Source organism: Streptomyces barringtoniae, assembly GCF_020819595.1.
In the GTDB taxonomy this organism is placed as follows: Bacteria; Actinomycetota; Actinomycetes; order Streptomycetales; family Streptomycetaceae; genus Streptomyces; species Streptomyces barringtoniae.
In genome coordinates this window covers 113,096-155,878 of record NZ_JAJHNP010000024.1, presented here as the reverse complement: position 1 = coordinate 155,878, position 42,783 = coordinate 113,096, and the positions used below count along the sequence as shown (strand labels likewise).

The window sequence follows — 42,783 nt, the reverse complement described above, 5'->3', positions numbered from 1 at the left end:
ATGCAGCAATCTTGAGCAGCGCCGCGACCCGCCCCGCCGGCCCGGACGACCTGTGGTCGGTGGACGAACACCTGGAGGACATCCTCTCGACCGTCCGCCCCCTCGAACCCATCGAGCTGCAGCTGCTCGACGCCCAGGGCTGCGTCCTGGTCGAGGACGTGACGGTGCCGGTGTCCCTGCCGCCGTTCGACAACAGTTCCATGGACGGGTACGCGGTGCGGGTCACGGACGTGGCGGGCGCCAGTGAGGACTTCCCGGCCGTCCTGGAGGTCGTGGGCGACGTCGCGGCGGGCGCCGCCGCCCCGCTCCGGGTTGGCCCCGGCCAGGCCGCCCGCATCATGACCGGCGCCCCGCTGCCGCCCGGCGCCGAGGCCGTCGTCCCCGTGGAGTGGACCGACGGAGGGCTCGGGGAAGGCCCGGTGAGCGGGATGCGGGCGCGCAGCCTGGCCCCCGAGGGCGCCGAGGGGCAGGTGCGCGTGCACCGGCCCGCCGAGGCACGCGCACACGTGCGCGCCAAGGGCAGCGACGTGAAGGCCGGCGACCGCGCCCTGGAGGCCGGCACGATCCTCGGCCCGCCGCAGATCGCGCTGCTGGCCGCGATCGGCCGCGGCACGGTACGCGTGCGCCCGCGCCCGCGCGTGGTCGTTCTGTCCACCGGCAGCGAACTCGTCCAGCCCGGCGAGGAACTGGCCGGCGGCCAGATCTACGACTCCAACAGCTTCGCCCTCACCGCCGCCGCACGCGACGCCGGCGCCATCGCCTACCGGGTGGGTGCCGTCGCCGACGACGCCGAGACCCTGCGCTCCACCATCGAGGACCAGCTCGTCCGCGCCGACCTGATGGTGACCACGGGCGGGGTCAGCGTCGGGGCGTACGACGTCGTCAAGGAGGCGCTGTCGTACGTCGGCGACGAGGACGAGGCGGGCAGCGGCGTGGAGTTCCGCAAGCTCGCCATGCAGCCCGGCAAGCCCCAGGGCTTCGGCTCCATCGGCCCCGACCACACGCCGCTGCTGGCCCTGCCGGGCAACCCGGTGTCGTCGTACGTGTCCTTCGAGCTGTTCGTCCGTCCGGCCATCCGCGCCCTGATGGGCCTCACGGACGTGCACCGGCCCCGTGCCCGGGCCACCCTGAGGACCGACGAGGCGCTGCGCTCGCCCAAGGGGCGCCGGCAGTTCCTGCGCGGTGCGTACGGCGACGGCGAGGTGACCCCCGTGGGCGGCGCCGGCTCGCACCTGATCGCGGCGCTCGCGCGCGCCGACGCGCTGATCGTCGTCCCCGAGGACGTGGACTGCGTCGAGCCCGGGGCCGAGGTCGAGGTGGTACTGCTCGGCTGAGCCCTGCTGGTTGGGGGTACCGTGTCGCGCACAACAGGCCCGCGCACCGCACTGTGACGGGCCCGGACCGGGAGCGGCACACACCATGAGTACGCAGGACGGACTGACGCACATCGACGACTCGGGCGCGGCCCGCATGGTCGACGTATCGGGGAAGGACGTGACCGCGCGCACCGCCCGCGCCAGCGGCCGCGTCCTCGTCTCGCCCCGCGTGGTCGAGCTGCTGCGCGGCGAGGGGGTGCCCAAGGGCGACGCCCTCGCCACCGCGCGGATCGCCGGGATCATGGGCGCCAAGCGCACCCCGGATCTCATCCCGCTGTGTCACCCGTTGTCGGTGTCGGGTGTGAAACTGGATCTGTCGGTCGCGGACGACGCCGTGGAGATCCGGGCGACCGTGAAGACGACGGATCGTACGGGCGTCGAGATGGAGGCCCTCACCGCCGTGACGGTCGCCGCGCTCACCGTGATCGACATGGTCAAGGCGGTCGACAAGGGAGCGGTCATCACGGACGTGCGGGTGGAGGAGAAGACGGGCGGCAAGTCGGGCGACTGGAGCAGGGCATGACCTACCGTGCTCTGGTGGTCACCGCCTCCAACAGGGCTGCCGCGGGCGTCTACGAGGACAAGGGCGGCCCCTTGGTCGCCGACGGCCTGAAGAGCCTCGGGTTCGACGTCGACGGCCCCCGGGTGGTCCCGGACGGGGACCCCGTCGAGGCGGCCCTGCGCACGGGAGTCGACGCCGGCTACGACGCCATCGTCACCACCGGCGGCACCGGGATCTCGCCCACCGACCGCACGCCCGAGGCGACCCGCGCGGTGATCGACCGCGAGGTGCCCGGCATCGCGGAGGCCATCCGGGCCCACGGGCGGGAGAAGGTTCCGACCGCCGCGCTCTCCCGGGGCCTGGCCGGGGTGGCGGGGCGGACCCTGATCGTCAACCTGCCGGGCTCCACGGGCGGGGTGCGGGACGGCCTCGCCGTGCTGGAGCCCCTGCTGGTTCACGCCGTCGACCAGATCCGCGGCGGCGACCACCCCAGACCCAGCAGCGGGGGTGCGAGCTGAACAGCCCTTCCTGGCCCGTCGTGCTGGCGGACGGCGATGTCGTCCTCCGGCCGATAAGGCTGCGCGACCAGCGGGCCTGGCGCGAGGTGAACCGGCGCAACCGGGACTGGCTGCGCCCCTGGGAGGCGACCATTCCGCCGCCCACGCCGAGCGGGCCGATAGTGCACCGGCCGACCTACCGCCAGATGGTCCGGCACCTGCGTTCCGAGGCCAACGCGGGCCGGATGCTGCCGTTCGTCATCGAGTACCAGGGGCGGCTCGTCGGGCAGCTGACGGTCGCCGGGATCACCTGGGGATCGATGTGTTCGGGGCACGTCGGTTACTGGGTGGACGAGGCGGTGGCCGGGCACGGGGTGATGCCGACGGCCGTCGCGCTCGTGGTGGACCACTGTTTCCGCACCGTCGGACTGCACCGCATCGAGGTCTGCATTCGCCCCGAGAACCGGCCCAGCCGCCGGGTCGTGGAGAAACTCGGATTCCGCGAGGAGGGGCTCCGGCCGCGCTATCTGCACATCGACGGGGCCTGGCGCGACCATCTGGTGTTCGCGCTCACCGCGGAAGAGGTGCCCGACGGTTTGCTCGCACGGTGGCAGCGGGCACGCTCCCAGCAGGTGCGGCAGAAACCCCAGAGCACTGGAAATTGAATATGTGTTCGAAATTGATCGGTTGTTGACCGTCTCAGGGGCATTGAATTCGCGCCCGAGGTGGTCGCTGATCGCATCGGTCGCAAAAAAAGCTGGAAATATCAGCCGGATCGTGCGACACACCGGCTCAATTGGCGGATGGCCTCACGCAAACCCCTCTACGGTGTGAGATGTGAGCAGCAGCGGCCTCATCTACGCAGTCATTGTCGGGGCCTGGGCCGCCTACTTGGTGCCGATGTGGCTCCGTAGGCAGGACGAGCTGAACGAGGCCCGTCCGACGGAACGCTTCAGCACCGCCATCCGGCTGCTATCCGGACGGGCGGGAATGGAGCGCCGGTACGCCAAGGACCTGCGGGCGCGCTCCGACCAGGAGGGGGAGCCGGACGCCGGTGATCCGGACGCCGTCACCGACTCGGTGGACGTCCGGGCCTTCGCCATGCCTCCGACCCGCCGTCAGGTGCACGCCGACGCCGAACCCGAGGCGTCCGGGAGGGCGGAACCGGCACGCGAAAAGGACGTCGCACCGGCGTCCAAGTCCGGCTCCGCACCGGCGCAGAAGCCAGTGCCTTCCGATCGGCGTGCGTCCTCGGCGCAGGCGGCCGCAGCGCGCGCTCGGCGCACGAAGGTCCTTGCGCGCCGCAGGCGCACCACCGTGGTCCTCTTCCTCGCCTTCACGCTGGGCGCGATCGTCGCTGCCGTCGGCGGGCTCGCCTTCCTGTGGGCGCCCGCCGCACCGGCCGTGCTGCTCAGCGCGTACATCGCCTACCTGCGCTCCCAGGAACGCCGCCGCTTCGCGTACCAGATGGACCGCCGGCGTGCCGAGGTGGCCGCCCAGCGGCTGCGGGAGCGGGAGCGCCAGCCGCGCCGCCGCGCGCCCCTCGAGGCGGGACCCGGCGCGGACGAAACGGAGGACGCCCCTCAGGCCCAGACGGACACCGGGCTCGCCGCACTCGCCGCGGACCGGCGCGCCCTGGTCGAGCAGACGGACCATGCCGAGTGGGTCGACCAGCAGCGCGAACGGCAGCGGCGGCCCGGCGGGGACAGCTGGGACCCCGTGCCGGTGCCCCTGCCGACGTACGTGACCGCGCCGGTCGCGCCGCGTGCCACCTCCGACGTGGACCTGGGGGCGCCCGACACGTGGAGTTCGGCGCGTTCCAGCTCGGTCGCGCCGGAGCACGAGGCGGGCCCCGCGCCGCGGGCCGACGCGGACGAGCGGACGAGCGAGCCCGAGGGCAAGCCGGCGGACAGCCGCAACGACTCGACGCCCCACGCCCGCTCGCGCACCCGCGGCGGGAACCCCGGCGCGGCCTCCGCTCGCCGGGCGCGCGAGCGCGGACGCACCCCCCTCTTCGATCAGTACGAGGACGGCGACCGCCCGCGCGCGGCCAACGAGTGACGCCCGCCACACTCCTGGACGGCGCGCTGACCAGTCAGGGAACGGATTTCCAAGCACCCCGATCGGGATGCTAAAGTTTCACTCGTTGCAAGGGCCTGTGGCGCAGTCCGGTAGCGCACCTCGTTCGCATCGAGGGGGCCAGGGGTTCAAATCCCCTCAGGTCCACGCAGCTCAAAGCCCCGGTAGGGATATCCCGACCGGGGCTTTGACGTGTCGTACAGCAGCGAAGTACAGCTTTCCGCCCGGTTGCCTACACCAGTAGGTCGGATCAAACCGAGGGCCGCGCCAAGCGCGGCGGCGCCGGTCGGTCGCCACACGCAGCGGCCACATTCCAACACGGGCACGGGGACGAACGGTGATCCCCGACGGTGCAGGTCAAAGACGCTTTGTGTTGCCGAAAGAGGCCGGATCGTGGTGGCGGTGGCATGCGGGCCGACGCTGCCAGATACGCGGGCGCTCGTACGGCCCGCTGATCCCGCACCAGGCCGCCAGCCGGACGGCGGACGCGGCTATGGGAGGGGGAGAACCCCACTGTGGCTGGGGCGGTCGGCTCCGCGACTTTGGCCAGCCACTTTGGCGCGAGCCTCGAAGATCACGGCCCCAACGTCGTGCCTTACCGGGCAGGTCCACAGACTGCCTGACGCGCCGGAAGCTCACGGGGCCGTGATCACTCGCGCCAAAGCAGCTCCCGGCCGAAGTCGCTGCGCCGACCTCGCTGATGGCTGCGCCTCGCATCGATTGCTTTCAGGAGACGGTGGACTCGGTAGGCGTTGCGAAAAGAGCAGATCAGGCGATTTCGTCCCCTATAGCCCTGAAGTGTCAGCAGCGCGCTGAAGAGACTGGAATGCGATTATTGGAGCGATGAGGTGATCGCTCGACGATCGCAAGGGGGCGACCCGTGGACGCCTCGAACGAACTCCTTCGAAGGGCAGAACCGTCGGCTCTGCTGTACCCGGACGGCGCCGTCCGCTCCCTGAACGAAGCGATGGCCAGCGCGCTGAGCAGGCCGGCCGAACAGTGTGTGGGCCGCTGCATATGGGAGCTGCTGCCCACGAGTCAGCGCTCCGTGGCCAAGCGCATCGTGGCCAATGCGAACAAGCAGCAGCTGACGATGCGGGTGCTGGAGCTTCCCAGGCCCGGCAGGGTGTGCCTGGTCACCCTCGTAGAAGCGCGGCCGACGACTGCGGCCGGGGGCAAGCAGCTGGTGTGGGTGCACGCGCTGAACGTGCACAACGACCTCGGCAGCCTGCTGATCCCGTTCCGAGAATCGGCAAAGGCCGCCGGCCTCGGGCTGTGCGTGTACCTGCCACAGGTAGAGCAGCTCGAATGGCTGGGAGGGGCACCCGCCGTGGGCGCGCTGTTCCCGGAGGCCTCGATGCCCCTGCCCTGGATGGTCCGGCACGTCCACCCCGACGACCGGGGCATCCTGCGGCAGCTCCTGGACTCGGGGACCACCGGGCGTCCCTGGACCGGCCTGCGGTTCCAGACCGAGCGCGGTGACTGGCACCAACTGGCCTGCCAGACCCGGAGGATCCAGCTGGGGTACGACGGCCCGGAACAGGTCTTCGGGACGATCCGCGACGACACCCGGCAAGAGGCGCGCCGAAAGAGGATGCTGGCCGCGCTGGGTGTCGAGCGGCGTCGTGCCGACGAGTTCGCCGAGTTCTCCTTCGCTCTCATCCGCACTGCCACCGAGCAGGAGCTGCGGCAGGTCGTTCTGACCCGGCTCGCCGCGACCTTCGGCGGCAGCGGCGCGGCGCTCATGCTCGTCGAGGACGGGCGCCTGTTCGCCTCCTCGGATGGCGGGCTGACGTGGCGGGCCGAGGTCCCGCCTCGCATATCGCTGGACGTGCAGTCCCCGATGGCCCAGGCGACGCGCACCGGCAAGCCACTATTCATCGCCAATCAGGAGGAATTCCTCCGCCGCTGGCCGCACGCAGACGCATCGCCCCTGCAATGGCCCGGCCCCGACGCCGCCGTGTCGATCACCCCCCTCGGCCCCCCCGGCGACCGACCGCTCGGGGCTTGGATGGTGGCTTACGACAGCGGGCACCGTCCGTCCCCGGACGAGAGTGCGTTCATGCTCACACTGGCCGAGCTCGCAGGCCAGGCGTTGGCGCGCATCAGATCACAGCAGGCCCGCGTCGAGCTGGCCACGGCGGTCCAACGACACATGCTCCCGACACTGCCCGAACATCTACCGGGCCTGGAGGTCGCAGCCCGCTACCGGCCCCGCGGGGCCGGGCTCGACATCGGCGGAGACTGGTACGACGCCTTCCCCGTGCCGAACGGTGCGGTGGCTCTGGAGATCGGCGACGCCCAGGGGCACGATGTGGATGCCGCTGCCTTCATGGGACAGGTGCGCGGCGCCATGCGCGCGATCGCCGCCCACGAACCGAACCCCGGCGCCGTGCTGACGCACGTCAATCAGCTGCTCGTCGCGATGGACGCACCACGGTTCGCCAGCTGCACCATGCTGCACATCGATCCACGCGACGGACAGGTCACCGGCGTCAGCGCCGGCCACGTGCCCCTGCTGTGTGCCCACGAGGACGGCAGCCATGACATCCGCCGGCTTCCGGGTGGTCCGGTCCTGGGAGTCCTGCCGGACGTCGACTACCCGCAGGAGACCTTCACGCTGGACAGGGACACCGCGCTGGTCATGGTCACCGACGGCGTGGTCGAAGCGCCAGACCTCTCGCTGGACGCCGGACTGGAGCACACCGGAGCAGTGGCCGCCCAGGCCCTCCACGACGGACTCAGCCCCGAGGAGACCGCCGACCGAATCCTCGACGACGCGATTGCGATGAACCACCCGGACGACCTCGCCGTGCTGGTCGTCCGACGCACCTGATGAACTCACGTGATCAAGCTCCGTAGTCACCGCGAGTGCTGTACAGCAGGGAAGTACAGCAACCACCGCAACCACCCCCGACCATCACCGACCCCAGGCAACCGTCTGACGTGCTCGGCAAACCTCAGCGACCATCGGGCCCATAGTTCGCAACGAGGGGGCCAGGGGTTCAAATCCCCTCAGGTCCACGCAGCATGAAGCCCCAGTCGGCGAGCCGACTGGGGCTTCATCGTCTTCACAGCCGCTTCGCGAAGCAGCGGCTCTCCTCGTGGTGGCGGTAGTAGCCGAACTTGGCGCACGGCTCGTAGCCGCTGGCGGTGTACAGGGCGATGGCCTCCGGCTGCTTGCTCCCGGTCTCCAGGACCATGCGGATGCGGCCGGCTGCGCGGGCGTCCTCCTCCAGGGCCGTGAGGATCCGGCGGGCCAGGCCGCGGCCGCGCATCTCCGCTATGACGAACATGCGCTTCAGCTCGGCGTCGCCGTCCTCGTTGCCCTCCTCGTTGCGATCCCGGCTGCGCCAGCCGCCGGTGGCCACGGGGCGGTCGAACTCGTCGTACGCGATCAGGTAGACGCCGTGGGGCGGGTCGAAGTCCCTCGTGTCGAGGACGGTGGCGTCGCCGTCGTCGCCGTAGCGCTCGGCGTACTCGGCCTGGACCTCGTCGTTGAGTTTCACGGCGTCAGGGTGATCGAAACGAACGCGACGTATAATCATGCTGGTTATCGTACTTCTATGCAGGCGGTGGGGCCTCGGGCTTTGAGGGCTCCGACCAGTGTGCCGGTATCGTGCCGGGGTGCTGACTGTGACCTCGGTGAACGTGAACGGACTGCGAGCCGCCGCCAAGAAGGGCTTCGTGGAGTGGCTCGCGCAGACGGAAGCGGACGTCGTCTGCCTGCAGGAGGTGCGCGCCGAGCCGCATCAGCTGCCCGAGGAGGTGCGGCAGCCCGACGGCTGGCACGTCGTGCACGCCCCGGCCGCCGCCAAGGGCCGTGCGGGCGTCTCCCTCTACACCCGGCGCGAGCCCGACCGCGTCCGGGTCGGCTTCGGCTCGCCCGAGTTCGACGACAGCGGCCGCTATGTCGAGGCCGACCTGCCCGGCGTCACCGTCGCCTCCCTCTATCTGCCCTCCGGCGAGGTGGGCACCGAGCGGCAGGACGAGAAGGTCCGCTTCATGGGCGAGTTCCTCGCCCACCTCAAGGCGCTGCGCGAGCGGGCCGCCGCCGACGGCCGCGAGGTCCTCGTCTGCGGCGACTGGAACATCGCCCACCGGCAGGCCGACCTCAAGAACTGGCGCGGCAACACCAAGAACTCCGGCTTCCTGCCCGAGGAACGGGAGTGGCTCGGGCGGGTCCTCGCGGCGGAGGACGGCGGCTACGTCGACGTCGTACGGGCCCTGCACCCGGACCTCGAGGGTCCGTACACCTGGTGGTCGTACCGCGGGCGGGCCTTCGACAACGACTCCGGATGGCGCATCGACTACCAGGTCGCCACGTCCGGTCTCGCCGGCAAGGCGGTCAAGGGCGTCGTCGAGCGCGCGGCCACGCACGCCGAGCGCTGGTCCGACCACGCGCCCGTGACCGTCGTCTACGACCTCTAGTCCCGCTTGCTGATCCGCCGGTCCAGCGCCAGCGACAGTTCCGCCTCCACCACGCTGCGGGCCAGCGGGCGCAGACGGTGGAGGTCCTCCTCGGGAGCGTGGCGCAGGATCAGGTCGGTGAAGAGTTCGGCCAGGGCGTCGGCGTGTTCGCGGACGCGGGCGGCGGCCGTGAGGACCTCGGCGAGCGGGATGCCCTCGCGGACCATGGCGGAGGAGACGTCCAGCAGGCGGCGGCTGATGTGGACGATCTCGTCGCCGTCGGTGCCGAGGTAGCCGAGTTCCATCGCGGCGGCGAGGTTCTCGGGGGTGACCTCGCCCTCGAAGCGGGCGGCGAGTTCCTCCGGGGTGAGGCGGACCGGCTCCTCCTCCGTGGGGGTGCCGACGCCGAGCAGGTCCGCGACGTCGCGGCCCTGGTCGAGGGCTTCTGCGAGTTCCGCGATGCCGCTGAGGGTGTGGCCGCGCTCCAGCAGGGCGGCGATGGTGCGCAGACGGGCCAGGTGGTGGTCGTCGTACCAGGCGATACGGCCCTCGCGGCGGGGCGGCGGGATCAGCTTGCGCTCGCGGTAGAAGCGCAGCGTGCGCACGGTGATGCCGGCCAGTCGCGCCAGCTCCTCCATGCGGTATTCGCGCCGTGCCTGCGGATGGGCCTCCGAGTGTTCTGCGTCCTCTGCCACGCCCGAAGCCTATGGTGTACCGCCGGTAACTTCCTTCCCCCGCCCCCTACCGCTCGGTACGGGGCTGCTCTACAGTCCCATTGCGCCAGTGTTCACTGGCAGAGTCCAAGGCGATGCGTGGAGGCTTCGGGATGGCCGAGCACGAGCATGTACGGGTGGCGGTGATCGGGTCCGGGTTCGGCGGGCTGGGGGCCGCCGTGCGGCTGCGCCGCGAAGGGATCACCGACTTCGTCGTCCTGGAGCGGGCGGACGGCGTCGGCGGCACCTGGCGGGACAACAGTTACCCCGGGTGCGCCTGTGACGTGCCCTCCCACCTCTACTCCTTCTCCTTCGCGCCCAACCCCGACTGGCCGCGCACCTTCTCCGGCCAGCAGCACATCCGCGCCTACCTCGAGCACGTCACCGACCTCTTCGGACTGCGCCCCCACATCCGCTTCGACTCCGAGGTCGAGCTGATGACCTGGGACGCCGGGAACCTGCGGTGGGAGATCGAGACCGCGCGCGGCACGCTCACCGCCGACGTGGTCGTCTCCGCCACCGGTCCGCTGTCCGACCCGAAGATCCCCGAGATCCCGGGCCTCGCGTCCTTCCCGGGCAAGGTGTTCCACTCCGCCCGCTGGGAACACGACTACGACCTGCGCGGCAAGCGCGTCGCCATGGTCGGCACCGGCGCCTCCGCCATCCAGATCGTGCCCGCGATCCAGCCGCGGGTCGGCCGGCTCACCCTCTTCCAGCGCACCCCGCCGTGGGTGATGCCGCGCCTCGACCGCGCCATCAGCGGCGCCGAGCGCCGGCTGCACCGGTCCGTGCCCTTCACCACCCAGCTCAGGCGCGGCCTGCTGTGGGGCATCCGGGAGCTGCAGGTCCAGGCGTTCACCAAGCACCCCGACGAACTCGGCCTGGTCGAGCAGCTCGCCAAGCGCAACATGGCCCGCGCCGTCAAGGACCCGGCCCTGCGCGCCAAGCTCACCCCCGACTACCGCATCGGCTGCAAGCGGATCCTGCTGTCCAGCGAGTACTACCCGGCGCTGGCCAGGCCGAATGTGGACGTCGTCGCCAGCGGGCTGAGCGAGATCCGCGGGTCGACCGTCGTCGCCGCGGACGGTACGGAGGCCGAGGTCGACGCGATCATCTTCGGTACGGGCTTCCACGTCACGGACATGCCGATCGCCGAACGGGTGGTCGGGGCGGAGGGCATCACCCTCGCCGAGTCCTGGAAGAACGGCATGCAGGCGCTGCGCGGCGCCGCGGCCGCCGGCTTCCCGAACTGGATGACGATCATCGGGCCCAACACCGGCCTCGGGAACTCCTCCATGATCCTCATGATCGAGTCCCAGCTGAACTACATGGCCGACTATCTGCGGCAACTCGACGTCCTGGGCGGCTGTACGGCCCTCGACGCCCGGCCCGCGGCCGTCGAGGACTGGAACCGCAAGGTCCAGGAGCGCATGAAGCGCACCGTGTGGAACACCGGCGGCTGCACCAGCTGGTACCTGGACGCCAGCGGCCGCAACACCACCATCTGGCCCGGTACGACGTCCGAGTTCCGGCGCGCGACCCGGCGGGTGGACCTGGCGGAGTACGAGGTCATCCGCAAGACCGCCACGACCGCCACGACCGACGGCAAGCCGGCCGGTATGGCCGTACAGAAGGCCGAGACGGCCGTACAGAAGGCCGGAACGGCCGCAGAGAAGACGGTGGCCGCCGTGCCGCAGAGCGAGGGTGCCGCATGAGCAGGACCGCCTCCGTGACCTCGGGGCCGTACGCCCCGCCCACCCCCTCCCGTGAACTCACCGTCGTCTCCGCCGACGGCGCGCGGCTGCACGTCGAGGTGCACGGCCCCGAGGACGCGCCCCCCGTCGTCCTCTCCCACGGCTGGACCTGCTCGACCGCCTTCTGGGCGGCGCAGATACGGGACCTGGCTACGGACCACCGCGTGATCGCGTACGACCAGAGGGGGCACGGGCGCAGTCCCGCGAGCCCCGTGTGCACCACCCACGCGCTGGCGGACGACCTCGAAGCGGTCCTCGCGCAGACGCTCGGGCCCGGGGAGAAGGCGCTGATCGTCGGACACTCCATGGGCGGGATGACCGTCATGGCCGCGGCCGCGCGCCCCCGCTTCCGTGCCCACGCCGCCGCCGTCCTGCTGTGCAGCACCGGCAGCTCGCGGCTGGTGGCGGAGGCGCGCGTGGTGCCGCTCGGCGCCGGGCGCGTGCGCACCTGGATCACCGGGCGCATTCTCGGCTCGCGCGCTCCGCTCGGCCCGGTCACGCCGGTCGCGAAGGGCATCCTCAAGTACGCCACCATGGGCGCCGGTTCCGCCCCGCACATGGTGGAGGCGTGCGCACGGATCGTGCACGCCTGCCCGCGCGCCGCGCGGCACGCCTGGGCGCGCGCACTCGAGGCGCTCGATCTCGACCACGGCGTAGGGGAGTTGCACGCGCCCACCGCGATCGTGCACGGCGGGTCCGACCGGCTCACGCCCCCCGTGCACGCCCGTGCGCTGGTCGCCGCGCTGCCGCACTGCGTCGGCCTCACCGAGCTGACCGGCGTCGGCCACATGACCCCCGTCGAGGCCCCCGACCTGGTGACCGGCAGGATCCGGGAACTCGTCACCACCTATGTCATCCCCGAGAAGGCCACAGGCGTGGAGATCAAGGAGGGCGCATGAGCAGGGTCAGCCTCGAAGGGCAGGTCGCGGTCGTCACCGGAGCGGCGCGCGGCGTCGGAGAGCTGCTGGCGCGCAAGCTCTCCGCGCGCGGCGCGAAGGTGGCGCTGGTCGGGCTGGAGGAGGAGGCGCTCAAGGACGTCTCCTCGCGCCTGCACAGCGACAGCGCCTACTGGTACGCCGACGTCACCGACCACGAGACCATGAGCCGGGTCGCGCAGGAGGTGAAGGCGCGGTTCGGGAAGGTCGACATCGTGGTCGCCAACGCCGGTGTGGCGACGGGCGGTCCGTTCGCCGACTCCGACCCGCAGGCCTGGCGGCGGGTGATCGAGGTGAACCTGATCGGTTCGGCGGTGACGGCGCGGGCGTTCCTGCCGGTGCTGGTGGAGAGCCGGGGCTATCTGCTCCAGATCGCCTCGCTCGCCGCGATCACTCCGGCGCCGATGATGACGGCGTACTGCGCGTCCAAGTCGGGCGTGGAGGCATACGCGCACAGTCTGCGCGCCGAGGTCGGCTACCAGGGCGTGCGCGTCGGTGTCGCCTACCTGTCCTGGACCGACACCGACATGGTGCGCGGCGCCGACCAGGACGACGTCATGCGGGAGTTGCGCCAGCGGCTGCCGTGGCCGTCCAACAAGACGTACCCGCTGGGGCCGGCGGTGGACCGGCTGGTCGCCGGGATCGAGCGGCGCTCGGCGCATGTGTACGGGCAGTGGTGGCTGCGCGGCATGCAGGGCGTGCGCGGGTATCTGCCGGCACTCATCGGGACGGTCGGGCAGCGCGAGATGAAACGGTTCGCGCCCCGGCTGCAGGGGATGCGCTCCGGGCTCGTCGGTGCAGGTGGGGAGGCCGACGAAGCAGCGCGCGCTACGCGCCGTGACTGATCCACATGCGCTCCGTGGTCGCCCGTGTGAATCTGGTCGAGGCCCCACAGAGGGGCCGGACTCTCCACCTCACCCACCACGGGAGTGAACCCACATGGGTATGAAGGACAAGGCCAACGAGTGGCAGGAACAGGGCAAGCAGAAGATCGGTGAGGCCCGTGAGCGGGCCGGCCAGCGCGGCCAGCAGCAGCCGCAGCGTGGCCAGCAGCAGCCCCCGCGCGGCCAGCAGCAGCCCCAGCGTGGCCAGCAGCAGCAGCAGCAGCAGCCGCAGCGCGGTCGCGAGAATCTGCGCGACATCGAGGACACGGAAGCGGAGATGGAAGACCGCTTCGACCGGGACTACGACGCGTAGTCGCTGCGCTCGGCTTTGGCCGGTTTCTGGCGCGGGGCGCCCTTCTTGTCGAAGGGTGCCCTGCGTTTGTCTTCCGGGATGGTTCCGGTCGTCGTCGGGTGCGGGTTCGTTGTGGCTTGTCGCGCAGTTCCCCGCGCCCCTTCGATGCGCGGCCCTTGTTGATCAGCTCCCTGTGTCCCTCCTCGGAAGCCTGGGGCGGGCTCGGTTGGGGACCTCGGTGTAGTCGGGGGGGATGGCGGCCGGGTTGGTTTCCAGTAGTTCCAGGGCCAGTTCCACCGCGTCGGCCAGCTGGGCGTGCCGGCCTTCCGCCCAGTCCAGGGGGGTGCGCATGATCTCCAGGTCGGGGGCGACGCCGTGGTTCTCCACGGACCAGCCGTAGGCGTCGAACCAGGCCGCGTTCATCGGCACCGTGATGACGGTGCCGTCGCCCAGCCGGTGCCGGCCGGTCATGCCGACCACGCCGCCCCAGGTGCGCTGGCCGACCACCGGGCCGAGTTTCAGCAGCCTGAAGGCGGCCGTGATCATGTCGCCGTCCGAGGAGGTCGCCTCGTCGGCGAGCGCGACCACCGGGCCCCTCGGCGCGTTCGAGGTGTACGACACCGGTTGCGCGTCGCGCGTCAGGTCCCAGCCCAGGATCGTGCGGGTCAGCTTCTCGATGACGAGTTCGCTGATGTGCCCGCCCGCGTTGCCGCGCACGTCCACGATCAGGGCGGGCCGGGACACCTCCATGCGCAGGTCGCGGTTGAACTGGGCCCAGCCGGAGCCGCCCATGTCGGGGATGTGCAGGTAGCCGCACTTGCCGCCGCTCAACTCCCGTACGACCTCGCGGCGTTTGGCGACCCAGTCCTGGTAGCGCAGCGGCCGTTCGTCGATGAGCGGGACGACGGCGACCCGGCGGGCCCGGCCCGGCTCGCCTTCCGCGGGAAGGAACGTCAGCTCCACGGTCGTACCGCCGGAGCCGGCGAGCAGCGGATAGGGTCCGGTCACCGGGTCGACCGGGCGGCCGTCCACGTGGGTGAGGATCGCGCCCTCGCGGATGCCCGTGCCGGCCAGCGGTGAGCGGGCCTTGGAGTCGGAGGAGTCGCCGGGCAGGATGCGCCTGATCCTCCAGCGGCCGTCGCGGCGGACGAGGTTGGCGCCGAGGAGGCCCTGCCAGCGCTGGTAGTGGGGCGGGCCCTCGTTGCGGCGGGCGGCGGTGACGTAGGCGTGCGAGGTGCCCAGCTCACCGAGGACCTCCCGCAGGAGATCGGCGAACTCGTCGGGGGAGGCGACCCGTTCGACGAGGGGACGGTACTGGTCGAGCACCGAGTCCCAGTCGATGCCGGACATGCCCGGGTCCCAGAAGTAGGCGCGGATGAGGCGGCCCGCCTCGTCGAAGGCCTGGCGCCACTCGGCGGGCGGGTCGACCACGTGCAGGATGCGGCGCAGGTCGATCCAGACGGTCGTGTCGCTGTCGCCCATCTCCGTGGAGGGCACGGCGCGCAGGTCGCCCTCGTCCACGACGACCAGCCGGGTGCCGTCGCCGCTGACCGCGAACCAGTCCAGGTGGTCGACCAGTTCGGACTTCTTCGCCTTGGCGAGGTTGAAGTGCTCCAGGGTCGGGCGGCCGCTGACGTCGGCCGGGTTGGCGAAGGTCTCGCCGAGCGCTCCGGAGATCGGCCAGCGCAGCCAGACCAGGCCGCCGCCGGCGACCGGGTGCAGCCCGGAGTACTTGGAGGCGATCACCGGGAACGGCGTGACCCGCATCGCCAGGCCCTCCACCTCCACGGTCACCGTGCCGGCCTCGCCGGTCTCCTCCTCCTCGACCGGGTCGAGGCCGCCGGCCGCCGGACGGCCCTCGGGGTTCAGGGCGAAGGGGGAGAGGGTCGCCGAGTTCAGCGGCACGAGGTACGGGCGGCAGCCGAGCGGGAAGGACAGGTCGCCGGTGTGGACGTCGTACACCGGGTCGAAGCCGCGCCAGGAGAGGAAGGCGAGATAGCGGCCGTCGCGGGTGAAGACGGGTTTCTCGTCCTCGAAGCGGCCGTTGGTCACGTCCACGATCAGCCGGTCCTTGATGCGGGCCAGCTTGATCTGGCGCAGGGAGCGGCCGATGCCCGGGTGGGACCAGGTGAGCCAGGCGCCGTCCGGCGAGAAGGCGAGGTCGCGCACGGGGCCGTTGACGGACCGGATCAGCTCGGTCACGTGCTCGCCGACATCGGCGGCACCTGAGCCACCGTCACCGGACTCACCGGACTCACCGGACTCATCGGACTCACCGGACTCACCGGACTCACGGGGCTCAAGCGAGTCACCGGAGTCACCCGGCCCACTCCCCGCGTCCGCCGTTTCCTCGGTGACCTGGCCGACCTGGCCCTCGGTGCCTTCCGGCTCCTCCGCCACATCGATCAGCAGCAGCCGTCCGTCGTGCGAGGCGACCGCCAGCCGTTCGCCCAGGGGGTCGGAGACCATCTCCAGGACGCGGCCCATCAGGCCGGAGGCGAGCCGGCGGGGAGGGAGGTCGCCGGTCGCGCGGGGCAGCTGGGCGATCTCGACGGCGTCCTCGCCCTCGGCGTCCGTCACATAGGCCACCTGCCCGGTCGTGCCCAGCATCTCCGGCAGCCGTACCCGCACCCCGGGCGTGTCGGTGATCGTACGGGCGGGGCCGTCGCGGTGGGTGAGCCAGTACAGGCTGCCGCGTACGACCACGGCGCTGGCCCGGCCGGTCTCGTCCACGGAGACGCCGTCGACGTTCTGCGCGGCCGGCGCCTGGTGGCGGCGGCGTCCGTTGGCCGGCCCGCCCAGGCGGATGTCCAGCTTGTGCGGTACGCCCCCGGGGGAGAAGTCGTCCACCAGCCACAGGTCGCCCGCGCACTGGTAGACCACCCGTGTGCCGTCGCCGGCGGCGTGCCGGGCGTAGAAGGCGTCGTGGTCGGTGTGGCGGCGCAGGTCGGTGCCGTCGTACGCGCAGGAGTAGAGGTTGCCGACGCCCTCGTGGTCGGAGAGGAAGGCGATCCGGCCGGCGACGAACATGGGGCAGGCCAGGTGGCCGCCGATGTCGGGCACCAGCCGACGCCCGTGCAGCCAGAGGCGGCCCATGGCGCCGCCGCGGTAGCGCTTCCAGGAGGCCGGTTCGTGCGGCGGGGTGCCGGTGAGCAGCAGTGTCCGGTGCTCGCCGTCGACGTCGGCGACCTGGATGTCGGCGACCGGGCCCCAAGGCAGTTTGCGGCCGGGGTCGCCGTCGGTGGACACCTTGTAGGCCCAGGTGAAGTGGGAGAAGGGCTCGCCGTGGGAGGCGACGGCGAGGATGTCGCACGTGCCGTCCTCCTCCGGGGGCGTCCAGCCGCAGACCTGTGTGTCGGTGCTGCCCCAGTACGTCAGCTGCCGCGCGGGGCCGCCCCCGACGTCGACGAGGTGGATCTCGGGGACGAGACTGCGCCAGCTCGTGAAGGCGATCAGGCGGCCGTCGGGGGAGAAACGCGGGTGCCCTTCCTTCGTACGGTCCGCCGTCAGCCGCCAGGCGCGGCCCGGGGCGTCGAGCGGGGCCAGCCAGACGTCGTCCTCGGCCACGAAGCACACCAGGTCGCCACTGAGGTGGGGAAAGCGCAGATAGCTCACCCTCCCCATGCTTTTCCGCCCGCTGGGGCCCAGCAACTTATGCGCCCCTCACGTTCGTGACCCAACACACGTACGAAACGGTTTCGTTTCGAACCGTCTCGGGGTATCTTCATGGAGGTACGAAGAAGCAGGTTCCGGAGTGGGAAGGCGAGTGACATGACCGAGGCCGTCGCAGCGTCGCGTCGCAGCCGGATCACGCCCGAGCGCGAGGCCGAGTTGTACGAGGCCGTGCTCGACCTGCTCCGGGAGGTCGGCTACGACGCCCTCACCATGGACGCCGTCGCCGCCCGCACCCGCTCCAGCAAGGCCACGCTCTACCGCCAGTGGGGCGGCAAGGCCGAGCTGGTGGCGAAGGCGGTGCGGCACAACAAGCCGGGCGGCTCCGCGGACGGGGTCGACACCGGGTCGCTCAGAGGCGACCTGCACGCCCTCACCCTGCGCTCCGACGACTGCGAGATGGAACAGAACTCCGCGCTGATGCGGGGTCTGGCGATGGCCGTCCACGGCAACCCGGACCTCCTGAAGGCGTTCAAGGAGCATCTCATCGAGCCGGAGCTGGCGGAGTTCCGCCGAGTGCTGCAGCGGGCGATCGACCGGGGCGAGGTCCGTGCGGACAACCCCGCGATCGACTACGTGATGCACATGATGATCGGCGGGTTCGCCGCCCGCTCGCTCATCGACGAGCAGCCGCCCACACAGGCCTTCCTCCTGTCGTACATCGACGCCGTGGTCCTCCCCGCCCTCGGCGTCACCACCACCTGATCGCCCTCTGGTCCCCGAGCAAGCCCACCGTCTGACGTCACCGCTCACGTCGTCGGGCTGATCACCCCTGCCCTGATGAACCCAACGACCTGACCGGGAGTACGCCTCCGTGGCCACGTTTCTGTACAAGCTCGGCCGTCTCGCCTTCCGGCGACGGCACTTCGTCGCCCTCATATGGGTCGCGCTGCTCACCCTGGCCGGGGTGGGCGCCGCCTCCGCGCCGCCCGCCGGCAGCACGTCCTTCTCCATCCCCGGCACCGAGGCCCAGAAGGCCTTCGACCTGCTGGAACAGCGCTTCCCCGGGATGAGCGCCGACGGCGCCACCGCACGGGTCGTCTTCAAGGCGCCCGGCGGCGAGAAGATGACCGACCACGACAACAAGGCGGCCGTCGAGAAGACGGTGAAGGAGCTGCGGAGCGGCTCCGAGGTCGTCTCCGTCGCCGACCCCTACGCCGGGCACGCGGTCAGCAGGAACGGCACGATCGCCTACGCGTCGGTGAAGTACAAGGTCTCCGGCATGGAGCTGAAGGACTCCTCCAAGGACGCCCTGAAGGAGGCCGCCCAGCACGCGCGTGACGCCGGGCTGACCGTCGAGGTCGGCGGTGACGCGCTCACCGCGACCCCGGAGACCGGCTCCAGCGAGGCGATCGGCCTCGTGATCGCCGCCGTCGTCCTCGTCATCACCTTCGGCTCGCTGCTCGCGGCCGGATTCCCGCTGCTCACCGCCATCATCGGCGTCGGCATCGGCGTCTCCACCATCACCGCGCTCGCCAGCGCCCTGGACCTCGGCACCACGACCTCCACCCTGGCGTCGATGATCGGCCTGGCCGTCGGCATCGACTACGCCCTCTTCATCGTCTCCCGCTACCGCGCCGAACTGGCCGAGGGCCGCGAGCGCGAGGACGCGGCCGGACGCGCCGTCGGCACGGCGGGCTCGGCGGTGGTCTTCGCCGGCCTCACCGTCGTCATTGCCCTGGTCGGCCTGTCGGTCGTCAACATCCCGATGCTGACCAAGATGGGCGTCGCAGCGGCGGGCACCGTCGCCATCGCCGTCCTCATCGCGCTGACGATGATCCCGGCGCTGCTCGGCTACGCGGGCCGCAAGGTCAAGCCGGCCGGCCAGAAGAGCAGGCTGCTGGGCGGCGGCCGTACGCCGAAGAAGCCCGGCCGCCCCAACATGGGCACCCGCTGGGCGAGTTTCGTGGTGCGGCGCCCGGTCGCCGTCCTGCTGCTCGGCGTGCTCGGTCTCGGCGCGGCGGCGATCCCGGCCTCCTCCCTGGAACTGGGCCTGCCCGACGACGGCTCCCAGCCCACCTCCACCACCCAGCGCCGCGCCTACGACCTGCTCTCCGAGGGCTTCGGTCCGGGCTTCAACGGCCCCCTGATGGTCGTGGTCGACGCCAAGGACAGCGCCCACCCCAAGAAGGCGTTCACCGAGGTCGGCGACGAGATCAAGGGTCTGAAGGACGTCGTCACGGTCACCCCGGCCGTGCCCAACAAGGCCGGCGACACCGCGACGATCACCGTCGTACCCAAGTCCAAGCCGTCCTCGAAGACGACCGAGGACCTGGTGCACGCCATCCGCGACAAGGGCGCGGGCATCGCCGAGAAGACCGACTCCAGGCTGCTGGTCACCGGCTCCACGGCGATGAACATCGACGTCTCGCAGAAGCTGAACGACGCGCTGCTGCCCTACCTGGCGCTGGTGGTCGGCCTGGCCTTCCTGCTTCTGATCGTGGTCTTCCGCTCGGTCCTCGTCCCGCTGAAGGCGGCCCTCGGCTTCCTGCTCAGCGTGCTCGCGGCCCTCGGCGCGGTCGTCGCGGTCTTCCAGTGGGGCTGGCTGTCGGGCCTGATGAACGTCGAGCAGACCGGCCCGGTCATGTCGATGATGCCGATCTTCATGGTGGGTGTCGTCTTCGGTCTGGCGATGGACTACGAGGTCTTCCTCGTCACCCGGATGCGGGAGGCGTACGTCCACGGCGAGAAGCCCAGCCAGGCCGTCGTGACCGGATTCAAGCACGGGGCGCGGGTCGTCACGGCCGCCGCCGTCATCATGATCGCCGTCTTCTCCGGCTTCATCGGCTCCAGCGAGGCGATGGTCAAGATGATCGGCTTCGGCCTCGCGATCGCCGTGTTCTTCGACGCGTTCATCGTCCGCATGGCCGTCGTCCCGGCGGTCCTCGCCCTGCTCGGCAAGCGGGCCTGGTGGCTGCCGAAGTGGCTCGACCGCGCGCTGCCCAACGTGGACGTCGAGGGCGAGGGCCTGCGCACGGAGTCCTCCGCGGGCGGCAAGGACGCCGACCCCGACGGGGAGAGGGAGCTGGTACGGGTCTGACGTACCGCTCCTGAGTCGGAGCCGCCGGTGAGGGTGCCCGTGGGGACGGGGCTGCACCCTCACCGGCTTTCCGCACCCTCACCGGCGTTCCGCCCGGCCCGGGAAAACGCCGTGATCAGGGCACGGGCGATGCCGTAGCGTGCCCGGCATGACGACGACAGCCGCCACTGACGCCGAAGAATCCGGAGCCCACCCCCGCTTCGCCGAGGCCCTGCGCGCGCTCGGGCTCGAGGACCTCCTCGCCCGTGCCCGGCGGTTCCCGGAGGCCACCCGCACCGCAGCCGAGGCCGCCGCCGCGATCGGGTGCGGGCTCAGCCAGATCTGCAAGTCCCTGGTCTTCGCCGCCGACGGGGTACCGGTGCTGGTCCTCATGGACGGGGCCTCGCGCGTGGACGTCGAGCGGGTACGGGAGGAACTGGACGCCGGCAAGGTCACCCGGGCCGACGCCGGTGTCGTACGCGAGACCACCGGGTACGCCATCGGCGGCGTGCCGCCCTTCGGGCACCGCACACGCACGCGTGTCCTCGCCGACCGCTCGCTGCTCGCCCACGACGTGGTCTGGGCGGCCGCCGGAACGCCGCACACCGTCTTCCCGATCGAGCCGAACGCGCTCGTGACCCACGCCGGTGCCGAACTGGTGGACGTGCGCGAGCAGACCGCGTGACGCCGCTCGTCACCGCCGCCGTCCTGCTCGCCGCCATCACCCACGCCAGCTGGAACGCCATCGCGCACCGCATCACCGACAAACTCGTCGGCTTCACCCTCATCTCCGGGGGCGGGGTGCTGATCGGGCTGGCGATCGCGCCGTTCGTGGCCTTCCCGGCGGCGGCCGCCTGGCCGTACCTGCTGGTCTCGGCGGTCGTCCACATCGTCTACTACGCCCTGCTGATGACCTCCTTCCGGCTCGGCGACTTCGGGCAGGCGTACCCCATCGCGCGCGGCAGCGCCCCGCTCGTGGTCACGGTGCTGGCCGCCGCGTTCGCGCACGAGGTGCCCGACGACTGGGCGCTGGCCGGGATCGCCGTGTCCTGCGTGGGACTCATCGGCGTCAGCCTGTGGGGGCTGCGCGGCAGGCGGCCCGACTGGGCGGCGATCGGCGCGGCCCTCGCGACCGGGCTGGCGATCGCGGCGTACACGGTGATCGACGGCCTGGGCGTACGCGCCGCGCACTCACCGCTCGGGTACATCGCCTGGCTCATGGCCATCGAAGGACTCGTCATCCCGGTCTACATGTGCGCACGCGCGCGTGCCGACACCGTCCGGCTGCTCCGCCCCCACGCCGCCCTCGGCCTGCTCGGCGCCGCCCTGTCCGTCACCGCGTACGCCCTGGTCCTCTGGGCGCAGACCCGCGCCGAACTCGCCCCGATCGCAGCCCTGCGCGAGTCCTCGATCATCGTCGGTGCGGCGATCGGTGCGCTGTTCTTCAAGGAGCGGTTCGGCGCGCCCCGGCTGGCGGCGGCGGGTCTACTGGTCGTGGGGATCTCACTGATGCTGCACGCGGGGTAGTCGCAGGCCGAGGTGGAGTTCTTCCAACAGAGCTGACCGCGGCGCCACCGCCGTGGACCGCTGCCGGAAAGGAGCGGTCCAAAGGGGTATCCGTACCGACATGACAGGGGAGGAGGGGGACAGGGACCGTGGACAGGGAGTCGTCAATGACCGACAAGCCGACCGTCAGCGTTCTGGGCACCGGCATCATGGGGGCCGCGATGGCCCGGAACCTGTGCCGCGCCGGGCTGGGCGTGCGCGTGTGGAACCGCACCCGGGAGAAGGCCGAGCCGCTCGCCGCCGACGGCGCACGGATCGCCGGTACACCCGCGGAGGCCGTCGAGGGCGCCGACGTCGTCGTGACGATGCTGTACGACGGCAACACCGTCCTGGACGTCATGCGCGAGGCCGCGCCGGCACTGCGGCCCGGCACGGTGTGGGCGCAGTGCACCACCGCCGGGATCGAGCTGGTCACCGACCTGGCCGCCTTCGCCGGCGAGCACGGACTCGTCTTCTACGACGCACCCGTCCTCGGCACCAAGCAGCCCGCCGAGGCCGGTCAGCTGACCGTGCTGGCCGCCGGGCCGGAGGAGGGGCGGCGGACGGTGGCGCCCGTCTTCGACGCGGTCGGCGCGAAGACCATGTGGACCGGGTCCGACGGCGGCGCGGGCAGCGCCAGCCGGCTGAAGCTGGTCGCCAACAGCTGGGTGCTCGCGGCCACCGCGGCGGCCGGCGAGATCCTCGCCCTCTCCCGGGCCCTCGGCGTGGATCCGCAGGGTTTCTTCGACCTCATCGAGGGTGGTCCGCTCGACATGGCGTACCTGCGCGCGAAGTCCGCGCTGGTGCTCGACGGCAGGCTGACCCCGCCGTCGTTCGCGGTGGCCACCGCGGAGAAGGACGCCCGGCTCATCGTCCAGGCGGGTGAGCGGGGCGGGGTACGGCTCGACGTCGCCGCCGCGGCCGCCGAACGGTTCGCCCGCGCCGCCGCCCAGGGGCACGCGGACGAGGACATGGCCGCCGCGTACTTCGCCAGCTTCGAGGACGAGGCGTCGACATGACGGGCCGGGGTGCCGGGGCGCACCCTGGAAGCAGGGGTTTTCGGAGGTGATCGTCATGATGCACACCGCTGTGGGATGGCACGTCGAGCTCGAGTTCAAGGAGGACGATCAGCACACGAGGGCGGCGGCCCTGGTGCGCTTGCCCGACGGAAGCGAGGTACGGGCGCACGGCCACGCGACCCGGCACCGCGTCGACGCCAACCAGCCCAGGGTCGGCGAGGAGATAGCCGGCGCACGTGCCCTCAACGAACTGGCCATGCAGTTGCTGACCAAGGCACACGACGAGATCGACTCGGCGTCCGGACGGACGTCGCACACGATCAACGTGTGAAAGCGCCGTACACGGCGCTGTCGTGCGTACGGCGCCCTACGCGAGCGCCGTGCGCACCGCCCGTACCAGCGCCTGCGCCCTCGGGTCCGCCGTCACGCTCTTCCTGAAGCCGTTGGTGACATAGCCGAAGGCGATGCCCGTCTCCGGGTCGGCGAACGCGAGGGCGCCGCCCCGGCCCGGGTGGCCGAAGGAACCGGGGGAGAGCAGCGGGGACGCCGCACCGTGCAGCATGTAGCCGAGGCCGAACCGGGTGCCGACCACCAGGACCCGGTCCGGTCCGGCGGACTGCTCGGCGCGGGCCAGGTCCCTCGTCTCGGGGGCGAACAGCCGGCTCCCGCCGTCCACCTCGCCGATGAGCGAGGCGTAGATGCGGGCCAGCCCGTCGGCGGTGGCGATGCCGTTGGAGGCGGGCAGGGCGGCCGCGCGGTAGGCGGGATCGTTCTCGTCGGGCAGCGGGGTGATCGCGGCGAACGCGCGCCGGGTCAGCGAGTCCGGGTCGGCGTAGGCCTCGGCCACCGCGCGCTTGGGGCGGGTCTTCAGGCCGCCCACGGCCTCGGGCGCCTCGACCGGGCCGACGCGGCCCACGCGCCCGTGCTCCGACTCCGGCAGGCCGAGCCACAGGTCCGCGCCGGCCGGGCGCGCGATCTCGTCCGCGATCCACTCGCCGACCGGGCGGCCGGTGATCCGCCGGATCAGTTCGCCGGTGAGCCAGCTGTAGGTCTGCGCGTGGTAGCCGTGGTCCGTGCCCGGCTCCCACACCGGCGCCTGTGCGGCGACGGCCGCGGCGCCCAGGTCGGGGTCGGCGGCCTCGGCGGGGGTCAGCGGGCGGTCCAGCACGGGCACGCCCGCGCGGTGGGCGAGCAGGTGCCGGACGAGGGTGTGCTCCTTGCCGGCCGCCTTGTACCCGGGCCAGTAGGCGCCGACCGGGGCGTCCAGGTCGAGCTCGCCGCGCTGGTGCAGGAGCAGCAGAGCGGCGGCGACGACGCCCTTGGTCGCGGAGCGCACGATCTGCGCGGTGCCGGGCTCCCAGGGCGCCGTACCGTCCACGTCCCTGGTGCCGGCCCACAGGTCGACGACCTTGTGCCCGTCGCGGTACACGGCGACGGCCGCGCCGCGCTCCCCGAGCAGCGCGAAGTTCGCTGCGAACGCCTCCCTGACCGGCTCGAAGCCCTCGGCCACTGTGCCGTTCACGTCCACGCCCGCCGTCCCTTCGACCGCTGTCCCATCGCCTGCGACAGTGCCTGCAACACCGGCTGCATGCCTGTGATTCCTCGGTGGGATCAGCCCAGCAGGATCGTTACATCGATGTTGCCTCGCGTGGCATTGGAGTACGGGCAGACCTCGTGCGCCGCGTCCACCAGCCGGGCCGCCACGTCCGGGCCCAGCACCGGCAGGGAGACGCTGAGGGCGACCGCGAGGCCGAAGCCGCGGTGCCTGTTCGGGCCGATGCCGACCTGGCCGGCCATGACCGAGGATGCCGCTGTCGACACCCGTCCGACGAAGATCATGTACGTCGTCGAGGCCACCGCCCACGGCAATGCCTCACGCAACCGTGTGACCTGCGTAGGGGGTCCGCAGGTGGAGTCGCGCCACCTCGCCATGGCGCAAATCGGAAAATATGGGACATTAGAGAAGAAAAGGAAGCATGGCTTTGGTATGCGTCACTCAGCGTGAAGGGACTGTCCGATGTCTGTGGTCGAGCAGTACGCACGCGCCCACATCGTCACGGATGAGGAGGACCCGGGGGCCGTACCGGTGGTGCTGCGGTACGACCCCGACTCCGATCCATGGTCGGTCCGGGTCGGCCTGCCGGGCCCGCACGAGTGGACGTTCTCGCGCGCGCTGCTCGAACGGGGTCTGCGGGCACCGGTCGAGAGCGGCGCGGTACGGGTGTGGCCGTGCGGGCGCGTCCAGGCCGTTGTCGAGTTCCACTCCGACAACGGTGTCGAAGTGGTGCAGTTCGATTCGAAGGCGCTGGTGAGATTTCTGCGCCGGACGTACACGGCGGAGCCGGTACGGACCTGATCAGCCGCCCATCTTCAGCAGGGCGGCCACGATCGGCCCGGCCGTGTCGCCGCCGTGTCCGCCCGCCTGGACCACGCCCGCGGCGGCGAGATCGCCCTTGTAGGCGGTGAACCAGCCGTTCGGCTTCTTCTGCCCGTCGACCTCGGCCGAGCCCGTCTTGGCGCCGTAGTCGCCGCTCATGCCTGCCATCGCCTTGGCCGCCGTGCCGTAGTCCGCCGTGAACCGCATGACGTCCTTCAGCTGGGACTGCGTCCCCGCGGACATGGTGCGCGCGGCCTTCGCGAGCGTGCGGTGGTCCACGTCGGGGGACACCAGGTAGGGCTGGTGGAAGGCGCCCGACTCCACCGTGGCCGCCACCGACGCCATGTTCAGCGGGTTCATGCGCACTCCGCCCTGCCCGATCAGCGAGGCGCCCATCTGCGCGCCGCTCTGCACCGGGACGGACCCGTCGAAGGACGGGACGCCGATGGCCCAGTTGTCCATGGAGAGGCCGTAGACCTGCTGCGCCTCCTTCGTCAGGTCGCTGCTGGACAGCTTCGGCGCGAAGTCGATGAAGGCGTTGTTGCAGGAGGCTCCGAAGCTCTGCTTGAACGTGCCCTTCTTGATCTCGGAGTCGCCGTCGTTGTGGAACGTCCAGCCGGCCAGCTTGTACGTCTTGGGGCACGGGTGCGACGCGTCCGGCGTGATGAGCTTCTTCTCGAACAGCATCGTCGACGTCACGATCTTCATCGTGGAGCCGGGCGCGAGGGAGCCCTGGAAGCCGACGTTGAAGCCGTGGTCCGTGTTGGCGACCGCGAGGATCTCGCCGGTCGAGGGCCGTACGACGACCACGGACGCCCGCGCCTGCTTGGCCACCTGCTGCTCGGCGGCCGCCTGGAAAGCGGGGCTCAGCGTCGTCTTCACCGTGCCCGGCGTGCCCTTGCTCAGCTCCACCAGCGTCTTGTCGGACAGCCCGGCCTTCTGCGAGGCCTTGCCGCGCACCACGCGCAGCTCGATTCCCGCCTTGCCGCCCGCCGTCTTGCCGTACTTCTGCCGCAGCCCGTCCAACACCGCGCCCAGCGACGGGTACTTGGTGGTGGTCAGCTCGCCGCCGGCACGGTCCAGCGCCTTGACCGGCGGGGTGCCGGACTCGCCGGTGACGAGCGTGTCGCCGTCCTTCAGGTCGGGGTGGACGACCGAGGAGTGCCAGTCGACCACCGGCGCGCCGTCACTCGCCCGCCGCACCACGGTGAGCGAACTGCCGTACGCCAGCGGCTTGCCGAGGTTCTGGTACGACACCGTCGCCTTGACGGAGAACGGCACCTTGGCGCCCGTCGGCGTGCCGGCGGTGAGCTTGACGTCCTTCAGGCGGGCGTCCTTGGTGAAGCCGGTCAGCAGCCCGGTGGCGGCGGAGGCGTCGTCGGTGGCGGCGGCCGCCTCGGCGATCCTGCCCTGCTGCCACGCGGTGATGAAGCGGGTGGAGGCCGTGCGGACCTCGGCGGCGCTGAGCGGTCCGGTCTTGACGTGCTTGTGGTCGGCCGTGGCGGACGTCCGCTCGTCGGCGGCGGCACCGCCGTTGGTCAGCGCGTAGACGGCGAACCCGGCGCCGCCGACGACCAGGGCGATCATCCCGCCGACCACGGCGGGCCCGGTCCTCCTCCGTCGCTCGGCGACGCGCCTTCTCTTGCCCACAGCCTCAGTTCCTCCGTGCCTTCCCCTGGGTCCCCGTAGCCCTCACACTCCCAACGACGGCACTCACCTTAAGGTCCCCGCCTCAGCGGGTGATCCCGGAGGCGAATCCGTAGCACGCTTGCGACAATCAGCCCGGACGAGCGCCCCGGCACGCGCGCGTGAACGAAGTCTCGGCGGACGCGGCGCCGTACGAGGGCGAACATGGCGGCGCCGACGGCCGGCGCCGCTCCTGCGGCGGCCGCGTACCAGGGCAGTGCGCCCGCACCTCACCCAGCTCCTCGGAGCCGGTGTTGCGCGCGTTCACAGGGCCAGCAGGCCCACCGCGACGGCGGGGGCGCCGGCCCGCAGGGCGTGGCGGGGCAAGGGTCGCGGCACGGCGCTCCTTCGGCGGATCGGCGGCCGGAAGCGATCCGGCCGCCGACTTGGGTCGCCGACATGGGCCGACGGTTGTACGCGCCCACCTGGGCCGTTCGCGGCCCGGGAGCCGGACCGGGGTTCAGGACAGGCAGGCCCGGGCCCTCGCCGCGTGTCCGCCCGGCTAGACCCAGGTGTCCAGCCACATCCGCGACCGCCAGCTGTCGATCGGGATCGCAGTGCCCGTGTAGAGCGGCCAGAAGTAGATGAAGTTCCAGGCGATCAGCAGCACCAGGACGCCCGCCGCCGACGCGCCGATCACGCGGCGGGTGTCGGAGGAGCCCGGAGGGCCGACGATCGCACCGATGAGCATCGCCACCGCCAGGCACAGGAACGGCAGGAAGACGACCGCGTAGAAGAGGAAGATCGTCCGCTCCTGGTACAGGAACCACGGCAGGTAGCCCGCCGCGATCCCGCACGCGATGGCTCCGGCGCGCCAGTCGCGGCGGAACGCCCACCGCCACAGCACGTACAGGATGGCGAAGCAGGCAGCCCACCACAGCAGAGGTGTGCCGATCGCCAGCACCTCACGGGCGCACTTCTCCCCCGCGTTCGCCGGGCAGCCGTCGGCGCCGGGGTTCGGGGACTCGTAGAAGTACGACACCGGGCGGCCCAGCACGATCCAGCTCCACGGGTTGGACTGGTAGGTGTGCGGGGAGGTCAGGCCGACGTGGAACTTGTAGACCTCGTGCTCGTAGTGCCACAGGCTGCGCAGCCAGTCCGGCAGGAAGGTCCAGTTGCCGCCCTTGCCGTCGGTGGCCGCCCAGTTGCGGAAGTAGCCGCCGGTGCCGTCCGTCGGGGAGAGGATCCAGCCGGTCCAGGAGGCCAGGTAGACGACGATCGCCACCGGGACCGTCGCCAGGAAGGCGATGCCCGTGTCGTACTTCAGCGCCGCCGCGTACGGGTGCTGCGCGCCGGCGGTCCTGCGGGCGCCGACGTCCCACAGCACCGCCATCACACAGAACGCCACCAGGATGTACAGGCCGTTCCACTTGGTGCCGATGGCCAGGCCGAGCATCAGCCCGGCCGCCCAGCGCCAGGGGCGCAGGCCGAAGCGGAACGTGTCGGCGACGCGCTCGTCCGGGCGGACCCGGCCGTCGGCGTCCACGGGCAGGGCCGCGGCCAGCCTCTCCCGTGACCGGTCCCGGTCCAGGACCAGACAGCCGAACGCGGCCACCACGAAGAACATCAGCACGCCGTCGAGCAGCGAGGTCCGGCTCATCACGAAGTGCAGGCCGTCCACCGCCATCAGCGCGCCCGCGAGGCAGCCGAGGAAGGCCGAGCGGAACAGGCGGCGTCCGATCCGGCACAGCAGCAGGACGGAGAGGGTCCCGAGCAGCGCCGTCATGAACCGCCAGCCGAACGGGTCGAACCCGAACAGCAGCTCGCCGAGCCCGATGACGTACTTGCCGACCGGCGGATGCACGACGTACGCCGCGTCGGTCGGGATCGCGACATGGCCGTGCGTCTGCAGCACCAGGTCGTTGGCGTTCTTGTCCCAGTTGACCTCGTACCCGCGGTGGACGAGCGCCCAGGCGTCCTTGGCGTAGTACGTCTCGTCGAATATCACCGCGCGCGGGCTGCCCAGGTTCCAGAACCGCATCAGGCCCGCCATCAGCGTCACCAGCAGCGGACCGCCCCAGCCCGACCAGCGGGTGATCCGCTCGGCGAGGACCGGTGGCACGCCGAGCACCTGCCACAGCCGGGGGCCCGGCTCCGCGTAGGGGGGCACCAGCCGGTCGCGTACGTCGCCCGAGGGCGCGTCCTTGGCCGGTACGTACCCGAATCGGCGCAGCCGCTGCTGCCACGACGGCCGCTGGTCGTGCGGCGCCTGGCCCTGCCGGAGGTCCATGGAGGACGCGGTACTGGTCACCCGCGCCATGGTAGGGAACCGTTCTGTGCGAGTCCCGTGCATGTGGGGTACCGGTCGGGTACCAGTCGTGCTGCCGTCGTTCCACCGGGGCCGGGGGCGGGCCGGGCGGTGGCCGCGGGCTGGGAGGATGGGGGTGTGACTGGAACCCTTGTCCTGGCAGGTACTCCCATCGGCGACATCGCGGACGCGCCGCCCCGGCTGGCCGAGGAGCTCGCCGGCGCCGACGTGGTCGCCGCCGAGGACACCCGGCGGCTGCGCCGGCTCACCCAGGCCCTCGGCGTCACGCCCAAGGGCCGTGTCGTGTCGTACTTCGAGGGCAACGAGTCCGCCCGTACGCCGGAGCTGGTCGAGGAACTGCTCGGCGGCGCGCGCGTGCTGCTGGTGACCGATGCCGGGATGCCGTCCGTCTCCGACCCGGGCTACCGGCTGGTCGCGGCCGCCGTCGAGAAGGACATCCGGGTCACCGCCGTACCGGGGCCCTCCGCCGTGCTGACCGCGCTCGCGCTGTCCGGGCTGCCCGTCGACCGCTTCTGCTTCGAGGGCTTCCTGCCGCGCAAGGCCGGCGAGCGCCTGTCCCGGCTCCGGGAGGTCGCGGCCGAGCGGCGCACGCTGGTCTACTTCGAGGCCCCGCACCGGCTCGACGACACCCTCGCCGCCATGGCCGAGGTCTTCGGCGCGGACCGGCGGGCCGCCGTGTGCCGGGAGCTGACCAAGACGTACGAGGAGGTGCGGCGAGGCCCGCTGGCCGAGCTGGCGCGGTGGGCCGCGGAAGGCGTCCGCGGGGAGATCACCGTGGTGGTCGAGGGGGCGCCGGAGGCCGGGCCGGAGGAACTCGACCCGGAGGAGCTCGTGCGCCGGGTACGCGTGCGTGAGGAGGCGGGGGAGCGGCGCAAGGAGGCGATCGCGGCGGTGGCCGTGGAGGCGGGGGTGCCGAAGCGGGTCGTTTTCGATGCGGTTGTCGCTGCGAAGCGTTCCGGTGAGTGACGGGAAGCGCTGCCCCGGCCTGCGCTGACCACCCCACTGAGCAGGACTGTTCTCGGGTGAGCGAGTGAGCCATGGGACGGCAAAAGGCTGTCGCCGATGGCAAAGGGAAACGGGGCCGACCGGGGGTTCTTCGGCAAGGAAGACCCAAAACGCCTCAAACACTCGACAGCCCTGGTGCGTTCACGCTGGTGAAGGCGTCCACTGGTTGAAGAGACGCCCCGTTGCGGGGCGTTTGTCCAGCGGACAAAAGGAGCTGGCATGAGCGAGACCGCAGGGCAGACCGGCCTCCGTGGCACGCCCACAGCCGTCGTTCACGAGTCGTACTCGTTCGCCTGCATGCGATGCGGGCACGGCTGGGAGCAGTCGTACGAGATAGAGCACCACACGGATGCCGACGGGCACGAGTTCGTGCGGTACGTGGCCGACGGCCGGGTCGTGCCGTCGCCGCTGAGCCGGCCCAGCTGCCACAACTGCGACGGCCATGTCGTGCGGATCATGCGCGCCGGGCAGGTCTCGTCGGTGCGCGGCAGCGCCGAGCGGCACCACGCCGTGCCGCAGGCGGGCCCGGTCGAGGCGCCCGTGGTGCCCGCGGAGCCGGGAGAGCCCGCGACGGCCGGGGAGGCAGGGGTGCACGGGGAGCCGCACCACTGGCACCTGTCCGATCTCCTGCACCCGTTCCAGCGCAAGGCCGGCTGAGCGGATCGCCGGTCGGCGCGGGCATGCCCCTTTCGTAGGATCGGGGCATGTCTTCGAACGCCGGCCAGACCTCCAAGGGCGACAAGAACGCCGCACCGCCGCTTCCGCCGCCGCTGCGGGTTCCGGTCGCCGACTCGCACACCCACCTCGACATGCAGTCCGGCACGGTCGCGGAGGGCCTCGCGAAGGCCGCGTCGGTGGGGGTGACGACCGTCGTCCAGGTCGGCTGCGACGTCAAGGGCTCGCAGTGGGCCGCCGAGATCGCCGCCGCCCACGACAGCGTCCACGCCACCGTCGCCCTTCACCCCAACGAGGCCCCGCGCATCGTGCACGGCGACCCCGACGGCTGGTCGCGGCAGGGCGCCCGGGAGCCGGGCGGAGACACGGCGCTCGACGAGGCGCTCGCCGAGATCGACCGGCTCGCCGGGCTGCCCCAGGTCAAGGGCGTCGGCGAGACGGGGCTGGACTACTTCCGCACCGGCCCGCAGGGCAAGGCGGCCCAGGAGCGGTCCTTCCGCGCCCACATCGAGATCGCCAAGCGGCACGGCAAGGCGCTCGTCATCCACGACCGGGACGCGCACGCCGACGTCCTGCGCGTCCTGAAGGAGGAGGGCGCCCCGGAGCGCACCGTCTTCCACTGCTACTCCGGCGACGCCGAGATGGCGGAGATCTGCGCCCGCGAGGGCTACTTCATGTCCTTCGCCGGCAACGTCACCTTCAAGAACGCCCAGAACCTGCGGGACGCGCTCGCCGTCGCCCCGCTGGAACTGGTCCTCGTGGAGACCGACGCGCCCTTCCTGACCCCGGCGCCGTACCGCGGGCGCCCCAACGCGCCGTATCTGATCCCCGTCACGGTGCGCGCGATGGCCGCGGTGCGCGGCATCGACGAGGACGCGCTGGCGACGGCCCTCGCCGTCAACACCGGCCGCGCCTTCGACTACTGAGGCTCGTGAGGCTCATGGGCCTCCTGTTCTGCTGAGTCGCCTGTTCGAGCACGGGGTGCGCGCTCGACGGGCAACAGTGCGTAGCCGCGCCGCTTTGGAGAGTGACGACCGCTCCGCTAGGTTCTGGGGGCCCGATCCGGACCCCTCTGCACCGCTGGAGCGTGTCGGCGTGAGCAAGTCGCAGTACGAGACGTTCGATGCCTACGAGCCGTACTGGCCGTACGAGACGTTCGAGCCTTACGAGCCCTACGGGACATATGAGCCGTACGGCCCCGAGGGCTCCGTGCACACGGCGGAGACCCTGTCGTACGGCGGGTACGGGCCATACGGGCCATACGGACAGTACGGCTCCGACGAGCGGTACGAGGACACCTACCGGCCCGCTTACGAGGCGCAGGCGTACTTCGTCGCCGAGCCGGTGCTGCCGCGGCAGGGCGGGAGCGGCGTGCCATGGGCCGGGAACGCCCAGGACGGCGGTGCCGCGGGAGGACCCCAGGCCGCCGGGGCCACGCAGCCCGCCGGGAGTCCGCGGACCGGGAGCGCGCCGGGCGTCGCGGGAGCCGGCGGCATGCGGGACGCCGGAGGCGCGCGGGGCCCGCTGGACGGCCGGGACGCGCTCGGCGAGGAAGGGGAGTACGGCGCCGGGGCGCCCCCCGGGGTGAGCGGGCGGGCCGCTCGCCGGCGCAGGGCGCGCTGCGCCGAGCGCCCGGAGTCCGCCGTGCGCCGCCTGCTGCCGCAGGCGCTGGTCGTGGCCTTCCTCGCGGGCGGCACCACCGCGTTCGTCGCCAAGGACAAGGCGGTCGAGCTGACCGTCGACGGCAAGCAGCGCACCCTGCACACCTTCGCCGACGACGTGCGCGGGCTGCTCGCCGAGGAGGGAGTGCACGTGGGGGCGCACGACCTCGTCGCGCCCGCCCCCGGCAAGGCGCTCACCAGCGGAGACGCGATCGCCGTGCGCTACGGGCGCCCCGTCCGGCTCACCCTCGACGGCCAGCGGCGCGATGTGTGGACGACGGCACACACGGTGGCAGGCGCGCTGGACGAGCTGGGAGTGCGCGCGGAGGGCGCGTACCTGTCCGCCGCCGGCTCGCGGGCCATCGGACGCGCCGGGCTCGCGCTCGACGTACGCACCGAACGCGCCGTCACGATCATGGCCGACGGCCGGACCCAGACCATCCGCACCAACGCGGCCACCGTCCGCGAGGCCGTCGAGGAGGCCGGGATCGGCCTGCACGGCCAGGACACCACCTCCGTCCCGCTGGACAGCTTCCCGCGCGACGGGCAGACGGTGACCGTGCTCCGGATCAAGGGCAGCCGGGAGGTCCGCGAGGAGGAGATCCCCTTCGAGGTCGAGCACACCGAGGACCCCTCCCTCTTCAAGGGCACCGAGGTCGTCGCACAGGTCGGACAGCCCGGGCTGCGCCGCGACACCTACCTGCTGCGCATCGTCAACGGGGTCCGGGAGAAGCCGCGCCGGGAGAAGTCCGAGGTCGTGCGCAAGCCGCGCAAGCAGGTGGTGAAGGTGGGCACCAAGCCGCGGCCGACCTCCGTGAAGGGCGCCGACCACCTGAACTGGCACGGCCTCGCCGCCTGCGAGTCCGGTGGCCGCCCGCACGCGGTCGACCCCTCGGGGACGTTCGGCGGGCTCTACCAGTTCGACCTCGGCACCTGGCGCGCCCTCGGCGGCAGCGGCCGGCCCCAGGACGCCCCGGCGGAGGAACAGACCTTCCGCGCGAAGAAGCTGTACACGCGCCGGGGGGCCACACCCTGGCCGAGCTGCGGGGCACGGTTGCACCGCTGACGCGGAGTGCACGGCTGACGCGGGGGTGCGCCGCGGGGCCGGGGGCCGTCTGCCGGGTGCGGGCCGCGTGGGGCTGCGGCACCGTGCCCGGCCTCGGCACCGGGACGCCTGGCAGTCCGGCCCGGCGGGCCCCCGTACCCTTGTCCCGTGAGCAGCCCCACCCCCGACGCCCTCCTCGGTCCCGCCGACATCCGTGAGCTGGCGGCAGCGCTCGGTGTCCGTCCCACCAAGCAGCGCGGCCAGAACTTCGTGATCGACGCCAACACGGTCCGCCGGATCGTCCGCACCGCCGAGGTCCGCCCCGACGACGTGGTCGTCGAGATCGGTCCGGGGCTCGGGTCCCTCACGCTGGCGCTGCTGGAGGTCGCCGACCGGGTCACCGCCGTCGAGATCGACGACGTGCTCGCCGCGGCCCTGCCCGCGACCATCGGGGCGCGCATGCCGGCGCGCGCCGACCGGTTCGCGCTGGTCCACTCCGACGCGATGCACGTCACCGAACTGCCCGGCCCCCCGCCGACGGCGCTGGTGGCGAACCTCCCCTACAACGTCGCCGTACCCGTGCTGCTGCACATGCTCGACACCTTTCCGAGCATCGAACGCACCCTCGTCATGGTGCAGTCCGAGGTCGCCGACCGGCTGGCCGCCGCGCCCGGCTCGAAGGTGTACGGCGTGCCGTCGGTGAAGGCCAACTGGTACGCCGAGGTGAAGCGGGCCGGGGCCATCGGCCGCAAGGTCTTCTGGCCCGCGCCGAACGTCGACAGCGGGCTGGTGTCCCTCGTCCGCAGGGCCGAGCCGATCAAGACGACCGCCTCCAAGGCCCAGGTCTTCGCCGCCGTCGACGCGGCCTTCGCGCAGCGCCGCAAGACCCTGCGGGCGGCCCTGGCCGGCTGGGCCGGGTCCGCCGCTGCCGCCGAGGCCGCGCTGGTCGCGGCCGGCGTCTCTCCGCAGGCGCGCGGCGAGTCGCTGACGGTGGAGGAGTTCGCGCGGATCGCCGAGCACAAGGACGCGGCGGTCACCGAGCACGAGGAGAGCGGCAAGTGAGCGTCACGGTACGCGTCCCGGCCAAGGTCAACGTCCAGCTCGCGGTCGGCGCCGCCCGCCCCGACGGGTTCCACGACCTCGCCAACGTCTTCCTCGCCGTCGGCCTGTACGACGAGGTGACGGTGACCCCGGCCGAGGAACTCCGGATCACCTGTGAGGGCCCGGACGCCGACCAGGTCCCCCTGGACCGCACCAACCTCGCCGCACGCGCCGCGATCGCGCTCGCCGGGCGCCGGGGCATCGAGCCGAACGTCCACATCCACATCGCCAAGGACATCCCGGTCGCCGGCGGCATGGCGGGCGGCAGCGCGGACGGCGCGGGCGCGCTGCTCGCCTGCAACACGCTGTGGGGTACGGCGGCGTCGCGGGCCGAGCTTCTCGCCATCTGCGCCGAACTGGGCAGCGACGTGCCGTTCAGCCTGGTCGGGGGCGTGGCTCTCGGCATCGGGCGGGGCGAGCGACTGACCGCCCTCGAGGTCGGCGGCACCTTCCACTGGGTGTTCGCGATGGCCGGGAGGGGGTTGTCGACGCCGGCGGTCTTCCGGGAGTTCGACCGGCTGGCGGAGGGGCGGGAGATCCCGGAGCCGGTCGCCTCGGCGGAGCTGCTGGAGGCGCTGGCGAAGGGGGACGCGGAGGCGCTGGCGGCGGCCGTGTCCAACGATCTTCAGCCCGCGGCGCTGTCCCTGTTCCCTGAGCTCGCCGACACGCTGGGCGCGGGGCGCGGGGCGGGTGCGCTCGCCGCGCTGGTCTCGGGCTCCGGGCCCACGACGGCCTTCCTGACGCGTGATGCCGAGTCGGCGGACAAGGTGGCGGGAGCCCTACGGGCCTCCGGCACCTGCCGCGCGGTGCGGACGGCGGCGGGGCCGGTGGCGGGGGCGATGGTGGTCTGAGGGGTCAGCGTCTGCCGATGGTGGTCAGGTCGATGTCGATGGGGTAGGGCTTGTCGACCTTGATCCGGTCACGATGCATGCCCATGTGCACGTAGGACTTGGTGAGTGGGTCGAGCTCGTAGACATGGATGACGGGCCCGCCGGTGGTGCCGTTCTGTTCGACACGCCAATAGTTGGGGATCCCTGCGGCGGCGTACTTCTGCGGTTTGGTCGTACGGTCGCGGGATTCCGAGTCCGGCGAGACGACCTCCACGGCGAGCAGGACGTCCTCGGCCTGGAACTTGGTCTGATCCAGCCCGGTGACCGCGTCGGCTCGGACCACGCTGACATCGGGTTCGGGCCCGTTACGGTTGTCAAGGATGACGGTCATGTCCCGCTCGACGCGGACTCACGAAAACCAGACTCCCGTCGATCAGCTCGGTGTGCGGCGGGAGATCCGGCAGAGTGAACAGGTCGTCCACGGTGTAGCCGTCCTGGGGCGGCACCGGCCACTGGACGCGGTGCTCTACGGACTCGGAGGCCATGGTTCCTCCCATGGACGGGATCCTGCTGCCTGCCCTCAACGGTAGCGGCCGCTTCCTGATCAGGTCATCACAAAGAGTGACAACCCCCTCGCGCCCCGCCTTCATCGCGGCAGGCCCTACGCTAGAAGGCTGACCGACCCCGCGCACAGGAGTGAAATGGCCGTCAACCTCGTCAATGTCGAGAACGTCAGCAAGGTGTACGGCACCCGTGCCCTGCTGGACGGCGTCTCGCTCGGCGTGTCGGAAGGGGACCGGATCGGGGTCGTGGGACGCAACGGCGACGGCAAGACCACCCTCATCCGGATGCTCGCCAAGCTGGAGGAGGCCGACACCGGGCGGGTCACGCACTCCGGTGGGCTGCGCCTCGGCGTGCTCACCCAGCACGACTCCCTCGACCCCGCCGCCACCGTCCGCCACGAGGTCATCGGCGACATGGCCGACCACGAGTGGGCCGGCAACGCCAAGGTCAGGGACGTACTGACCGGGCTGTTCGGGGGACTGGACCTGCCGGGCTTCCCCAGGGGGCTGGACACCGTCATCGGGCCGCTGTCCGGTGGTGAGCGGCGCCGTATCGCGCTCGCCAAGCTGCTCATCGAGGAACAGGACCTGATCGTCCTGGACGAGCCCACCAACCACCTCGACGTCGAGGGCATCGCCTGGCTCGCGAAGCACCTGCAGAACCGGCGCTCGGCGCTGGTGTGCGTGACCCACGACCGGTGGTTCCTGGACCAGGTGTGCACGCGCATGTGGGACGTCCAGCGCGGTGATGTCTACGAGTACGAGGGCGGCTACTCCGACTACGTCTTCGCGCGTGCCGAGCGCGAGCGGATCGCGGCCACCGAAGAGGTCAAGCGGCAGAACCTGGTCCGCAAGGAGCTCGCCTGGCTGCGGCGCGGAGCCCCCGCCCGTACCTCCAAGCCGCGCTTCCGGGTCGAGGCCGCCAACGAGCTGATCGCGGACGTGCCGCCGCCCCGGGACAGCAGCGAGCTGATGAAGTTCGCCTCCTCGCGGCTCGGCAAGACCGTCTTCGACCTGGAAGACGTCACGGTGCAGGCCGGACCCAAGGTGCTGCTCAAGCACGTCACTTGGCAGCTCGGGCCCGGCGACCGCATCGGCCTGGTCGGCGTCAACGGCGCCGGCAAGACCTCGCTGCTGCGCGCCATGGCCGAGGCCGCGCGGACGGAGGGCGAGGCGCAGCCGGCGGGCGGGCGGATCGCCGTCGGCAAGACCGTGAAGCTCGCCTACCTCTCCCAGGAGGTCGCCGAGCTGAACCCGAACACGCGCGTCCTGGAGGCGGTCCAGCAGGTGCGCGAGCGCGTCGACCTAGGCAAGGGACGCGAGATGACTGCCGGGCAGCTGTGCGAGACGTTCGGCTTCAGCAAGGAGAAGCAGTGGACGCCGGTCGGTGACCTGTCCGGTGGTGAGCGCCGCCGCCTCCAGCTGCTGCGCCTGCTCATGGACGAGCCGAACGTCCTCTTCCTGGACGAGCCCACCAACGACCTCGACATCGAGACCCTCACGCAGCTGGAGGACGTCCTCGACGGCTGGCCCGGCTCGATGATCGTCATCTCCCACGACCGGTTCTTCGTCGAGCGCACCACCGACCGCGTCTTCGCCCTGCTCGGCGACGCCACCCTGCGGATGCTGCCGCGCGGCATCGACGAATACCTTGAGCGCAGGCAGCGCATGGAGGAGGCGGTCGCCGCCACCGCCGCGGCCCCCAAGGCCCCCACGACCGAGCGGAGCGCCGCCGACCAGCGCGCCGCCAAGAAGGAACTCCAGAAGATCGAGCGCCAGTTGGACAGGATCTCCGAGAAGGAGTCCAAGCTGCACGCCCAGATCGCCGAGAACGCCACCGACTTCGCCAAGGTCGCCGACCTGGACGCCCAGTTGCGCGACCTCGTCGGCGAGCGCGAGGAACTGGAGCTGCGCTGGCTGGAGTTGGCGGAGGACGCGTAGCGGACACGACGTGAGGGTGCTCGCCGCGCGCGGCTGAAATCAGGCCGCGCGCGGTGCTGTTGCGTGCGCTGCGTGAAGGGGGCGTGAAGACGCGTAACGGCGGCATCACGGGCCGGTCGTCCCTTGGGAACAGCGGCGGATCCGAGCCCGTGGGCTGTCAGTACCGGGTGATAGAAAGGGCCGTCTGAGAACTGTCTGAGTAACGACCCAGGGTCCGTCAAGAACCTCAGGGCGTGGCGAAAAATCAGTGAACGAGGGGGAAGAGCGCTGATGACCCAGCCGCCCAGCCAACCGCCGCACGGCGGATTCGGAGCGCCGCAGGACCGGCCACCACAGGGTGGCGGTTTCGGCGCCCCGCAGCCGCCACCGGCCCAGGGCGGTTTCGGCGCCCCGCAGGGCGCTCCCGGTATGCCCGGCGGCCCGGGCATACCTTCCGCGCCCCCGCCGCCGGCCCAGCCGCCCGCCGCCCCGCCGCAGCCGCCCCAGCCGGGCTACGGCCACCCCCAGCAGCCGGGCCCGTACGGCGCCCCCACCGCGCCCGGCACCCCGGGCCCTTACGGATATCCGCAGCAGCCGGGCCCCTACGGGGCTGCGCCCCAGCCCGGTTTCGGGCACCCGCAGCAGCCGCCGTACCCGGGTGCGCCCGGTGCCGCGCCCGGCGGGCGGCCCAGGGCCAAGACCGCGCTGATCATCGGCTCCGCGGTGGCCGCGCTGCTCGTCATCGGCGGCACGGTGTACGCGGTCACGAGCGGGGACGGCGGCGGCAGGAAGAAGCCGGTCGCCCAGCAGAGCGACGACCCCAAGCCGTCCGTCTCCGGCTCGCCGAGCGCGTCGGGCGGCGGCGGTGACGACCCGGAGGACCTCAACGCGGGCCGGAAGGCCGGCGAGGCGAAGGTGCTCTGGTACAACTCGGCGCCGGACGCCCCCGGTTCGGGCGCCGACGCGCCGGGCATGTGGGTCACCGGCAAGACCGTGGTGAAGCCGGCGTACGAGCAGGTCTTCGCCTACGGCGTCGGCGACGGCAAGCCCGCCTGGAGCCCGATCACCTTCCCGCAGAAGATCTGCGCGGTCACCCCGCAGAAGTCGGCGGACGACAAGGTCGTCGTGGCGTACATGAGCGGCAGCGGCGACAAGGCCGAGTGCAACCAGCTGCAGCAGATCGACCTGGACACCGGCCGAAAGGGCTGGAGCGGCAAGCTCGACCGCCACGGGGCGTTCGACATCCAGGTCGAGATCAACCTGTCCGTCAGCGGCAGGACGCTGATGGTGGGCAGCGGGGAGGCGGGCACGGCGTACGACATCGACAGCGGCAAGAAGCTGTACGAGAAGGGGAAGTACGGCGCGTCCTGCTATCCGGTCGGGTACGCGGGTGGCGCCGGCCGGCTGATCCAGGCGTCCTCCTGTGCCGCGTACGCGCCCAACGAGCACGACGAGATCCAGGAACTTGACCCGGCCACCGGCAGGGTCAAGTGGAGCCGGCCGCTCAAGAAGGGCTGGTCGGTGACCAAGGTGTACTCCCTGGACCCGCTCGTGGTGTACCTGACCAACCAGGACAAGAAGGTCTGGAACATCTCCACGTTCACCAAGGACGGCGCGTTCCGCTCCCAGGTGAAGGTCGACGAGAAGTTCGCCCCCCGCTGCGGCTTCCTCGACCGGGAACTGCAGGGCTGCCAGGGCGTCGCGGCCGACGCCGACACGCTGTACCTGCCGACGGACAGCACGAGCAGCGCCAACGAGATCGTCGCCATCAGCCTGGTCACCGGCAAGGCGAAGTGGCGGGCCAAGTCCCCGGCGGACGAGCCGATGTCCCCGCTGAAGGTCCAGGGCGGCAAGCTCGTCGCCTATGTGCAGCCGTCGTACGACACGGGCGGCCAGGTGGTGTCGATCCCGACCGCCGGTTCCTCCCACGCGCCCGCCAAGCTGCTGCAGAACCCGCAGGGCACCGCCGAGATCGAGGACACCTTCTACGACTCCGTCGTGGACTGGGCCGACGGGCGGTTCTTCATCTCCGCCGGCCGGCTGTCCGGCAGTGACCAGTCGAAGGAGAAGCTGATCATGGCCTTCGGCAACTGAGCCGCCGTCCCGGCTTCCCGCCCGTGCCGGCTTCTCCCCGTCCCTACCGAATCCTTTCGCCGTCCGGCCTCTCCGGCCTCACCGAGGTACCCGTCCCATGACTCAGCCGCCCCCTCCGCCGCCGAACCAGCCCCCGCAGCAGGGCGGTTTCGGCCCCCCGAGCCCGCAGCAGCCTCCACAGCCCCCGCAGCCGCAGCCGGGCTACGGCTACCCGCAGGCCGCGTCGGCCCCCCAGCCGCCGCAGCCCCCCCAGCCCGGTTACGGCTACCCCGCGCAGCAGCCGAACCCGTACGGCCAGCAGACCCCGGCCTACGGCCAGCCGCCCGCCGCTCCCTACGGGGCCCAGCCGCAGAACCCGTACGCCCAGCCCACGCAGCCGGGTTACGGCTATCCGGGCCAGTCGCCGGCCATGCCGATGCAGCCGCAGCCGGGGCAGAGCGGCGGCGGGCGGAACAACACCGTGCTGTTCATCGTCGTCGCGGCGGTCGTCGCCATCGCGCTGATCGTCGGCGGCGGTATCTGGTACGCGAGTTCCGGCGGCAGCGGCAAGAAGCACGACACCGCGTCCTCCAGCGGCGGCACCGGCGGCAAGGACGGCAGCGGCGGCACGGGCGGCGGCCAGGAGAAGGTGCCGGCCGACCCCGCGGGCCAGTTGCTGTTCCAAGCGCCCATGCCCACCGCGAACGACATCGTCAGGACCGTCGGTTCCTGGCTGACCGACAAGGCGTACGTCAAGACCGGCGTCGCGGAGGTCTCCGGCTACGACCCGGTCAGGGGCACCAAGCTGTGGACGCTCAAGCTGCCCGGCCCGGTCTGCGCGGCCAGCAAGCACGCCACCGCGGAGAACAGGACAGCGATCACCTACCAGCCGAAGTGGGACACGGCGAAGACGGTCGCGGGCTGTACCCAGATCGCGGCGATCGACCTCGACTCGGGCAAGAAGCTGTGGACCCAGACGGTCAAGTCCGGTGACTACCCGGTCGACTACCAGAACGTGACGGTCGCTCAGCACACCGTCGCGGTCGGCGACACCGACGGCGGTGCGGCCTTCGACATCGACTCCGGCAAGCCGCTGTGGCTGCCGAAGCCGGGCGACGACTGCTACGACGCGGGCTACGGCGGCGGCGCCAAGCTCGTCGCGGTGCGCCACTGCGGAGACCTGGACAACGGGCGGCTGCTCATCCAGAACCTCGACCCGAAGTCCGGGAAGGTGATCTCCGAGTACCGGATGGACCCGGGCATCGACTACGCCTCGGTCGTCTCCACCGACCCGCTGGTGGTGGCCGCCGAGGCCGGCTCCGACAGCCAGGCCCTGGACTACTTCTCCATCGACAACAAGACCGGCAAGCTGCTCGCCCACATCTCCGCGCCGGGCAAGACCTACGGCGGCAGGTGCGACGGCGGCACCCGCATCGAGGACTGCAAGGAGATCGTCGTCGGTGGCGGCAAGCTGTACCTGGCGACCGCGGAGCACGACGGCAACGGCGAGTACAGCCGCACCAACGAGATCGTCTCCTTCGACCTGAACACCGGAAAGCCGACCGGTCAGCGCGCCGAGGCGGGGGACGGCTACACGCTCTCCCCGCTGCGCATGGACGGCTCGAACCTGCTCGCCTACAAGCGGCCGCCGTACGACAAGGGCGGCCAGGTCGTCAGCATCGACGGCGGGTCGTTCAAGCAGAGCAAGCTGCTGGAGAACCCCGCCACGCAGAGCGTGCGGCAGGCGGAGACCAGCATGATGCCGGACTACGCGGAGATCCTCTTCGGGCACGGCCGCCTGTACATGTCGGACGTCTTCGCGAGTAAGAAGGGCGATTCGTACGACAAGAAGTACCTGGTCGTGGCGTTCGGCCCGAAGGGCTGACCGCCACGCCGACGCCGTCGGCGGGTCTCGCCCGAATGGGTGACTTACCGAGAAGTGCCCCGGATTTCATCGATCCGGGGCACTTCTCATCAAGAGGGGCAGCGCGACGTCGAACAAGCGTGTAGCTTCCGGGGGCATGAAGGACGAGGTGCCGGGGGGCCCTCTGTCCTTGCGGACCGGTGGGCGTCCATAGTGGGGCATCCATGGGGGGGACTGGGGGGTTGCTCTATGGGAGTGCGGCTCATGGTCGTCGACGACCATCGCCTGCTCGCGGAGGCGCTCGCGTCGGCGCTCAAGCTGCGCGGCCACCGGGTGCTGGCCGCGGCGGCGCCGGCCGCGGGCGCGGCGGACCTGGTGATCGCGCGGGCGCCGGAGGTGTGCCTGCTGGGTACGGCGGCGCCGGCGGAACCGGGTGTCTTCGACCCGGTGGTGAAGATCAAGCGGGAGCGGCCGCAGGTGGCGGTGCTGGTGCTCGGCCCGGTGCCCTCGCCGCGTGGCATCGCGGCGGCCTTCGCGGCCGGGGCGTCGGGGTACGTACGGCACGACGAGCGGATCGAGGGCGTCGAGCGGGCGATCATGAAGGCGCGGGCGGGGGAGGCCGCGGTGGCGCCGCAGTTGCTGCAGGGGGCGTTCGGGGAACTGCTCAATCCCGCCGCTCAGCCCGACGACGAGGCGCAGCGGTTGCTGTCGATGCTGACGCCGAGGGAGGTTGAGGTGCTGGTCAGGGTGGCCGACGGGGAGGACACCCGGCTGATCGCGGCGGGGATGGGAATCGCACCGAGCACGGCCCGCACCCATGTCCAGCGGGTGCTGATGAAGCTGGGGGTGGGGTCGCGCCTGGAGGCGGCGGCACTGGCCGCGCGAACGGGGTTGCTGGACCGGGCGGGGCCGCTGGGCTCCGACCTCGGGTAAGCACCCGGCGCGGGGCCGTATCGATGTGCGGCCCCGCCGCGTGGGCGCGACCAGCCCCGCGCACCCGGACACGGGAACGGAGCT

34 protein-coding genes, 1 tRNA gene and 2 pseudogenes are annotated in these 42,783 nt (G+C 71.7%); 29 read left to right on the top strand and 8 right to left on the bottom strand.

The genetic code is table 11. From position 1 onward, the window contains the following. The first annotated feature begins 11 nt into the window (after window positions 1-11). The 7 genes from glp to LMU33_RS34250 all read left to right on the top strand — a co-directional run bounded on the left by glp (window position 12) and on the right by LMU33_RS34250 (window position 7,290). Entirely contained in the window at window positions 12-1,334 is a 1,323-nt protein-coding gene (gene glp / locus LMU33_RS34280) for a molybdotransferase-like divisome protein Glp (protein ID WP_228624796.1), read from the top strand. Between the two features lie 85 nt (window positions 1,335-1,419). Then, complete coding sequence (gene moaC, locus LMU33_RS34275) at window positions 1,420-1,899, top strand: cyclic pyranopterin monophosphate synthase MoaC (protein ID WP_228624784.1); 480 nt, start codon at window positions 1,420-1,422, stop codon at window positions 1,897-1,899. After that, a complete protein-coding gene (locus tag LMU33_RS34270) occupies window positions 1,896-2,396 on the top strand; it encodes a MogA/MoaB family molybdenum cofactor biosynthesis protein (protein ID WP_228624782.1) in 501 nt (166 codons plus the stop codon). Before moaC ends, LMU33_RS34270 begins: the two co-directional genes overlap by 4 nt. Before the next feature lie 20 nt (window positions 2,397-2,416). Further along, the gene (locus tag LMU33_RS34265) at window positions 2,417-3,040 is read left to right on the top strand and encodes a GNAT family N-acetyltransferase (RefSeq protein WP_228624780.1); all 624 of its coding nucleotides are present in this window, start codon (window positions 2,417-2,419) and stop codon (window positions 3,038-3,040) included. 172 nt (window positions 3,041-3,212) lie between these two features. Beyond that, a complete protein-coding gene (gene sepX / locus LMU33_RS34260) occupies window positions 3,213-4,436 on the top strand; it encodes a divisome protein SepX/GlpR (protein WP_228624779.1) in 1,224 nt (407 codons plus the stop codon). A 91-nt stretch (window positions 4,437-4,527) separates the two neighbouring features. Further along, window positions 4,528-4,601 (top strand) — tRNA-Ala (locus LMU33_RS34255). A gap of 733 nt (window positions 4,602-5,334) precedes the next feature. Further along, window positions 5,335-7,290: a PP2C family protein-serine/threonine phosphatase gene (locus LMU33_RS34250; RefSeq protein WP_228624777.1), complete on the top strand. Its 1,956-nt coding sequence runs from the start codon at window positions 5,335-5,337 to the stop codon at window positions 7,288-7,290. Window positions 7,291-7,525: 235 nt separating this feature from the next. On the opposite strand, the gene LMU33_RS34245 is transcribed toward LMU33_RS34250, so the two are convergent. Next, window positions 7,526-8,002: a GNAT family N-acetyltransferase gene (locus tag LMU33_RS34245; protein WP_228624775.1), complete on the bottom strand. Its 477-nt coding sequence runs from the start codon at window positions 8,000-8,002 to the stop codon at window positions 7,526-7,528. Between the two features lie 79 nt (window positions 8,003-8,081). Between LMU33_RS34245 and LMU33_RS34240 the strand changes: the two genes are divergently transcribed. Further along, window positions 8,082-8,885 carry an exodeoxyribonuclease III gene (locus LMU33_RS34240; protein ID WP_228624773.1) on the top strand — a complete coding sequence of 268 codons (804 nt, stop codon included), beginning with the start codon at window positions 8,082-8,084 and terminating at the stop codon, window positions 8,883-8,885. On the opposite strand, the gene LMU33_RS34235 is transcribed toward LMU33_RS34240, so the two are convergent. Next, window positions 8,882-9,502 carry a MerR family transcriptional regulator gene (locus LMU33_RS34235; RefSeq protein ID WP_228624794.1) on the bottom strand — a complete coding sequence of 207 codons (621 nt, stop codon included), beginning with the start codon at window positions 9,500-9,502 and terminating at the stop codon, window positions 8,882-8,884. The genes LMU33_RS34240 and LMU33_RS34235 overlap by 4 nt on opposite strands. Window positions 9,503-9,690: 188 nt before the next feature. On the opposite strand from LMU33_RS34235, the gene LMU33_RS34230 reads away from it, so the two are divergent. The 4 genes from LMU33_RS34230 to LMU33_RS34215 all read left to right on the top strand — a co-directional run bounded on the left by LMU33_RS34230 (window position 9,691) and on the right by LMU33_RS34215 (window position 13,463). After that, window positions 9,691-11,292, top strand: coding sequence for a flavin-containing monooxygenase (locus LMU33_RS34230; protein WP_228624771.1), 1,602 nt, complete (start codon window positions 9,691-9,693; stop codon window positions 11,290-11,292). Next, window positions 11,289-12,230: an alpha/beta fold hydrolase gene (locus tag LMU33_RS34225; RefSeq protein ID WP_228624769.1), complete on the top strand. Its 942-nt coding sequence runs from the start codon at window positions 11,289-11,291 to the stop codon at window positions 12,228-12,230. The genes LMU33_RS34230 and LMU33_RS34225 overlap by 4 nt, the downstream gene beginning before the upstream one ends. Continuing rightward, entirely contained in the window at window positions 12,227-13,111 is an 885-nt protein-coding gene (locus LMU33_RS34220; protein WP_228624767.1) for an SDR family oxidoreductase, read from the top strand. The genes LMU33_RS34225 and LMU33_RS34220 overlap by 4 nt, the downstream gene beginning before the upstream one ends. A gap of 94 nt (window positions 13,112-13,205) precedes the next feature. Beyond that, complete coding sequence (locus LMU33_RS34215) at window positions 13,206-13,463, top strand: hypothetical protein (RefSeq protein WP_228624765.1); 258 nt, start codon at window positions 13,206-13,208, stop codon at window positions 13,461-13,463. A gap of 162 nt (window positions 13,464-13,625) precedes the next feature. On the opposite strand, the gene LMU33_RS34210 is transcribed toward LMU33_RS34215, so the two are convergent. After that, a complete protein-coding gene (locus LMU33_RS34210; protein ID WP_228624763.1) occupies window positions 13,626-17,066 on the bottom strand; it encodes a S41 family peptidase in 3,441 nt (1,146 codons plus the stop codon). A gap of 147 nt (window positions 17,067-17,213) precedes the next feature. Here LMU33_RS34210 and LMU33_RS34205 point away from each other — a divergent pair, with 147 nt between their 5' ends. The 6 genes from LMU33_RS34205 to LMU33_RS34180 all read left to right on the top strand — a co-directional run bounded on the left by LMU33_RS34205 (window position 17,214) and on the right by LMU33_RS34180 (window position 23,028). Continuing rightward, on the top strand, window positions 17,214-17,819 hold the full coding sequence (locus tag LMU33_RS34205) for a TetR/AcrR family transcriptional regulator (RefSeq protein WP_228624761.1): 606 nt from the start codon (window positions 17,214-17,216) through the stop codon (window positions 17,817-17,819). A gap of 109 nt (window positions 17,820-17,928) precedes the next feature. Then, window positions 17,929-20,154 (top strand): MMPL family transporter, encoded by a 2,226-nt coding sequence (locus LMU33_RS34200; RefSeq protein WP_228624759.1) that lies wholly within the window; start codon window positions 17,929-17,931, stop codon window positions 20,152-20,154. Window positions 20,155-20,302: 148 nt separating this feature from the next. Beyond that, window positions 20,303-20,818, top strand: coding sequence for a YbaK/EbsC family protein (locus LMU33_RS34195; protein ID WP_228624757.1), 516 nt, complete (start codon window positions 20,303-20,305; stop codon window positions 20,816-20,818). Next, a complete protein-coding gene (locus LMU33_RS34190; RefSeq protein ID WP_228624755.1) occupies window positions 20,815-21,660 on the top strand; it encodes an EamA family transporter in 846 nt (281 codons plus the stop codon). The genes LMU33_RS34195 and LMU33_RS34190 overlap by 4 nt, the downstream gene beginning before the upstream one ends. A 146-nt stretch (window positions 21,661-21,806) precedes the next feature. After that, window positions 21,807-22,697 carry an NAD(P)-dependent oxidoreductase gene (locus LMU33_RS34185; RefSeq protein ID WP_228624753.1) on the top strand — a complete coding sequence of 297 codons (891 nt, stop codon included), beginning with the start codon at window positions 21,807-21,809 and terminating at the stop codon, window positions 22,695-22,697. Window positions 22,698-22,752: 55 nt separating this feature from the next. Beyond that, the gene (locus LMU33_RS34180; protein WP_228624751.1) at window positions 22,753-23,028 is read left to right on the top strand and encodes a DUF1876 domain-containing protein; all 276 of its coding nucleotides are present in this window, start codon (window positions 22,753-22,755) and stop codon (window positions 23,026-23,028) included. Between the two features lie 36 nt (window positions 23,029-23,064). On the opposite strand, the gene LMU33_RS34175 is transcribed toward LMU33_RS34180, so the two are convergent. Further along, window positions 23,065-24,225 (bottom strand): serine hydrolase domain-containing protein, encoded by a 1,161-nt coding sequence (locus tag LMU33_RS34175; protein ID WP_228624749.1) that lies wholly within the window; start codon window positions 24,223-24,225, stop codon window positions 23,065-23,067. 83 nt (window positions 24,226-24,308) lie between these two features. Beyond that, a pseudogene (locus tag LMU33_RS34170) lies at window positions 24,309-24,500 on the bottom strand (OsmC family protein); the annotation flags it as partial. A gap of 214 nt (window positions 24,501-24,714) precedes the next feature. On the opposite strand from LMU33_RS34170, the gene LMU33_RS34160 reads away from it, so the two are divergent. Continuing rightward, window positions 24,715-25,053 carry an SsgA family sporulation/cell division regulator gene (locus LMU33_RS34160; protein ID WP_228624747.1) on the top strand — a complete coding sequence of 113 codons (339 nt, stop codon included), beginning with the start codon at window positions 24,715-24,717 and terminating at the stop codon, window positions 25,051-25,053. On the opposite strand, the gene LMU33_RS34155 is transcribed toward LMU33_RS34160, so the two are convergent. Both LMU33_RS34155 and LMU33_RS34150 read right to left on the bottom strand, forming a co-directional pair. After that, complete coding sequence (locus tag LMU33_RS34155; protein ID WP_228624746.1) at window positions 25,054-26,724, bottom strand: penicillin-binding transpeptidase domain-containing protein; 1,671 nt, start codon at window positions 26,722-26,724, stop codon at window positions 25,054-25,056. 538 nt (window positions 26,725-27,262) lie between these two features. Further along, window positions 27,263-29,011 carry a dolichyl-phosphate-mannose--protein mannosyltransferase gene (locus LMU33_RS34150; RefSeq protein WP_228624743.1) on the bottom strand — a complete coding sequence of 583 codons (1,749 nt, stop codon included), beginning with the start codon at window positions 29,009-29,011 and terminating at the stop codon, window positions 27,263-27,265. Between the two features lie 135 nt (window positions 29,012-29,146). Between LMU33_RS34150 and rsmI the strand changes: the two genes are divergently transcribed. The 6 genes from rsmI to LMU33_RS34120 all read left to right on the top strand — a co-directional run bounded on the left by rsmI (window position 29,147) and on the right by LMU33_RS34120 (window position 35,367). Beyond that, a complete protein-coding gene (rsmI, locus tag LMU33_RS34145; protein ID WP_228624741.1) occupies window positions 29,147-29,995 on the top strand; it encodes a 16S rRNA (cytidine(1402)-2'-O)-methyltransferase in 849 nt (282 codons plus the stop codon). Window positions 29,996-30,253: 258 nt separating this feature from the next. After that, window positions 30,254-30,691 carry a hypothetical protein gene (locus LMU33_RS34140; protein ID WP_228624739.1) on the top strand — a complete coding sequence of 146 codons (438 nt, stop codon included), beginning with the start codon at window positions 30,254-30,256 and terminating at the stop codon, window positions 30,689-30,691. A 47-nt stretch (window positions 30,692-30,738) separates the two neighbouring features. Further along, window positions 30,739-31,635, top strand: a complete 897-nt coding sequence (locus LMU33_RS34135; protein WP_228624738.1) for a TatD family hydrolase — start codon at window positions 30,739-30,741, stop codon at window positions 31,633-31,635. A 169-nt stretch (window positions 31,636-31,804) separates the two neighbouring features. After that, window positions 31,805-33,436, top strand: coding sequence for a resuscitation-promoting factor (locus LMU33_RS34130; RefSeq protein ID WP_228624736.1), 1,632 nt, complete (start codon window positions 31,805-31,807; stop codon window positions 33,434-33,436). 147 nt (window positions 33,437-33,583) lie between these two features. Further along, window positions 33,584-34,477: a 16S rRNA (adenine(1518)-N(6)/adenine(1519)-N(6))-dimethyltransferase RsmA gene (gene rsmA, locus LMU33_RS34125; RefSeq protein WP_228624734.1), complete on the top strand. Its 894-nt coding sequence runs from the start codon at window positions 33,584-33,586 to the stop codon at window positions 34,475-34,477. Next, on the top strand, window positions 34,474-35,367 hold the full coding sequence (locus LMU33_RS34120; RefSeq protein ID WP_228624732.1) for a 4-(cytidine 5'-diphospho)-2-C-methyl-D-erythritol kinase: 894 nt from the start codon (window positions 34,474-34,476) through the stop codon (window positions 35,365-35,367). Before rsmA ends, LMU33_RS34120 begins: the two co-directional genes overlap by 4 nt. Window positions 35,368-35,371: 4 nt before the next feature. Here the strand turns inward: LMU33_RS34120 and LMU33_RS34115 are convergent. Continuing rightward, window positions 35,372-35,891, bottom strand: a pseudogene (locus LMU33_RS34115) (Uma2 family endonuclease). Between the two features lie 156 nt (window positions 35,892-36,047). Here LMU33_RS34115 and LMU33_RS34110 point away from each other — a divergent pair. The 4 genes from LMU33_RS34110 (at window position 36,048) to LMU33_RS34095 (ending at window position 42,699) form a co-directional block, all read left to right on the top strand. Further along, entirely contained in the window at window positions 36,048-37,850 is a 1,803-nt protein-coding gene (locus LMU33_RS34110; protein ID WP_228624730.1) for an ABC-F family ATP-binding cassette domain-containing protein, read from the top strand. A gap of 270 nt (window positions 37,851-38,120) precedes the next feature. Next, window positions 38,121-39,923 carry an outer membrane protein assembly factor BamB family protein gene (locus tag LMU33_RS34105; protein ID WP_228624728.1) on the top strand — a complete coding sequence of 601 codons (1,803 nt, stop codon included), beginning with the start codon at window positions 38,121-38,123 and terminating at the stop codon, window positions 39,921-39,923. A gap of 97 nt (window positions 39,924-40,020) precedes the next feature. Next, window positions 40,021-41,787, top strand: coding sequence for an outer membrane protein assembly factor BamB family protein (locus LMU33_RS34100; protein ID WP_228624726.1), 1,767 nt, complete (start codon window positions 40,021-40,023; stop codon window positions 41,785-41,787). A gap of 228 nt (window positions 41,788-42,015) precedes the next feature. Further along, window positions 42,016-42,699 (top strand): helix-turn-helix transcriptional regulator, encoded by a 684-nt coding sequence (locus LMU33_RS34095; protein WP_228624724.1) that lies wholly within the window; start codon window positions 42,016-42,018, stop codon window positions 42,697-42,699. The last annotated feature ends 84 nt before the right edge of the window (window positions 42,700-42,783 follow it).

Bases quoted from the DNA above. Each gene is read 5' to 3' on its own strand.
- LMU33_RS34235 (WP_228624794.1), bottom strand. From the start codon at position 9,502: ATGGAGGAGCTGGCGCGACTGGCCGGCATCACCGTGCGCACGCTGCGC.
- LMU33_RS34225 (WP_228624769.1), top strand. From the start codon at position 11,289: ATGAGCAGGACCGCCTCCGTGACCTCGGGGCCGTACGCCCCGCCCACC.
- LMU33_RS34245 (WP_228624775.1), bottom strand. From the start codon at position 8,002: ATGATTATACGTCGCGTTCGTTTCGATCACCCTGACGCCGTGAAACTC.
- LMU33_RS34180 (WP_228624751.1), top strand. From the start codon at position 22,753: ATGATGCACACCGCTGTGGGATGGCACGTCGAGCTCGAGTTCAAGGAG.
- LMU33_RS34230 (WP_228624771.1), top strand. From the start codon at position 9,691: ATGGCCGAGCACGAGCATGTACGGGTGGCGGTGATCGGGTCCGGGTTC.
- LMU33_RS34095 (WP_228624724.1), top strand. From the start codon at position 42,016: ATGGGAGTGCGGCTCATGGTCGTCGACGACCATCGCCTGCTCGCGGAG.
- LMU33_RS34160 (WP_228624747.1), top strand. From the start codon at position 24,715: ATGTCTGTGGTCGAGCAGTACGCACGCGCCCACATCGTCACGGATGAG.
- LMU33_RS34220 (WP_228624767.1), top strand. From the start codon at position 12,227: ATGAGCAGGGTCAGCCTCGAAGGGCAGGTCGCGGTCGTCACCGGAGCG.
- LMU33_RS34215 (WP_228624765.1), top strand. From the start codon at position 13,206: ATGGGTATGAAGGACAAGGCCAACGAGTGGCAGGAACAGGGCAAGCAG.
- LMU33_RS34185 (WP_228624753.1), top strand. From the start codon at position 21,807: ATGACCGACAAGCCGACCGTCAGCGTTCTGGGCACCGGCATCATGGGG.
- moaC (WP_228624784.1), top strand. From the start codon at position 1,420: ATGAGTACGCAGGACGGACTGACGCACATCGACGACTCGGGCGCGGCC.
- LMU33_RS34105 (WP_228624728.1), top strand. From the start codon at position 38,121: ATGACCCAGCCGCCCAGCCAACCGCCGCACGGCGGATTCGGAGCGCCG.
- LMU33_RS34135 (WP_228624738.1), top strand. From the start codon at position 30,739: ATGTCTTCGAACGCCGGCCAGACCTCCAAGGGCGACAAGAACGCCGCA.
- LMU33_RS34195 (WP_228624757.1), top strand. From the start codon at position 20,303: ATGACGACGACAGCCGCCACTGACGCCGAAGAATCCGGAGCCCACCCC.
- LMU33_RS34140 (WP_228624739.1), top strand. From the start codon at position 30,254: ATGAGCGAGACCGCAGGGCAGACCGGCCTCCGTGGCACGCCCACAGCC.
- LMU33_RS34270 (WP_228624782.1), top strand. From the start codon at position 1,896: ATGACCTACCGTGCTCTGGTGGTCACCGCCTCCAACAGGGCTGCCGCG.
- LMU33_RS34110 (WP_228624730.1), top strand. From the start codon at position 36,048: ATGGCCGTCAACCTCGTCAATGTCGAGAACGTCAGCAAGGTGTACGGC.
- LMU33_RS34100 (WP_228624726.1), top strand. From the start codon at position 40,021: ATGACTCAGCCGCCCCCTCCGCCGCCGAACCAGCCCCCGCAGCAGGGC.
- LMU33_RS34210 (WP_228624763.1), bottom strand. From the start codon at position 17,066: ATGGGGAGGGTGAGCTATCTGCGCTTTCCCCACCTCAGTGGCGACCTG.
- LMU33_RS34205 (WP_228624761.1), top strand. From the start codon at position 17,214: ATGACCGAGGCCGTCGCAGCGTCGCGTCGCAGCCGGATCACGCCCGAG.